The 57,671-nt window shown below is 58.3% G+C and carries 51 protein-coding genes and 1 pseudogene (1 of these 52 running past the window's edge); 38 read left to right on the top strand and 14 right to left on the bottom strand.

Features of this window, described 5'->3' with window-relative positions:
- From AO388_RS08695 to AO388_RS08650, 10 genes are all read left to right on the top strand, one after another.
- Window positions 1–611 carry the 3' portion of an NAD(P)/FAD-dependent oxidoreductase gene (locus AO388_RS08695; protein ID WP_003430739.1) on the top strand. It extends 688 nt beyond the left edge of the window, so only the last 611 of its 1,299 coding nucleotides appear in the window; its start codon lies beyond the left edge, outside the window; the stop codon is at window positions 609–611.
- Window positions 612–1,483: 872 nt separating this feature from the next.
- A complete protein-coding gene (locus AO388_RS08690) occupies window positions 1,484–2,701 on the top strand; it encodes a methyl-accepting chemotaxis protein (protein WP_083515785.1) in 1,218 nt (405 codons plus the stop codon).
- A 9-nt stretch (window positions 2,702–2,710) separates the two neighbouring features.
- Window positions 2,711–3,079: a response regulator gene (locus tag AO388_RS08685; protein WP_002553206.1), complete on the top strand. Its 369-nt coding sequence runs from the start codon at window positions 2,711–2,713 to the stop codon at window positions 3,077–3,079.
- A 23-nt stretch (window positions 3,080–3,102) separates the two neighbouring features.
- Window positions 3,103–3,393: an STAS domain-containing protein gene (locus tag AO388_RS08680; RefSeq protein ID WP_003403294.1), complete on the top strand. Its 291-nt coding sequence runs from the start codon at window positions 3,103–3,105 to the stop codon at window positions 3,391–3,393.
- A gap of 46 nt (window positions 3,394–3,439) precedes the next feature.
- A complete protein-coding gene (locus tag AO388_RS08675) occupies window positions 3,440–5,551 on the top strand; it encodes a chemotaxis protein CheA (RefSeq protein ID WP_058416302.1) in 2,112 nt (703 codons plus the stop codon).
- 30 nt (window positions 5,552–5,581) lie between these two features.
- On the top strand, window positions 5,582–7,237 hold the full coding sequence (locus tag AO388_RS08670; RefSeq protein ID WP_054082221.1) for a methyl-accepting chemotaxis protein: 1,656 nt from the start codon (window positions 5,582–5,584) through the stop codon (window positions 7,235–7,237).
- A gap of 36 nt (window positions 7,238–7,273) precedes the next feature.
- A complete protein-coding gene (locus tag AO388_RS08665; RefSeq protein WP_005745466.1) occupies window positions 7,274–7,813 on the top strand; it encodes a chemotaxis protein CheW in 540 nt (179 codons plus the stop codon).
- Window positions 7,814–7,822: 9 nt separating this feature from the next.
- Window positions 7,823–8,632, top strand: coding sequence for a CheR family methyltransferase (locus AO388_RS08660; protein ID WP_054082220.1), 810 nt, complete (start codon window positions 7,823–7,825; stop codon window positions 8,630–8,632).
- The gene (gene cheD / locus AO388_RS08655; RefSeq protein ID WP_003371235.1) at window positions 8,629–9,162 is read left to right on the top strand and encodes a chemoreceptor glutamine deamidase CheD; all 534 of its coding nucleotides are present in this window, start codon (window positions 8,629–8,631) and stop codon (window positions 9,160–9,162) included. The genes AO388_RS08660 and cheD overlap by 4 nt, the downstream gene beginning before the upstream one ends.
- Window positions 9,125–10,201: a protein-glutamate methylesterase/protein-glutamine glutaminase gene (locus tag AO388_RS08650; protein ID WP_003430751.1), complete on the top strand. Its 1,077-nt coding sequence runs from the start codon at window positions 9,125–9,127 to the stop codon at window positions 10,199–10,201. The genes cheD and AO388_RS08650 overlap by 38 nt, the downstream gene beginning before the upstream one ends.
- Before the next feature lie 94 nt (window positions 10,202–10,295).
- On the opposite strand, the gene AO388_RS08645 is transcribed toward AO388_RS08650, so the two are convergent.
- The 3 genes from AO388_RS08645 to AO388_RS08635 all read right to left on the bottom strand — a co-directional run bounded on the left by AO388_RS08645 (window position 10,296) and on the right by AO388_RS08635 (window position 14,762).
- On the bottom strand, window positions 10,296–11,099 hold the full coding sequence (locus AO388_RS08645) for a type III effector (RefSeq protein WP_058416301.1): 804 nt from the start codon (window positions 11,097–11,099) through the stop codon (window positions 10,296–10,298).
- Between the two features lie 165 nt (window positions 11,100–11,264).
- Entirely contained in the window at window positions 11,265–12,542 is a 1,278-nt protein-coding gene (locus AO388_RS29605) for a cellulase family glycosylhydrolase (protein WP_349238705.1), read from the bottom strand.
- A gap of 114 nt (window positions 12,543–12,656) precedes the next feature.
- Entirely contained in the window at window positions 12,657–14,762 is a 2,106-nt protein-coding gene (locus AO388_RS08635; RefSeq protein WP_161937165.1) for an NUDIX hydrolase, read from the bottom strand.
- Window positions 14,763–15,468: 706 nt separating this feature from the next.
- Here AO388_RS08635 and AO388_RS08630 point away from each other — a divergent pair.
- The 10 genes from AO388_RS08630 (at window position 15,469) to AO388_RS08585 (ending at window position 23,368) form a co-directional block, all read left to right on the top strand.
- Window positions 15,469–16,482, top strand: a complete 1,014-nt coding sequence (locus AO388_RS08630; protein ID WP_003430758.1) for a LacI family DNA-binding transcriptional regulator — start codon at window positions 15,469–15,471, stop codon at window positions 16,480–16,482.
- 258 nt (window positions 16,483–16,740) lie between these two features.
- The gene (locus AO388_RS08625; RefSeq protein WP_003371225.1) at window positions 16,741–17,685 is read left to right on the top strand and encodes a substrate-binding domain-containing protein; all 945 of its coding nucleotides are present in this window, start codon (window positions 16,741–16,743) and stop codon (window positions 17,683–17,685) included.
- 10 nt (window positions 17,686–17,695) lie between these two features.
- On the top strand, window positions 17,696–18,472 hold the full coding sequence (locus AO388_RS08620) for an ATP-binding cassette domain-containing protein (protein WP_003371222.1): 777 nt from the start codon (window positions 17,696–17,698) through the stop codon (window positions 18,470–18,472).
- 14 nt (window positions 18,473–18,486) lie between these two features.
- Complete coding sequence (locus AO388_RS08615; RefSeq protein WP_003371220.1) at window positions 18,487–19,506, top strand: ABC transporter permease; 1,020 nt, start codon at window positions 18,487–18,489, stop codon at window positions 19,504–19,506.
- Entirely contained in the window at window positions 19,503–20,618 is a 1,116-nt protein-coding gene (locus tag AO388_RS08610) for a phosphotriesterase family protein (RefSeq protein ID WP_058416299.1), read from the top strand. The genes AO388_RS08615 and AO388_RS08610 overlap by 4 nt, the downstream gene beginning before the upstream one ends.
- Window positions 20,615–21,370: a glutamine amidotransferase gene (locus AO388_RS08605; RefSeq protein WP_044310430.1), complete on the top strand. Its 756-nt coding sequence runs from the start codon at window positions 20,615–20,617 to the stop codon at window positions 21,368–21,370. Before AO388_RS08610 ends, AO388_RS08605 begins: the two co-directional genes overlap by 4 nt.
- Before the next feature lie 12 nt (window positions 21,371–21,382).
- Window positions 21,383–22,513, top strand: a complete 1,131-nt coding sequence (locus AO388_RS08600; RefSeq protein WP_058416298.1) for a M20 family metallopeptidase — start codon at window positions 21,383–21,385, stop codon at window positions 22,511–22,513.
- A gap of 187 nt (window positions 22,514–22,700) precedes the next feature.
- A complete protein-coding gene (locus AO388_RS08595; protein ID WP_003371213.1) occupies window positions 22,701–22,916 on the top strand; it encodes a hypothetical protein in 216 nt (71 codons plus the stop codon).
- A gap of 64 nt (window positions 22,917–22,980) precedes the next feature.
- The gene (locus AO388_RS08590; protein ID WP_003430765.1) at window positions 22,981–23,172 is read left to right on the top strand and encodes a hypothetical protein; all 192 of its coding nucleotides are present in this window, start codon (window positions 22,981–22,983) and stop codon (window positions 23,170–23,172) included.
- Between the two features lies 1 nt (window position 23,173).
- On the top strand, window positions 23,174–23,368 hold the full coding sequence (locus tag AO388_RS08585; RefSeq protein WP_003371208.1) for a hypothetical protein: 195 nt from the start codon (window positions 23,174–23,176) through the stop codon (window positions 23,366–23,368).
- A 22-nt stretch (window positions 23,369–23,390) separates the two neighbouring features.
- Here AO388_RS08585 and AO388_RS08580 read toward each other — a convergent pair whose 3' ends face one another.
- Window positions 23,391–25,004, bottom strand: a complete 1,614-nt coding sequence (locus tag AO388_RS08580; RefSeq protein WP_003371205.1) for an ATP-binding response regulator — start codon at window positions 25,002–25,004, stop codon at window positions 23,391–23,393.
- 249 nt (window positions 25,005–25,253) lie between these two features.
- On the opposite strand from AO388_RS08580, the gene AO388_RS08575 reads away from it, so the two are divergent.
- A complete protein-coding gene (locus AO388_RS08575; protein WP_003430766.1) occupies window positions 25,254–25,877 on the top strand; it encodes a response regulator in 624 nt (207 codons plus the stop codon).
- 15 nt (window positions 25,878–25,892) lie between these two features.
- Here AO388_RS08575 and AO388_RS08570 read toward each other — a convergent pair whose 3' ends face one another.
- The 3 genes from AO388_RS08570 to AO388_RS08560 are packed head-to-tail and all read right to left on the bottom strand — an operon-like array spanning window position 25,893 to window position 30,657.
- A complete protein-coding gene (locus AO388_RS08570; protein WP_058416297.1) occupies window positions 25,893–27,254 on the bottom strand; it encodes a TolC family protein in 1,362 nt (453 codons plus the stop codon).
- Entirely contained in the window at window positions 27,254–29,404 is a 2,151-nt protein-coding gene (locus tag AO388_RS08565; protein ID WP_058416296.1) for a peptidase domain-containing ABC transporter, read from the bottom strand. Before AO388_RS08565 ends, AO388_RS08570 begins: the two co-directional genes overlap by 1 nt.
- Window positions 29,401–30,657: an HlyD family secretion protein gene (locus AO388_RS08560; protein WP_058416295.1), complete on the bottom strand. Its 1,257-nt coding sequence runs from the start codon at window positions 30,655–30,657 to the stop codon at window positions 29,401–29,403. The genes AO388_RS08565 and AO388_RS08560 overlap by 4 nt, the downstream gene beginning before the upstream one ends.
- 357 nt (window positions 30,658–31,014) lie before the next feature.
- On the opposite strand from AO388_RS08560, the gene AO388_RS08555 reads away from it, so the two are divergent.
- From AO388_RS08555 to AO388_RS08545, 3 genes are all read left to right on the top strand, one after another.
- On the top strand, window positions 31,015–31,239 hold the full coding sequence (locus tag AO388_RS08555) for a hypothetical protein (RefSeq protein WP_024662187.1): 225 nt from the start codon (window positions 31,015–31,017) through the stop codon (window positions 31,237–31,239).
- A 398-nt stretch (window positions 31,240–31,637) separates the two neighbouring features.
- Window positions 31,638–33,254, top strand: a complete 1,617-nt coding sequence (locus tag AO388_RS08550; RefSeq protein WP_161937166.1) for an ATP-binding response regulator — start codon at window positions 31,638–31,640, stop codon at window positions 33,252–33,254.
- A gap of 225 nt (window positions 33,255–33,479) precedes the next feature.
- Entirely contained in the window at window positions 33,480–33,986 is a 507-nt protein-coding gene (locus tag AO388_RS08545; RefSeq protein ID WP_003430771.1) for a hypothetical protein, read from the top strand.
- 56 nt (window positions 33,987–34,042) lie between these two features.
- Here AO388_RS08545 and AO388_RS08540 read toward each other — a convergent pair whose 3' ends face one another.
- Together AO388_RS08540 and AO388_RS08535 are read right to left on the bottom strand one after the other, a co-directional pair.
- Complete coding sequence (locus tag AO388_RS08540; protein ID WP_024662189.1) at window positions 34,043–34,543, bottom strand: hypothetical protein; 501 nt, start codon at window positions 34,541–34,543, stop codon at window positions 34,043–34,045.
- A gap of 284 nt (window positions 34,544–34,827) precedes the next feature.
- On the bottom strand, window positions 34,828–36,096 hold the full coding sequence (locus tag AO388_RS08535; protein ID WP_058396831.1) for an OmpP1/FadL family transporter: 1,269 nt from the start codon (window positions 36,094–36,096) through the stop codon (window positions 34,828–34,830).
- Between the two features lie 427 nt (window positions 36,097–36,523).
- Here AO388_RS08535 and AO388_RS08530 point away from each other — a divergent pair, with 427 nt between their 5' ends.
- From AO388_RS08530 to AO388_RS08520, 3 genes are all read left to right on the top strand, one after another.
- Window positions 36,524–39,451, top strand: a complete 2,928-nt coding sequence (locus AO388_RS08530; RefSeq protein ID WP_058416294.1) for an autotransporter family protein — start codon at window positions 36,524–36,526, stop codon at window positions 39,449–39,451.
- A gap of 450 nt (window positions 39,452–39,901) precedes the next feature.
- On the top strand, window positions 39,902–40,429 hold the full coding sequence (locus tag AO388_RS08525) for a hypothetical protein (RefSeq protein ID WP_003371185.1): 528 nt from the start codon (window positions 39,902–39,904) through the stop codon (window positions 40,427–40,429).
- Between the two features lie 14 nt (window positions 40,430–40,443).
- Window positions 40,444–40,887 (top strand): DUF421 domain-containing protein, encoded by a 444-nt coding sequence (locus tag AO388_RS08520; RefSeq protein ID WP_003371183.1) that lies wholly within the window; start codon window positions 40,444–40,446, stop codon window positions 40,885–40,887.
- Between the two features lie 49 nt (window positions 40,888–40,936).
- Here the strand turns inward: AO388_RS08520 and AO388_RS08515 are convergent, their stop codons facing one another.
- From AO388_RS08515 to AO388_RS08510, 3 genes are all read right to left on the bottom strand, one after another.
- Window positions 40,937–41,608 carry a haloacid dehalogenase type II gene (locus tag AO388_RS08515; RefSeq protein ID WP_003430778.1) on the bottom strand — a complete coding sequence of 224 codons (672 nt, stop codon included), beginning with the start codon at window positions 41,606–41,608 and terminating at the stop codon, window positions 40,937–40,939.
- A 103-nt stretch (window positions 41,609–41,711) separates the two neighbouring features.
- Window positions 41,712–41,867 carry a hypothetical protein gene (locus AO388_RS29345; RefSeq protein ID WP_003317799.1) on the bottom strand — a complete coding sequence of 52 codons (156 nt, stop codon included), beginning with the start codon at window positions 41,865–41,867 and terminating at the stop codon, window positions 41,712–41,714.
- A gap of 156 nt (window positions 41,868–42,023) precedes the next feature.
- The gene (locus AO388_RS08510; RefSeq protein ID WP_024662192.1) at window positions 42,024–42,944 is read right to left on the bottom strand and encodes a LysR family transcriptional regulator; all 921 of its coding nucleotides are present in this window, start codon (window positions 42,942–42,944) and stop codon (window positions 42,024–42,026) included.
- 131 nt (window positions 42,945–43,075) lie between these two features.
- Between AO388_RS08510 and AO388_RS08505 the strand changes: the two genes are divergently transcribed.
- Genes AO388_RS08505 through AO388_RS08495 form a run of 3 tightly spaced genes read left to right on the top strand, consistent with a single transcriptional unit; the run spans window position 43,076 to window position 45,233 of the window.
- Window positions 43,076–43,570 carry a YagU family protein gene (locus AO388_RS08505; protein ID WP_003371176.1) on the top strand — a complete coding sequence of 165 codons (495 nt, stop codon included), beginning with the start codon at window positions 43,076–43,078 and terminating at the stop codon, window positions 43,568–43,570.
- 56 nt (window positions 43,571–43,626) lie between these two features.
- Window positions 43,627–44,196: a hypothetical protein gene (locus tag AO388_RS08500; RefSeq protein WP_003371174.1), complete on the top strand. Its 570-nt coding sequence runs from the start codon at window positions 43,627–43,629 to the stop codon at window positions 44,194–44,196.
- Between the two features lie 20 nt (window positions 44,197–44,216).
- Entirely contained in the window at window positions 44,217–45,233 is a 1,017-nt protein-coding gene (locus AO388_RS08495) for an SMP-30/gluconolactonase/LRE family protein (protein ID WP_054082213.1), read from the top strand.
- A gap of 81 nt (window positions 45,234–45,314) precedes the next feature.
- Here the strand turns inward: AO388_RS08495 and AO388_RS08490 are convergent, their stop codons facing one another.
- On the bottom strand, window positions 45,315–46,892 hold the full coding sequence (locus AO388_RS08490; protein WP_058416293.1) for a carbohydrate porin: 1,578 nt from the start codon (window positions 46,890–46,892) through the stop codon (window positions 45,315–45,317).
- Window positions 46,893–47,059: 167 nt separating this feature from the next.
- Here AO388_RS08490 and AO388_RS08485 point away from each other — a divergent pair, with 167 nt between their 5' ends.
- The 7 genes from AO388_RS08485 (at window position 47,060) to AO388_RS08455 (ending at window position 55,924) form a co-directional block, all read left to right on the top strand.
- Complete coding sequence (locus AO388_RS08485) at window positions 47,060–48,334, top strand: ABC transporter substrate-binding protein (protein WP_003430788.1); 1,275 nt, start codon at window positions 47,060–47,062, stop codon at window positions 48,332–48,334.
- 21 nt (window positions 48,335–48,355) lie between these two features.
- Window positions 48,356–49,318, top strand: coding sequence for a carbohydrate ABC transporter permease (locus tag AO388_RS08480; protein WP_003430789.1), 963 nt, complete (start codon window positions 48,356–48,358; stop codon window positions 49,316–49,318).
- Window positions 49,315–50,157 carry a carbohydrate ABC transporter permease gene (locus AO388_RS08475; protein ID WP_003430791.1) on the top strand — a complete coding sequence of 281 codons (843 nt, stop codon included), beginning with the start codon at window positions 49,315–49,317 and terminating at the stop codon, window positions 50,155–50,157. Before AO388_RS08480 ends, AO388_RS08475 begins: the two co-directional genes overlap by 4 nt.
- 27 nt (window positions 50,158–50,184) lie before the next feature.
- On the top strand, window positions 50,185–51,330 hold the full coding sequence (locus tag AO388_RS08470) for an ABC transporter ATP-binding protein (RefSeq protein WP_275087169.1): 1,146 nt from the start codon (window positions 50,185–50,187) through the stop codon (window positions 51,328–51,330).
- A complete protein-coding gene (locus tag AO388_RS08465) occupies window positions 51,327–52,841 on the top strand; it encodes a glycoside hydrolase family 32 protein (protein WP_003430795.1) in 1,515 nt (504 codons plus the stop codon). The genes AO388_RS08470 and AO388_RS08465 overlap by 4 nt, the downstream gene beginning before the upstream one ends.
- Before the next feature lie 67 nt (window positions 52,842–52,908).
- Complete coding sequence (locus tag AO388_RS08460) at window positions 52,909–53,901, top strand: LacI family DNA-binding transcriptional regulator (RefSeq protein WP_003371156.1); 993 nt, start codon at window positions 52,909–52,911, stop codon at window positions 53,899–53,901.
- 403 nt (window positions 53,902–54,304) lie between these two features.
- Window positions 54,305–55,924, top strand: coding sequence for a methyl-accepting chemotaxis protein (locus tag AO388_RS08455; RefSeq protein ID WP_058416291.1), 1,620 nt, complete (start codon window positions 54,305–54,307; stop codon window positions 55,922–55,924).
- A 142-nt stretch (window positions 55,925–56,066) separates the two neighbouring features.
- Here AO388_RS08455 and trpC read toward each other — a convergent pair whose 3' ends face one another.
- Window positions 56,067–56,867: an indole-3-glycerol phosphate synthase TrpC gene (trpC, locus tag AO388_RS08450; RefSeq protein WP_003430800.1), complete on the bottom strand. Its 801-nt coding sequence runs from the start codon at window positions 56,865–56,867 to the stop codon at window positions 56,067–56,069.
- Window positions 56,868–57,514: 647 nt separating this feature from the next.
- On the opposite strand from trpC, the pseudogene AO388_RS28545 reads away from it, so the two are divergent.
- Window positions 57,515–57,671: pseudogene (locus AO388_RS28545) on the top strand (DMT family transporter); the annotation flags it as partial.

The following is a 57,671-nucleotide window of genomic DNA, read 5'->3' as shown; positions in this document are numbered from 1 at the left end:
TGCACAAGACGCTGGAAAAACTCGGCGTGACGGTGCTGACCAATGCAGCAGTCAGTGAAGTGACGGCTGATGGTTTGATCACTGCTACCGGGCAGGTCATTCCGGCGAGCTTGAAGGTCTGGGCGGCAGGTATCCGTGCCCCGGCCTTCCTGCAGGAACTGGATGGCCTGGAAAGCAACCGGATCAATCAGTTGCAAGTGCTGCCGACGCTGCAAACCACCCGTGACGAAAATATCTTCGCCTTCGGTGACTGCGCGGCCTGCCCGCAAAAAGGCACCGACCGCAACGTCCCGCCGCGCGCTCAGGCCGCCCATCAGCAGGCGTCCTTGCTGGTCAAATCGCTGCGCCTGCGGATCGAAGGCAAGACGTTGCCTGAGTACACCTACAAGGACTACGGCTCGCTGATCTCGCTGTCGAGCTTCTCGGCGGTCGGCAATCTGATGGGTAACCTGATGGGCAGCGTGATGCTTGAAGGCTGGCTGGCGCGCATGTTCTATGTATCGCTGTACCGCATGCACCAGATGGCGCTGTACGGCACCTTCCGTACCTTGATGCTGATGCTGGGCAGCAAGATCGGCAAAGGCACCGAGCCGCGGATGAAGCTGCACTAAGGTACGCAAGACGAGAGGCGTACGGGAGAACACCGCCGTGCCCGTGCTTCGCGTGGGCATGCCGTTCTGGACGCTCTGCGTTCGCTCTTGACTGTGCGGCGCAGCGTAGAACTTGCGACGCAGAGCGTCGTGAACTGCATTCCCACGCTGGAGCGTGCGGAACGATCACCCCTCTATCGTGCGGCGCTCTGCGTCGCATGCCATTCCGGACGCTCCGCGTCCTCTTGACGACGCAGAGCGTCGTGAAATGCATTCCCACGCTGGAGCGTGCGGAACGATCACCGCAACTATCGTGCGGCGCTCTGCGTCGCATGCCATTCCGGACGTTCCGAGTACTCTTGCGACGCAGAGCGTCGTGAAATGCATTCCCACGCTGGAGCGTGAGGAACGATCACCTCACTATCGTGCGGCGCTCTGCGTCGCATGCCATTCCGGACGTTCCGCGTCCTCTTGCGACGCAGAGCGTCGTGAAATGCATTCCCACGCTGGAGCGTGAGGAACGATCACCTCACTATCGTGCGGCGCTCTGCGTCGCATGCCATTCCGGACGTTCCGCGTCCTCTTGCGACGCAGAGCGTCGTGAAATGCATTCCCACGCTGGAGCGTGAGGAACGATCATCTCACTATCGTGCGGCGCTCTGCGTCGCATGCCGTTCTGGACGCTCTGCGTCCTCTCCTAAGTGAATCCGGCTGTTCTGCCAACGCGTTTGCTGCGCCGACTTGCGGTGCCCCGAATACCCGCTACCTTTAACGGATCGGGTTGTGCGCCAAGCAATCGGACGGAAGGCTCTCGTACTGGTATCAAGTTTGTCTGCGGCGCGCAGATAACCATTGAGTCGTGTACAACGCTGCACTGTTCAGGGATCGAACCCATGATGTCGAATCAATTCAGTAGCACTCCTGCGCAACGTCATCCGCGTTTCATCTGGTTCTCACTCATTCCCGTCGTCCCCGCCATTGCCTGGATTCTCTCTCAGTTCGGCATGGGCACCGTCAATCTGGTGGCTTGCGCTGCATTGCTGGTGATCGGTTTCGGCGCTTGTGCCTGGTCTGCCCGCTCACAGCAGAACGAAGTGCGCCACGCAGTGGCTCAGGCGCTGGACCATCATCAGGTACATAGCGCTCAAAGCAGCGCCATGGCCTCCAGCGCCCAGTTCAATGAAATCCTCCTTGGTGCCATGCCGATCTGGGCCAAGCAGGTCGAAAGCTCGCGCCAGCAGACCGAAACCGCCATCGTCGAGCTGAGCACGCGTTTCATGGGCATTTCCGAGCGCCTGCAGGAAACCGTGCAGGCGTCTCAGCACGCTGCCGGTGAACTGGACGGTCAGAACGCCGATGGTGCGCTGAAAGTGTTGTCGCAGAGCGACAGCGAACTAAGCCGGGTAATCGACTCGCTCAAATCCACCCAGGCCAGCCGCGACCAGACGCTCTCCCAGGTGCGCAGCCTCACCGCCTACACCGGCGAATTGCGCACCATGGCCGCCGACGTTGCAGCGATTGCCGCACAGACCAACCTGCTGGCCCTCAACGCGGCCATCGAGGCAGCGCGTGCCGGTGAAGCGGGCCGTGGCTTTGCCGTGGTGGCCGACGCGGTGCGCAGCCTGTCGAGCAAGTCCAGCGAAACCGGTCAGCAGATGTCCGCCAAGGTCGACATCATCAACAACGCCATCACCCAGCTGGTGCAGGCTGCATCGAGCGGCGCCGATCAGGACAGCCATTCGGTGGCCGCTTCCGAGCAAAGCATTCAGAACGTACTGGAGCGCTTCCAGAGCATCACCGGTCGCCTGGCCGAGTCCGCCGACCTGCTCAAGCAGGAGAGCTACGGGATTCGCGACGAAATGACCGAGGTTCTGGTGAACCTGCAGTTTCAGGACCGGGTCAGCCAGATTCTCGCCCACGTACGCGACAACATCGACTCGTTGCACGCGCACCTTCTGCAGGCTAGCCAATCCCCTGATGAGGCGGTCGCCATCGACGCCCGGCAATGGCTGGCGCGCATGGAGTCCACCTACGCGACCGACGAGCAGCGTCGCACTCACCGAGGTGAATCGGCAGCACAGCAGGATTCGCAGGAAATCACGTTTTTCTAGGAGTAAATCATGGCTAAGAGTGTATTGGTGGTCGACGATTCAAGCAGCGTCCGGCAAGTCGTCGGTATCGCGCTGAAGAGTGCCGGATACGACGTTATCGAAGCCTGTGACGGGAAGGATGCACTGGGCAAGCTCACCGGGCAGAAAGTGCACCTGATCATCAGCGACGTGAACATGCCAAACATGGACGGCATCACTTTCGTCAAGGAAGTGAAGAAGCTGGCCAGCTACAAGTTCACGCCCATCATCATGCTGACCACCGAATCCCAGGAATCGAAAAAGGCCGAAGGTCAGGCCGCAGGCGCCAAGGCGTGGGTCGTCAAACCGTTTCAGCCGGCACAAATGCTCGCAGCGGTTTCCAAGCTGATCCTGCCCTGAGACTCAGGCCCCTGGAGGCCAGCATGCCCACGCCAGACGAGAGCGCCAACGACACTGCACGCGTGCAGATAGACGGCGAGTTGACGATCTACACCGTGACCGAACTGGCCGCCAGGCTATTGCCACAGATCGGAGCTGCCGCACGCCTGGAGGTTGATCTTTCACAGGTCACCGAGATGGACGGCGCCGGCCTGCAACTGCTGGCAGTGATTCAGCGCGAAGCCGGCAAGACCGGGACTTCGCTGCATTTGACCGGGCAAAGCAAGGCGGTCAGCGAAACCTTCGAGTTATGTAATCCGGGTGTAGTGCTGTAGCGCGTCCATTTGCAGTACGGCCCAGTGATCGATCAAGGAAGTCATCGTGAGTATTAATCTCGATCAGGCACAGCAGACGTTTATCGTTGAAGCGCGTGAGCTGTTGCAGGCGATGGAGGAATCCCTCCTGCAACTCGAAAGCGAGCCCGGCGACCAGGACGCGATCGGCGCGGTTTTCCGCGCAGCGCACACCATCAAAGGCTCGGCCGGACTGTTCGGGCTGACGCCTATCGTCAGTTTTACTCACATCGTCGAAGACGTGCTGGATCGTCTGCGTGAAGGCAGCGTTTCGGTAAGCGCCGAGCTGATCGCCGTGCTGCTCAAATCCGGCGATCACATGCTTGAGTTGATCGACGTGGTCGCCAGCCGTGGCGAGCAGTTGCAGCCGCCTGCTCTGGAACGCGAGGCAGCGCTGCGTCAGGCGTTGCAGGTCTTCCAGGCACCGGCCAGCGCCGGGGCCGCTGACAGCACTAGTGCGTCGGTCGTCAGTGATGATGAACAGTCAGCCGAGGTGCTCTGGCATATCTCGCTGCGCTTTGGCGTGGATGTGTTTCGCAACGGCATGGACCCACTGTCGTTCCTGCGCTACCTCAATACCCTGGGGCAGATGGTCCAGGTCACGACGGTAACCGACGGTATTCCAGCAGTTGAGGCGTGGGACCCGGAATCCTGCCACTTGGGTTTCGAGATCGATTTCCGCTCTGCTGCCGGGCACGCCGCAATCAACGAAGTCTTCGATTTCGTACGTGAAGACTGCGCCGTGGAAATCACCCCGGTGAACGAGACGCCAGACCACCTTGAGCCTACCGGCACCGAACTGGTCTCGCAGCCCGAGCACAGCCCTCTGGTGGCCAGCGGCGAACTGCTGGGCGATCAGCGCGCAGTGCCTCGTACGCCCGCAACGGCAACGGCAACCGCTGTAGAGCGCCCTTCTTCGGCCAGCGAGCAGAAAAACAAGGATGGCCGCTATGTGCGGGTCAACGCCGACAAGCTCGACGAGCTGATCAATCTGGTCGGCGAGCTGGTCATTGCCAGCGCTGGTGCCAGCCTGCTGGCCAAGTCGTGCGACAACGACCCGCTTCAGGAAGCCAGTTCCACCGTATCGGGGCTGGTCGAGCAGATTCTGGATGGCGCGCTGCACCTGCGCATGATCCCCATCGGCGATACCTTCAATCGCTTCCGCCGTGTGGTGCGCGATGTCAGCCAGGAACTGGGCAAGGACATTGACCTGATCATCAATGGTGCGGAGACCGAACTGGACAAGACCGTCGTCGAAAAGATCGGCGACCCGCTCATGCACCTGCTGCGCAATTCCATGGACCACGGCATCGAGAGCGCCGAAGCACGTCGCGCAGCAGGCAAACCGGCCAAAGGTCATTTGAGCCTCAACGCGTACCACGACTCGGGCAGCATCGTCATTGAAATCGCCGACGACGGGGCCGGACTCAACCGCGAGCGCATCCTCGACAAGGCCCAGCAACGCGGACTGGTGGCGGCCGGCGCAAGCCTCACCGATCAGGAAATCTACAACCTGATTTTCGAGCCAGGCTTTTCCACTGCCGAGGCCGTCACCAACCTTTCGGGGCGCGGTGTCGGCATGGACGTGGTCAAGCGCAACATCACCTTGCTGCGCGGCACGGTGGATCTGGACAGTCAGCCCGGTCAGGGCACCATCGTGCGCATCCGCCTGCCGCTGACGCTGGCGATCATCAACGGTTTTCTGGTCGGTATCGATCAGTCGACGTACGTAATCCCGCTGGACATGGTGCAGGAATGCATCGAGCTGGACGAACACAACCGGCAGTTGACCCGCGACAGCGGCTACCTGGACCTGCGTGGCGAAGTGCTGCCGCTGGTCTACCTGCGTGACCACTTCAATCATGAAGGCCCGGCCGCCAGGCGCCAGAACGTGGTGGTGGTGCGTTACGCCGAGCACAAGGCCGGTCTGGTGGTCGATGACCTGCTTGGCGAGTTCCAAACCGTTATCAAACCTCTGGGCAAGCTGTTCGGCGCGCTGCGCGGCATCAGCGGCTCGACGATTCTGGGCAGCGGCGCGGTGGCGTTGATTCTCGACATACCCGCCCTGCTCAACCAGATCGTACAAATGGAGGCCCGCTCGACCCAGGCGCCTCAATCCCTGTTGCCCACTTCTCGCTGACGGATTCGCAATTCCCAAGGAGTTACTTCAATGAAATGGTTCTACGATCTGAAGATTTCCACCAAGCTGATTACCTCGTTTCTGGTGGTTCTGGCGTTGACCGCGGCCATGGGAGTCTTTGCCATCATCCAGCTCGGCCAGGTCAACCAGGCCGCTCAGGACATCAAGGAAAACTGGATGCCGTCCATGCGCGCGGCTTCGGGCATGCGCTTCTTCGCCGCCAACTATCGCTTGAAGGAAAACCGCCACATTGCAGCCGACACCGCCCAGGAAAAGGCGCAGATGGAGCTTGAAGCAGCGGACTCTCGCAAACAGTTCGAAACCCGCCTGGCCACCTATGACAAGCTGGTGGTCAGTGACGAAGATCGCCAACTGTTCAATGGCGTTACCTCGACATGGGCTGCGTACCTCAAGAGCAGCAACGAGTTGTTCGACATGTCCCGTCAGGGCCTCGAAGCCCAGGCACGAGCGCTGCTGAAGGGCGAGTCCAAAACGCATTTCGACGAAGTGACCAGTCAGTTGCAAAAAATGGTCGAGCTCAACGACGCCGGGGCGACTGCTGCTGGTGACAAAGGCACCACGCTGTACGAAAACGCACGCATCTCGATCGTCGTCGTGCTGGTTGCAGCCTTGTTGATCGGTCTCGGCCTGGCGCTATTCATCGCCCGGATCATCTCCCGCCCGCTGAAAGAGGCTGCAACGGCCGCCGAGCAGTTGGCAGAGGGCAACCTCAACGCCCACATCGGCCACGGTTCCAAGGACGAGACCGGCATGGTGCTCAACGCCATGCGCAACATGGTCGGCAAGCTGTCGCACATCATCGGCGAAGTGCGTAATGCCGCCGACAACCTGGCCAGTGCCTCGGAAGAAGTCAGCGCCACCGCTCAGTCGATGAGCCAGGCCACCAGCGAGCAGGCCGCCAGCGTCGAAGAGACCAGCGCGTCGGTCGAGCAGATGAGCGCCAGCATCAACCAGAACACCGAGAACGCCAAAGTCACCGATGGCATGGCCAGCAAGGCCGCCAAGGAAGCCACCGATGGCGGCGAATCGGTGCAGCAGACCGTTGTGGCGATGAAGAAAATCGCCCAGCGCATCAGCATCATCGACGACATCGCTTACCAGACCAACCTGCTCGCCCTCAACGCTGCCATCGAAGCCGCGCGTGCCGGCGAACATGGCAAGGGGTTTGCGGTTGTGGCCGCCGAGGTGCGCAAGCTGGCCGAACGCAGCCAGGTGGCCGCGCAGGAAATCGGCGAGTTGTCGTCGAGCAGCGTGGACATGGCCGAGAAGGCCGGCAAGTTGCTGGACGAGATGGTGCCCTCGATCAACAAGACCTCCGACCTTGTGCAGGAAATCAGTGCTGCGTCGGAAGAGCAGGCAGCCGGTGTGGCGCAGATCAACACTGCCATGACCCAGCTCAACCAGGTCACCCAGCAAAACGCATCGAGCAGCGAAGAACTGGCGGCCACAGCTGAAGAAATGAGCAGCCAGGCCGAACAACTGCAACAGGCCATGAGTTTCTTCACCCTCGACGCATCGCCAAGGGCCGTCGCGCAGAACGCTACGTTCGACAGCCGCAACAGCCCGAACCGTCAGCCTCCGCGCCCTCCACAGCAGGCTCCGCGCAAGGCATTTGCGCAAAGCATGGCGGGCGCCCCGGACGAATCGGAATTTACCCGTTTCTGATTGCCGGCTTCGATAGAGACTCCAGGGGAGAACGACATGGGCTCATTGGTCACGACTCGGCAGACCGCAGCGACGGTCGAAGAAGAGGCGCAGTACCTGACTTTCATGCTCGGTGGCGAGATGTTCGCCATCGGCATTCTGGGCATCAAGGAAATCATCGAGTACGGCAGCCTGACGGTGGTGCCGATGATGCCCGCCTTCGTGCGCGGGGTGATCAATCTGCGCGGCGCGGTGGTGCCGGTGGTCGATCTGTCGGCGCGCTTCGGGCGGCAGAACTCGGATATCACCCGGCGTTCGTGCGTGATCATCATCGAGGCCAACAGCGAGGACGGCCAGCCGCAGGACATCGGTCTGCTGGTCGACAATGTCTCGGCGGTGCTGGAGATTCCGGCGTCGCAGATCGAGCCGCCGCCGAACTTCGGTGCGAGAATTCGCGCCGACTTCATCAGCGGCATGGCCAAGGTCGACGGCAAGTTCGTGATCGTTCTTGAGGTCGACCGCGTGTTGTCCATCGATGAAATGTCCAGCCTTGCCGAGGCAAGCCAGTCGCTGCCGCCCGACGTCGATGCGACGTGAGGTCTGCACATGCCTGATACAGCGTCGCTCACCGATCGCGAATTCGGCCAGTTCCAGAACTGGCTGTACAACGCTGCGGGCATCAAACTGACGCTGGCCAAGAAAGCGCTGGTCGCCGGCCGTCTGTTCAAGCGTCTCAAGCATTACGAGCTGGACAACTATGGCGAGTATTTCAAGCTGATCATGAACGATCAGCGCAACGGCGAGCTGCAAGTGGCGCTGGACCTGCTGACCACCAACGAAACGTATTTCTTCCGCGAACCCAAGCACTTCGATTTTCTGCGTCAGCAGGTGCTGCCCAAGGTCACGCACGGCAAAATGTTCCGTATCTGGAGCGCTGCCAGTTCGTCTGGCGAAGAGCCCTACAGCCTGGCCATGACCCTGGCCGAACAACTGGGCACAACCTCTTGGGAAGTGGTCGGTTCGGACATCAGTACCCGCGTGCTGAGCAAGGCGCGCAGCGGTCACTACCCCATGGAACGCACCGAGACGTTACCGCAACCTTTGCTGTTCAAATACTGTCTGAAAGGCATAGGTCGCCAGGAAGGGACCTTCCTGATCGACAAGTCGTTGCGCAGCCGGGTCAGTTTCGTGCAGGTCAATCTCAATGACACCCTGCCGGATCTTGGCGAGTTCGACGTAATCTTCCTGCGCAACGTGATGATTTATTTCGATCAGGAAACCAAAAGCAAAGTGGTGGCGCGGTTGATCCCGCGTCTCAAGCCAGGAGGCTATTTCATCATCAGCCACTCAGAAAGCCTGAACGGTGTAAATGACATGTTGAAAATGGTCTCCCCTTCGATTTACCGCAAACCATGAACACGCCTGTCGGTGTAGCCGAAATAGTGCTGGGGCCTGGCGAAGTGGTCTTTCAGACCCGGCCGACTCGCCTGCGCACGTTGCTGGGTTCATGCGTCGCGATTACCTTCTGGCACCCGTGGCGGCGTATTGGCGGCATGTGCCACTTCATGTTGCCCGGGCGCATACGCAGGCATCAGCCACTGGACGGCAGGTACGCTGACGAAGCGATGGAAATACTCATTCGCCATGCGCTGGCCAATGGCACCCTGCCGGAGGAATATCAGGTCAAACTGTTTGGCGGCGGCGAAATGTTTCCAGCTCATCGCCATGACCCGCACATGCAGAACGTCGCTGACAGCAACGTTCATGCGGCGCTTGCGCTGGCCGAACAGCACCGCTTGAAGCTGATGGCTCAGGATCTGGGCAGCACCGGCCATCGCAGCATCATCTTCGACCTGTGGGACGGAAACGTATGGGTCAGGCACCAACCAATGGAAGCAATGGAAAAAGATGCCAAACAAAAAAATCAGCGTACTGCTGGTCGATGATTCGGCCGTGGTACGCCAGGTGCTGGTGGCCATTCTCAACGACACCCCCGATATTCACGTGATGGGTGCGGCGTCAGACCCGATATTTGCCATGAGCAAGCTCGCTCAGGAATGGCCGGACGTCATTGTGCTGGACGTGGAAATGCCGCGCATGGACGGCATCACCTTTCTCAAGAAGATCATGAGCGAGCGGCCGACACCGGTGGTGATCTGCTCGTCGCTGACCCAGAAAGGCGCGGAAACCTCATTGCAGGCGCTGTCTGCCGGGGCGGTGGAAATCATCACCAAGCCCACCACCGGCCTGAAGAACTTCCTCATCGATTCGGCTGCCGAGCTGGTTGCAGCAGTACGCGCAGCAGCCAACTCCAACGTCAGGAACCTCGGCAAGCGCACCGCCGCCCCGGTGCTGACCCCGGCCAGCAAACTGACCGCCGATGCCATTTTGCCGGCTGCCAGCGGCCATGCCATGGCGCAGACCACTGAACGCATCGTCGCCATCGGCACCTCGACAGGCGGTACACAGGCACTTGAAGCGGTTCTGACGGCCCTGCCCCGCGTCTGTCCCGGCATGGTCATCGTCCAGCACATGCCGGAAAAATTCACCGCATCGTTCGCCGAACGCCTGAACAGCCTGAGTCAGATCGAGGTGCGCGAGGCCAGAAACAACGACCGCATCCTGCCCGGCCTCGCGTTGATCGCCCCCGGCGGCAAACACATGATGGTCACGCGCAGCGGCGCCTACTACCACGTCCAGGTCATCGACGGCCCGCTGGTCAACCGCCATCGTCCTTCGGTGGACGTGCTGTTTCGCTCGGTGGCCAAATTCGCCGGCAAGAACGCCACCGGCATCATCATGACCGGCATGGGCGACGACGGCGCACGCGGGCTCAAGGAAATGCTTGATGCCGGCAGCGCGACAGTGGCTCAGGACGAAGCCAGCTGCGTGGTATTCGGCATGCCCAAGGAAGCGATCAAACTGAACGCGGCGCAGCGGATCATCCCGTTGCAGGAGATTCATCAGGTGATCCTGCACCGGTGAACCCGAAGCTGTCGCCGTGCAGCCAGCGTTTCTTTCGACACTCACATTTCACTGTAGAAACCCCGGGCGCACGGCAGCGCTCAGAAAAACAGCCTTATCGGGCCCACGATGGTGTCAGCAAAGCCTGATGGCCAGCGCTGGACCTGGATGACCCTGAAGCCCCGTCAGAGAATGAGACCAACTGGAAAAAAGGCTCTGCCTCCAGGTTCCTGTGCTGATTGGAAGTCCCTGATCTGTTGCTTTTATGCTCATTGCGGTAAGACGCATAGCTCCAGTGCCCAGGGGAGACATCGGAGTCCGGGCGATGGCTGCTCTGCCTCACACCGGCGGCGCTCAACTCCTGTTCGATACTGCTGATCATCCCCCTCATTTTGCCCATGTACTCTGGGCTGTAGGTGTTATCTGCACGGTCAGGCTTGGCGTAGATTGTGAACTGAGCGCCCAGCGCCACACGCTGCTTTGCCGCCGGCATCTCTGCCTGCAGGCACTTCATGTCAGTCACTTTCCACGAGTCCACCGGGCTGTCGCTCGCCTGCAGTATTTTGCCTATCGCATTGAATGCGTTCGGTACATCCTCAGGCGCCACGCTGAGGTGGATCTTGTCTCCGGCAAACTCCCCCTTGCAGTTCGGCTCCAGGCGATCCATATGGATGAACACTTCAGACCCCGTCATCTTGAAATGATTGGCGGCAGTCCAGCCACCGTGATTTTCGCCCAGCGCGCTTTGCGCGACGTCATAAGTGGGGGCACGGTGATTAACGGCAAAACGTGTCTGTGTGTTGGCACGCACTTCGCTCTGATTCAAATGGCGCAATTCTGCACCTGCATCCTTCTTCACAGTCGGCTGGGCAATTGCCGTATTGAGTTTTAAATTGAAGGCGGGTCTGTTGATAGGCATAGCTTTTATACCTGCTACTTATCGGTCATGAAAAAAGGGGGTTGCGCAGATAGCGCAGCCTCTGCGCAACCTCTCCAACTCGCCGCTCTGCACTGGTCGTTGACGACCTCGCAGATAGCTGCCCGCTGAGTGGTCAACAGGCACATCAGGTTCCATGAAACAGGATCAGGAAAACTGATCGCCTTTCGAGAAACCGACATCGTGTTTGATCTTGCCGTTCTCGAACTGGTCCATCCATGGCAGCACATCGGCACCGGCCGCTTTCAGGGCGCCCATGTTGTCTTTCACGGCCTGATTGGCGCCGTCGCGCTGTTCGAAGTTACCGCCTCCGGTCCAGTTGGCGTTGCCGACTTCACCGATTTGCGGCTTGAAGCCCGCGCTCGTAAGCGCCTTGATCTCCGATGACAGACGCGAGGAGGCATCGGCACCGCTGGCGTACTCATGGATGCTGCCGATCAGGCCAGGGTTGTTCTTGCCGTTGGCGGCTTTCAACTGATCAGCGTATTTGACCAGTCCGCTTTCCCCGCCGGCTGTCAGACCACCACCCCAATTGCTGTCCTCCACCACGATGTCGCCTTTGTAACCTGCGTCGCGGGCGGATTTGATCAGCGTGCTCTGCATATCGGCCCAACCTTGAGTGGCACTCTTGCCGCCCTCATTGAACGTATCGAGTACAAAACTCGGATGGTTTCCAAGGGCAGATACCACGTTTTTGACATCGTCGGCGGCTTGTCGGAGCTTGTCGCCGGACAAGACGTTGCCACCACCGCCATTGGCGTTGTCACGAAACGTAAACTGAATCCTGACCCCTTGTTTGTCGCCGGCATCGACCATCGCCTTGAGCTTGGCCATTTGCGCCGGGTCATTGATCTGGTCATGGGTCATCTGGATGCGAAGTGTTTCCCCTCCGGCATTTTTCACATCTTCGACCATTTTTTGCGCTGCCTCAGGAGACGCAATTCGGTCAGGAACCGTATTCGCGCCGCCATGAGAACCCAAGCCAGTGTTATTGAACGGTTGGGCTTGATTTGACTGCTCAGACAGTCCTGAGTCTGGCGTCGAACTGGCAGCGCCGCCGGTAGAAGCAGAAGCTCGACCTGGCCCGGACGAAGCAGGGGACGGGTTCTCGGAAGGGTTATTTGCAGAAGAGTTACTTGCGGAAGAATCACCGAGCAAGCGTTTCAGCAGCGCCTGAATCAGCGTCGTCAACGCCTCGATCAAGTCACTTTGATCGCCCCCTCCTGCTCGTCCATTCCCGGCGGTGGCGGTTGTCGGCGCGCCATTCCCCCAACTCACCGTGTTCGGCGAGCGCCGGGTACTTTCCGGAGGAAGAAAGTGCACGGCATTGCTCGACGATTTACCTGAATAGTCCGGACTCGGAGCCTGGTTGCCCGATGAAACAGGGGACCACCCCGGGCTGTTGTTGCTTACAGAGGTATTCATACTCATTTCATTACTCCTTTTTGTGGAGGTAACGCGTTTGGGTGAACGGGTTTTTGTGCAGGGCTTCAGAAATCCTCTTTATCGTCTGTCAGCGCTCAAGCAGATGAAGATTCATTAAAAGGGGCCCTTTAGATAAGCCCGCTCTGCGTCTCGCAAGATGGCAACATCCACGGCGTTGGGTAGCAGTCTTTTGGCCTCGGTAATGTTTGCCAGCTTGACGCTTTGAGATTCAAAGCCCATATCGGACGGTGTTCCATCGATCCGTTTGGCAAGGTAATAACGAGTTCGGGATGTTGTTCGGTCGTAGTCACCGATGAAGCCGTGGAGCTTCACCAGAAGCCCCGTCTCTTCGTAGACTTCCTTGAGTGCATTGGTCCTCAAGTTCAAACCGGCTTCCTGCTTTCCCTTGGGAAAAGCGTGCGTTGCGCCGAACGGGTGATTGGTCGGCTCGGTGATCCACACCCTGCCGTCGGGCTCAAAAATGATCGCTCCACTGGCGGGAGCAAGGTGCTGGGAACGCTTAAATTCCGGCTCTGTGAAGTTGACCGCCCGGGTTGTAAATCGGCGCCAGCCATCCATTGTGTTGGGGGGCGTAAATGATCTGAACGGCAGGTTGTTCATGCTGCCACGGACAGCGCTGTGGGGTACAAAAACGGCTGTGGCGTATCGATCACGCCACGTATCCAAAGCGCTGGGAGACGTGGGATTTTTAACAGTGACAACATTGCCACGCTCGTTCTTTTGGCGATGAATATAAGGAAGCGTCTGCTTCATATCGACCAGCCACTTCTTCCGACTGATCAGTCTTTTACCGAGCTCAATGCGTTCGCTGTGATTGCCAGGACCGTGCTCTGCGCAAAGTGCGGCAATACGCGCATCCGGTATTTTTTCTATCGCTGCAATACCCTCGCGGATGTCATTACGCTCGATGTTCCGAAAGACGCGACTGGACGAATTGTCTTCACGAGACAGCATCGTGACCAGTTCCATGGGCGTGGTACCGAACTGATTACCCTTGTGCTCCCCTTGGGCGCGGAAAACCAGCGCGCCGCCAAGGTCGATGCGCACAGGTTTGTTACGGTGATTGAAGATGACATTGTCCCCCGTCAGACCGATGACATCCCAGTTCGCCAGCCAGGCATCCACAGCAAAGCCGCACTTCAACTGGCTATTTTTTGCCAGCGTATCGAGGTCTTTGGGGTTCCCTACTATCAGTTTTGAAATCAGTGCGGGCTTGCCTTTGCGGGACGCCAGCTCTATGTCAGGAACATCGATTCCTGCGGCACGGTACAGCCTGGAGGCAAGCACCTCGTTTCGAAGCCTATTGGCAGACGGGTTGGTTTTCACATACCACTTAACGCCATTGGGCGCTTGAAACAATCCACCTGGATTAGAGCCCTTGGCGCCAGAGAGTTGTTTCCATTTGTCAGTCTCGACGAGAGCGAATTCACCTCCCCTCTTGGACCGTCCTAAAACCGTCATGTCGACGACAATGAACTCACCGCTCCGGCGAGCCTGCGTAATTTCGTACCGGTTGGTGATATCCAGAATGACTTCATGTTCACTCTTGCTGGCCACCGATAACGGCAACCGGCTCTCACTGAGTGTCACCCCCTTCGCACCACTGTGGTTGAGCGCGGGAACGGCAGGCATCGCTTTCAGTACAAAAAGAACCGGTGTTTCTTTTTTCCTGTTCGCGTTCACCAGCGCAAAGCCTTGCGAAACGGCTGACACTGTCGAGGCACTGGCCACCCCGGTCGCGGTGTAAACGCCTTTAACCACGCGCAGGCCGTGAATAAGACCATGGGCTATTTCGCGACTGCGGTAACCCTTGGAGGTATTCAGTAACAGCGACGCAGTCTCATCATCCAGAGATATCCCCCGATAAAGCACTTTAGGGTGATCCGACTCGGCCAACTCAATGGAGTAGCGCGGTATGGCGGCCCTCAGATCCGCAAATTCTTCTTCGGTTGTTTCAGAGGCCGTGTACTTCTGCAGCAGTCGCATGAACTCTTTGCCGTCTATCGAATCCAGTACGCTGTCCTGCCGCCCCGCCAAACGACACTCTTCAACAGTATTGAATTGCTCCACTGGAACTCCCTTGCCTCGCCCTCGCGAAACAAAGTTGGGCACTTTATTACTGGCAGGCCCCAGTGCTGAGGTACTTTGAGCGTTTGAAAACCCAAGGTGACTGAAATTGTGTTTTACGGGATTTATCATTAAGCCCTCCTGAACGTTCGTCTTGCGGCACGCGATGAACATTCGTCCCTGGAGTTACAGGCATCAGGACCGTTATCAGACTTGAATGCCATCAACCGATACTCACAAGGCAAATAGCCACTTTTCGGGTTGATCCACTCATGGATAACGCCTGCTGATAATGAAGAGACCCGAGAAAGCAGCCAGTCGCTATCACCGAGAGAATATTGAAAATAAGCAGAGCTTATAATTGGCTGAATGGCATTCATCGCAAACACTCATCGCCCGCATTTACTGGAAAATTGAGTAAATGAGTGTCGCAGTGTGCTGTGCGGTTCCATTAAGCAAACAAGAGGGACTTCTTCAATGGAGAACCATCACTGTAAGTGATCGACATTCGTGGCGAATGTCTTAAAGCCAATGCAATGAATACCTAAGCTACTTGCGTGATCGTAGTGTGTGAAGTGATCAGACATAAGTCATACGACAACATATACATAATGCGCCATATTCAGTGACCCACTAAAAGCTCCAGACCGCACACATTTGCCCGAGCAGAGCGTGTCGCCAACGTGCAAAAGGTTAACGAGATCTGGCCGACCAACGCCCCACATGGATTTTTTCGACGTCACCCGCAGAGAAAATCGTCGGGCTGTTCGGGCACGCATGAGAAGATACCGGCACCTCACGTCAATGCTTCGTTTTTCAGGTATAAAATCCGACCGCCATGACCAGACCCGTAACACTTCAGGATGTCGCCAACCATGCCGGCCTTTCCAAGGCTGCGGTGTCGCGCTACCTGAATCGAAGTATCAGCCTGCCGCCGGAGACCGCGAAACGTATCGACACGGCGATCAAGGCGCTGGACTACCGGGGCAACAGTCTGGCCCGGCGCCTGAGCAAAGGCGGCAGTGAGACCATTGGTCTGGTGCTGCCGGACATCGCCAACCCGTTTTTTGCCGAGCTGGCAGACGCGGCCGAGGAAGAGGCGTCCGCCAACGGGTATAACCTGGTGCTGTGTGTCACCCGCAACCTGCTTGAACGTGAAAGCACCTTTGTGCGCTGGCTGGATTCACGTAACGTCGATGGCTTGCTACTGGTCAGCAACCGTCCGGACGACGGCACGCTGGCCAGTCAGTTGGCGAGCTACCGCAATATCATTCTGCTCGACGAAGACGTTCCCGGCACCTCGCAGCCCAAAGTGTTCGCCGACAACCATCAGGGTGGTCGCCTGGCGACTGACTATCTGATCCGCCATGGCCATCGACGCATCGCTCATGTGTCCGGGCCGTCGGCCTTGATGAGTGCCCGCGAGCGCTATGCCGGCTACCGGGAAGCGCTGGCGCTGGCGGGCATCGCAGAGGTGCCGGAATACCTGTGCTTCGGGGATTACAGCCGTGAGTTCGGGCGTATCGCAACCGCTCAGCTGCTCACCCTGCCCCACCCTCCGGAGGCGATTTTCGCCGCCAGTGACTTCATCGCTCTGGGCGTACTCGATGTCCTGCGTGAGCGCAATATCAGCGTGCCCGGCGCCATGTCGCTGGTGGGGTTCGACGACGCCGTGTATGCCAGTCTGCTGACCCCACCGCTGTGTACCATCCGCCAGTCCTCCAGGGAGCTTGGCCGTCTCGGCGTGGCGCAATTGCTGCAGCGCATGGCGGGCGGCGACTGTACACAGGACGTCGTGCGCGTACCCGTAGAGTTGATCTGCCGGGGCACGGTAGCAACGCGCAGTGACTGATTGCGGGGCAACCAGTAACACCCGGCCTTAAATCGGTGCACTGCCATCGGCATCCTGAAAAGCCGATGATTGCGGAAAACTGTGGCGCATCAAGGACGTACGGTGACTGGCCGGGATCGTGAAAAAAATGGCACACAATCTGCTTTCTCCAGTTCTCAAACCTGAAGACAAAGCTCATTTGTCTTTTTTTTGAAACGGCTGGTAAACCGGTTTACCGATCTGATTTGCCGCACCGGCAAACAGACTAGGAGGATGGCAATGCTGCGTTTTAGCAAGCGTTTCACCCTGACCCTCGGCGCTGTTCTGGCCTTGGCGTTGTCACCCATCATTCAGGCCCAGACCGGCAAACGTCTGGCTCTGGTACAGGTCAACCAGCAGGCGCTGTATTTCACCCAGATTACCCAGGGCGCACAGGCTGCGGCGAAAGCTGCCGGAGCAGAGCTGGTGGTGTTCAACGCCAACGACAATCCGTCAGCCCAGAACGACGCCATCGAGGCCTATATTCAGGACAAGGTCGACGCCATTCTGGTCTGCGCCATCGACGTCAACGGTATCAAACCTGCGGTCACCGCAGCTGCGCAGGCGGGAATCCCGGTGGTGGCAATCGACGCTGTGATTAATGGCGACAATGCCGTACAGGTCGGCGTGGATAACCGCGAGGCAGCCCGACAGATCGGCCAGTACACCGGCGAATACATCAACCGCGAACTGGCGGGCAAGGCCAGCATCGGCGTGGTCGGAGCCCTCGGCTCTTATGTACAGAATCTGCGTCTGGACGGTTTCCGCGAGGGCCTGGCAAAGACCGCCAGCCAGGCGAAGATCGTCAATACCGTCGACGGTAACAATGTGCAGGACACCGCCCAGGCGGCGGCGGAAAACCTGCTGACCGCCAACCCTGATCTGCAGATCATTTATGCCACTGGCGAACCCGCCCTGATTGGCTCGGTTGCCGCGAGCATGTCGCAAGGTGCGGGCGAGCGGGTCAGGATTTTCGGGTGGGACCTGTCCTCTCAGGCAGTGCAGGGTCTGGATGACGGCTCTGTCGCGGTGGTGGTGCAACAGAACACGCAGGCCATGGGCAAGACGGCGGTGGAGTCGGCACTGGCACTGTTGTCCGGAAAAACCGTGGCTCGCGAACAGAGTATTCCCGTCACGCTGGTGACCAAAGCCAACCTGGCAGCCTATCGCGCCGAATTCAAATAAGGGGCTCAGCATGCAGACGCCTGGCGAAGTGCCTCGGGTACAGATGAGTGCCATCACTAAACACTATGGCTCGATAGCCTCGTTACGCGGTGTCGACCTGCTGTTGCAGCCCGGTGAAGTGCTGGGGCTGGTGGGCGACAACGGCGCAGGCAAATCCACGCTGACCAAGATTCTGTCAGGTGCGGAGTTACCCACCAGCGGACGAATCGCCATCGATGGCGAGGAAGTCAGTTTCAGCGGTCCGGCAGATGCACAGCGCTGCCATATCCAGATGGTGTATCAGGACCTGTCGCTGTGTGACACCGTCGATGTGGCCGGAAACCTCTTCATGGGCCGCGAACCGATGCGCCGCGTGCTCGGCGTGCCATTGCTCGATGAGACGCGCATGCACCGCGAAGCACGGCAGATTCTTGAAGCATTGGGCATCACCATTCCGGATACCCGCGCGCAGGTACGACACCTTTCCGGTGGCCAGCGCCAGGCCGTTGCGATTGCCCGCGCGGCCGCCTTCGGGCCTAAGGTTCTGATCATGGACGAGCCCACCGCTGCCCTCGCGGTAGCCGAAGTCGAAGCGGTGCTGGAGTTGATTCGTACCATCAGCCGCCAAGGCGTCAGCGTGATTCTGATCACCCACAGGTTGCAGGACCTGTTTCTGGTCTGTGACCGCCTCATGGTGATGTATGACGGCGCCAATCTGGCCGAGCGAAGGATCGCCGACACCGACCTCAACGAGGTCGTCGAACTCATCGTCGGGCACAAATTCACTGCCCGCTCCGCTAGCGCCTGAAAGGATATGACGCCATGAAAACGCTCGATCTCACGCGCCAACGCATTCTGCCGCAGTCGCTGTTCAAGCGCCTGCTGCACGACTTTCCCGGCGTGGTCAGCATCGGCCTGTTTTTCGCCCTGTGCTTTGTGCTGTTCGCGCTGGTGACCGATAACTTTTTAAGCGGTGCCAACCTGCTCAACGTTATCCGGCAAAACGCGCCGTTACTGATTGTCGCGGTGGCGATGACGCTGGTGGTCACCACCGGCGGCATCGACCTGTCCGTTGGCTCGACCCTGGCGCTGGTCGGTGCGCTGGCAGCCATGGCGCTCAATGCCTGGCATTTGCCCTGGCCGCTGGTTCTGCTCGGCGGGCTTGCCGTCGGCGCGATGATCGGGGCGCTGAACGGCTACTTCATCGCCTACGCGGGCATCCCGGCCTTTATCGTCACCCTGGCCACCCTGACCATTATTCGTGGCCTGGCGATGCTGCTGACGCAAGGCTATTCGATCCCCGTTCCACGCGAGGAAGCAGCGTTTCTGGCCTTGGGTCGCGGCTGGTTTCTCGGCGTGCCGCTGACCGCCTGGCTGGCCTTGCTGGTCACACTGGGCGGGGTGTTGGTGCTCGGCAAAATGCGCTTTGGCCGCTACCTCACGGGTATCGGTGCCAACGCTGAAAGCGTGCGCCGTGCCGGGGTGAATCATCGCGGGGTGCTGCTGCGGGTCTACATGCTCAGTGGCATGGCGGCCGCCCTGGCCGGCATGATCGTCACGGCCAGGCTGGGCAGTGGCTCCTCGAATCAGGGCGAAGGTTTCGAACTGGAAGTGATTGCCGCCGTGGTCCTCGGCAGCACCAGCCTGTTCGGTGGCTTCGGCACGATTGTCGGCACACTGTTGGGGGTACTGACCATGGCAGCGATCAAGAACGGGCTGATTCTGGCCCACGTCTCACCGTTCTACACGCAAATCGCCACGGGCCTGATCGTACTATTGGCGATCTGGCTGAACACACGCATTCTACGTACCGGCCGCCCACTCGGGAGGGCTGGAGCATGAGCCTGTTTCGTCATCCTTCACCCCTTCCACTCGGCGTCGACAGCGGCCATGCCATGACGGTGCTGGGGCCAATGCCGGTCGAGCGCCTTGGCGTCACTTTGATGCACGAACACATTCTGCTCGACGCATCGGGCAAATGGGTCGCACCCAGTTGCTGCGGCGAACGGCACCTGGCCGAGCGCCCGGTGAGCATCGAACTGCTCGGCGAGCTGCACATGAACCCGCTGGTCAGCCGCGACAATTGTCAGTTGTTCGATGTCGACCTCGCGTGCGAAGAACTGCTGAAGTACCGGGCGCTGGGCGGGGAAACGGTGGTCGATCCGACCAATCTGGGCATCGGCCGCGACCCGCAGGCCTTGCAGCGGATTTCCCGTCTGACCGGCCTGAATATCATCATGGGTGCCGGTTTCTATCTGGAACCCTCGCACCCGCATTACGTGCACGAACGCTCGGTTGAACAACTGGCGGAGCAGATCATTCATGACGTGGGCGGCGGTGAAGAGAAGCCCGAGGTGATTGCCGGCCTGATCGGCGAGATTGGTGTTTCTGCCGCGTTCACGGCTGACGAAGAAAAATCACTGCGCGCCGCAGCCCGTGCAAGTGCTGCGACCGGCGTGCCGCTCTCGGTGCACCTGCCTGGCTGGGAGCGCCTCGGCCATCGGGTACTGGACATCGTTGAGGCTGAAGGCGCCGACCTGCGCCATACGGTGCTGTGCCACATGAACCCTAACCACAGCGACCCTGCGTATCAGCATGCGCTGGCGGCACGCGGCGCGTTTCTGGAATACGACATGATCGGCATGGGTTACTACTTCGCCGACGAGCACGCGCAGTCGCCCAGCGATGAAGAAAACGCGCGGGCCATCGTCGCTCTGATCGAGCACGGCTTCGGCTCGCAGGTGCTGTTGTCTCAGGACGTCTTTCTGAAAACCATGCTGACTCGCTATGGCGGCCATGGTTATGGCTACCTGCTGAAACACTTTGTCCCGCGCCTGCGCCGTCATGGCGTTACCGGTGAACAACTCGAAAACCTTTTGATCGACAACCCGCGCCGGGTCTTCCAGCGCGGCTTCCAGGCTCCTTTTTCATCGCAGAGGAATGCAACGTCATGAAACAGTCCGTATTGCTGGCTGGCGAATCATGGGTCAGCACGTCAACCCACATCAAGGGCTTCGATCAGTTCGACAGCGTCACCGCGCACAATGGCGCACGGCGTTTGCTTGCGGCGATGGCAGACAGCGACTATCAGATCACGCAGATGTGCGCCGATCAGGCACAGACCGACTTTCCGGCCACGGTTGAAGCACTCAGTCAGTATCAGGCGGTGATCCTCTCCGACATCGGTGCCAATACCCTGCTGCTGCACCCGGACACCTGGCTGCGTGGCAAGCGTACGCCCAACCGCCTCAAAGCTCTTCGCGAATACGTCTTGCAGGGCGGTGCATTGATGATGGTCGGCGGCTACTTCAGCTTTCAAGGCATCAACGGCGGCGCGCGCTACCGCGGAACGCCTGTCGAGGAAGTCTTGCCTGTGCGTTGCCTGCCTTACGACGATCGTGTCGAAGTGCCGGAAGGCTTTCTGCCGCAGATCAACAGCGATCACCCGATACTGCAAGGCCTGGGCGGCGAATGGCCGTACCTGCTTGGCTACAACGAAGTTGAGTTGCATCCCGAAGCTCAATTGCTGGCCACGGTCGAAGGCTCTCGGCACCCGCTGCTTGCCGCGCGTGAAGTCGGTGCAGGTCGCACGCTGGCCTGGACCAGCGACCTTTCCGAACACTGGCTGCCGGAAGCTTTTCTCGACTGGGAAGGCTATCGCCGCTTCTGGATCAACAGCCTCGACTGGCTGACCCGCCGTACCTGACCGGAGGCTCCGATGCTCGATGACCCGATAGCCCTGACCCGTGCACTGTTAGCGTTCCAGACCCTCAACCCGCCGGGCGACGAGGAAGCGTGTGCGGCTTTTCTTGCCGAGCAGCTGAGCCGCCACGGGTTTGTCTGCGAGCTGCAGCGTTTCGGTGAGCGCCGTTTCAATCTGGTCGCCTGGCTTGAGGGCGACGGCCCCGGCAAACCGCTGGGGTTCACCGGCCACCTGGATACCGTACCGCTCGGCAATGCCACCTGGAGTCACTCGCCGTTTGCCGGTGAGATTGCCGACGGCCGGCTTTACGGGCGAGGATCCAGCGACATGAAAGCGGGCATTGCCGCCTTCATCGTGGCCTGCCAGCGCAGCCGTGATTCCATTCGACGCGGGCCCGGCGTTCGCCTGATACTCACCGGCGGAGAGGAAACCGGCTGTGACGGCGCCAAGGCACTGTGCAGTGACGCGCCCCACTTGCTCGGTGAACTGGGCGCACTGCTGATCGGAGAGCCGACGGCCAACTACCCGATACTCGGGCACAAAGGCGCGTTATGGCTGCGCTGCGCCAGCCATGGCCTGACGGCCCACGGCGCCATGCCGGAAGAAGGCGTGAACGCTATCTACCTGGCCGCCGAACACATTGGCCGCGCGCAGACCTTTGAAGTAGGCCCTGCACATCCACTCATGCGCAAGCCGACGCTGAACGTCGGCACCATCAGCGGCGGCCTGAACATCAACTCGGTGCCGGACTACGCAGCGTTCACCCTGGACCTGCGCACTGCACCGAATCTGGACCACGATGAAATTCGCGGACGGCTGGCGGCCCACCTGGGCAGCAGCGCGGAGTTGAGCACCCTGATTGATCTGCCTGGTATTTGTGCCAGCCCCGACGAGCCTTGGGTGCAACAGGTTTTTGCACGCTGCCAGGCCTTGCATGACGCTCCCCTGGAGGAAAAGGCAGTGCCCTACTTTACCGATGCTGCCGTGCTGCTCCCCGCCATCGGCTATCCGCCCACCCTTATTCTCGGCCCGGGGGAGCCCGCTATGGCGCACAAGGTCGATGAGTATTGTGAAGTCGACAAACTTCACCAATGCGTCGAGTTGTATGCCGGATTGATCGAAGACTGGACAGCCCTGCACGTGTGATGCGGAGCGTTGCGCAACTCTGCCAGTGCGTGCCGTTTAGCACACCTGCACTATTTGATTTAACTGCGCACTCGTTGAGTATTGTCGCTGCCTTTAGCGCGGAACAGGCTGTGTCTGAACAGCCTTGACGAGCATCGGCTTACTTACCCGTCAGGTAGTAACTGACTCCATAAAAAGGTAATGATCCATGAATAAAGAATTGATGATGCGCGAACTCAACGAGCAGGAAATGTCACAGATCAACGGTGGCATGAGCACCGGCGAAGGCGTTGCGGCCATTGGTGTGGTGGTGGCGGCTACCGCTCTGGCGCCTGCGACTGCGGTCGGTGCCGGAGTGATACTGGCCGGTGTAGCAGCTGTCAGCGCTTTTGATGCGTTCCAAAGCTACCAGATGGCGCAATAACACGTTTTGTCATGCTGCGTGAACACTGTGCTACAGGCACTTATGCAGTACTTAGGAGAACCCTATGACATCCGATCGTTATAAAGTATTTGGGAAAGCCGTCAATTCGTCATTACTGTTCTGGCTCACAGCGGTTTCTTTTCTGATCGCCGCCAGCCTGGACTTTCAATGGAGCTACATTGGATTCGCCGGCATGTTTGCAGCTGTCGCTGTTGGCGGCCTCAGTGAAAACGCTCATAGCGACCAGGAGAGTTGACATGATGTCCCGGCCCCTAGAAACCATTAACACTCATGAACTGACAGATGCCGAATTGCAGCGGGTGTCCGGTGGTGCTGATTTCACCATCATGCCGGTACCCGGTGTTGGCGTGATCAAGCCTGATCCGGTCTGCGTCTATCCATTCCCTGACGTGCCTCCACCGTCAGACATTCGTGGGCCATTCATTGGTTGATGCCCTGTGTGCCCTGGCCAGATCAGGGCACATTTACCCGCCTCTCGCGAACCGACAACAGGTTCAGGCGCAATTCCGATGGTCGCAGCGGCTTGGACAGTACGGACACTTCCGCGCCATGCAACGATTCAAGAACGACGTCCATCTCTCGCCCGGTGACGATGAGTGCCGGTACGTCCCAGCCTCGGGCAGCCCTTATGCTTTCGATGCAATCAAGGCCGTTGGCCGTCGTACCCAGATCATAATCGGCGACGATGATGTCGCAATTGGTAGTCAGGCCCTCGGCTGAAAGCGCGGTCTGGACTTCGCACCCCCATCGCTCCAACAATGCGGCGGTGGCCATCAGCACGTTGCGGTCGTCTTCCACCAGACAGATCCTGACGCCTTTTAGCAGGCTGTCGCCCAATGGTTTTCTGCGCACAGGCTGTACCGGAGCACTCACTTCTTCAAGTCCGTGAATGGTCACCGTGGTGCCGCGGTTGACCCGCGAATCGATAGTGATCTGTACTTCCAGAATCTGACTGAGTCGCTTGACGATGGACAACCCCAGCCCTACGCCTTCCACGTCCTTGTCGCGCACATGCCGGATGCGGTAAAACTCGTCGCAGACTTTGGGCAGATGCTCCGCCGCAATGCCACGCCCCTGATCGTGCACGCTGATCGACAAGCCACCGTTGCGGCGACGCACACCGATCAGCACCGGGTGCTCGGGGGCATATTTGAGTGCATTGGACAGAATGTTCTGCACCATCGTGGCAAGCAAGGTGGCATCGACTCTGACCCAGCGTCGACAAGGCCGGACTCTCAACTCCACGCCGGCCCATCGGGCAGCCGCCGTATTTTGCTGCACGATTTCATTGAGCATGTCGCCCAGATTGACCACGTCCGACTTGGCCGACACCTTGCCGCTGTCCAGCGTGTAGATATCCAGAATCGAGCGAAACAACTGCGAAAGGTTGTGCAGGGAACGATCGATGTTGTCGACCAGTTGCCGCTCGTATTCGCCAAGCGGGCTGGCGCGCAGGCACGCAGTGAACATGCCGATGGAGTGAATGGGCTGGCGCAGATCATGGCTCGCCTGGGCGAGAAAACGCTCTTTTTCACGGTTGGCGACAGTCGCCTGCTCTGACGCCTGCCGAGCCCTTACCAACAAAATGTGAGCGTAGCCGGGCACCAGAATTGTGACAGCGATCAGCATCAGTACCACAAATGGTTGCGCCTGCCAGTAAGGCGTCAATTGATAGATGATCAATATCGCCAGCAGCGCGAGCGAGGCTGCAATCGCCAGATAACGCGAGCCGAAGCGCATACCGTTACCCAGGGTCACCCAGACCATCACACTGAAAATCGGCAGCGTTGCTTCACCACCCACGACCAGGCCGACGGAAATTGCGGTGTAGTCATGCACCATCCCGAAGACACGGCGCACCGGAAACACACCCGGGTAAGTGATGATGTGCTGGCGCAGAATCAGAGACACCACCAGAAAGGCGACGTAATAGAGAATGATCGGTTGATACTTCGCTACATCGAGCCCAGGCAGAAACCCCACCAGCGACACATAGATGATCGCGCAGGTTGCCACGATCAGCCTCAGCGTTGCCTGATCCCGTTCAGCGTTTTTCCGGTCGTCCATCAACGCACCTCGATTTACTGCGAACTCATACCGCTTGGGATCGTGCGCAGTACAGGCTTGTGGTGTGCCATCTTGCACGGCAACTTAATTACACTTCAGTCGCCACCATCATCTGATTGGCGTCCTGCAAACCGGCCTTTCCAGAGTGTCGCGGCAGCGCGTAAATAATGACTCTAATTTTGTATCACAGGCGATACATATTGTTGCTATCGAGTATGATAACCCGACTAAAAATTCGGAAGCAGAGGCATGGCGTGCAGAATCATAGTGGCTGACGACCACCCCTTATTTCGCGAAGGCATGTTGCGCACCATCGAACGTCTACTGCCAGAAGCACTCATTGAGCAAGCCGGCAATTTCAATGAAGTGCTGACGCTGGCGCGCTCCGGTGACGAAGTTGACACACTGATTCTCGACCTGCGCTTTCCCGGTCTGGAGTCGATGCACACCATCGCCGAACTGCGCAATGAGTTCCGACGCACCTCGATCATCGTGGTCTCGATGATCGATGATCCGGAGACCATCTCCCAAGTCATGTTGAACGGCGCTGATGGCTTTATCGGCAAGAACATCGACCCGCAGGAAATAACCGACTCCATCGTCGCTATCCGTCAGGGCGAAGTCGTCGTCAAGTACAAGTCTGAAGGATCAATTTTCAACGAATCGGCCGTTAATGCGCTAAGCCCTCTTACTGCCCGTCAGAAACAAGTACTTGGCCTGGTGGCTGCCGGTAAAACCAACAAGGAAATCGCCAAGGATCTGGGTATCTCGCCTTTCACTGTGCGTATACATGTTTCTAGCCTGCTCAAGGTGCTGGGCGTGTCCACCCGAGCGGCCGCCGCAGCGCAATTCTCCAGCCTGGCGATCAAGTAAGTGCTTGAAAAACGTTCAGTCGTCGATGTTCAGACTGCCAAGGTCAGATGCCAGTTGCAGCTTGGCGTTATGCCAGTTGACCAACGATTCCACACGTTTCTGAGTCGCTGAGGCCAGATCATTCTGCGAGCGCAGAAGCTCGAGAATACTGCCCACCCCGGCTTTGTAACGCCCTTGGGCAATTTCATAAGACTTGCTCGCACTCTCGACAAACAGACGACTGATGGCCAGTGCCCGGGTTCTGGATTCCAGCGCCTGCTGACTCTTCCAGACGCTCAACGCAATACTGTTTTCAACCTCATGCAACGCCTGTTCGCGAGCAGCGCTTTCGTAACTGGCAGCCTTCGCCCTGCGCCGATTGAGAAAGCCATCGAAAATCGGCACCGTGATTTGCACACCGATTGTCCAGGTGTCTATCTCCTGACGGGTGGAAACCTGCTCGATGGGCGTATCCTGGCGACTGTAGTTACTGAACAGCGAGATGGACGGTCGGCTCTGAGCTTTCGCCTCATCAACTCTTGCCTGACTCGCCGCCCAGTCCGCACGGGCTTTTTCTATAGAGGGATGCAGCGCCCTGGCCTGCTCCATCAATGCATTGACGTCCCCCAGAAATGCTACGTCCTCACTGCCCGGCTCATCCAACGCAACCAGTTTGAGCGGGGCACCGGGTGATAACCCGAGCTGGCTGGCCAATTCGCCGCGCGCCGCTGCCAGGTCGCCTTCCGCCATCACTCGATCCAGCTGCGCTTCGGCAAAATCGGATTGTGCCTGCAGACGATCAGTCTGCTCACCGGCGCCAGCACGGTATTTCGCGTCAGCAGCTTTCAAGCTGTTGTCGGCAAGACGTTCTGCACTGACTTTGGCCTGCAACAGCGCGGTGTTGGCCTGCACCTGGTAAAAGACTCTGGCGGTGGCAAGCATCGACTTCTGCACTTCCTCAATGCGGCTGCTACTGGCGGCGTTCAATAATTGCCGGGCACTTTCGACTTTTGCGGCGCGAAGACCGAAGTCAAATAGCACCCAGCTCATGTTCACGCCGTAGATGCTGGTACTGGCGTTCAGCCTTGAATTGGCTTCGGAGAACCCCGGATAACGCGTGGTCTTACCGGCCCGGCCTTTTTGAAACTGCCCTTCCACGGTCGGGTAGTAGGCCGAATGCTCGGCGTCCATCTCCGCTTGACGCGCCAGCTCGGTCAGCCACGCTTCACGCAACTTGGGATCGGCACACAACGCGACAGACACCGCCGTCGCGAGGTTCAGGGTATCGGGAAGCCGACTGGAACCAGTGCACGCCGGTACGCGGTTATCCGCCATGCACAGCGACGCCAGCAATATACCGGCGACGCTCGACAAGGCCCATTTGCCGACACGGCGCATCACGGCTCGGGGCCCTGCGCTGAAGGCTCTCCGAGCACGGGGCCGTCGTAGGCAATTCGACCATTGGCCAGCGCCACGACCCGATCCGCCGATCGAATGGTTTCCGGTCGGTGGGCGACAATGATCCGGGTGATGTTCAGCGTCTCAAGCGCCTGATTGACCGCCGCTTCGCGAGTAATGTCCAGATGGCTGGTCGCTTCATCGAGAAACAGCAACTGCGGTCTTTTATAAAGCGCCCGGGCCAGCAATACCCGCTGCTTCTGACCGCCGGACAATACAGTCCCCATGTCACCCACCAGCGTGTTGTAGCCCATCGGCATCTGGGCGATGTCATCGTGGACAGCGGCCAGCCGTGCACACTGCTCAATCCATTGCTGGTCGGCACTGGTCTCGAAAAAGCTGATGTTGTCGCCAATCGACCCGGCGAACAGCACATCATCCTGAAGTACCGTGCCGGTCAGGCGCCGCAGCCTGCTGACATGATCAGGCCCGACCGGCTGTCCATCCAGCAGAACACTACCGGCGCTGGGTGCCAGGATGCCGAGCATGACGTTGAGCAAAGTGCTTTTGCCGCCACCCGACGGACCGACGATGGCGACCGACTCGCCAGCGCGAACATGGATCGACACACCATCCAGCACGTAAGGTTCGTACTCGGAATAGCGAAAGCGTACATCACGTACTTCAAGGCTGGGCACGTTCTCACTGCTGGCGTCATCCGCCCCATCCAGTCCCGAAACCGGCTCGGCGTCCTGCAGCACAATGTCGGACAAGCGCTCACCATGCAGGCGCAGCATGATCACGTCGACGATCTTGTCGATCAGCGCGGCGACGCGGCCGTTGAACTGCTCTTTGTACGAGTTGAATGCAATCAGCATCCCGGCACTGAACTGCCCCTCCAGCACCAGCGTGGCGCCCAGCCAGATCACAATGATCGTCACCAGCCCGAACAGTACGCCGTTGAAGGTGCGATAAGCCAGTTGCAGTTTCTGGGGGTGCAAGCCGGCGTTGATTTCCTCCACCAGCAAGGCGCTCCAGGCGCTGCAACGCTGCTCAGGACGATTGAAAAGCTTGATGGTGCGCACGCCGCGCACGCTTTCCAGAAAGTGTGATTGTTGACGAGCCGCATGGACCAGCTGATTCTCGCTGGCACGCCGCAACGGCCCGAACCATGCCCAGCGCGCCAAGGCATAAATCACCATCGCCACCACGGCTACCAACGCCAGTTTAGGGCTGTAAGCGATCATCAGTCCCAGCGTAATGACCGTCATCAGCCCGTCGAGTATGGCTTCAATGAACGACGTGGTGACTGTCTGCTGGATCGACTTCAGAGAGCCGAAGCGCGAGACGATATCGCCAAGATGGCGGCGCTCGAAAAACGCTACTGGCAAACGCAGCAGATGAGTGAACACATTAATCTGCCACTGCGAACCGAGCATTGTACTCAGGTACATAAGCGCCCACCCACGGGCCAGCGCAACGGTATGCTGCATGATCAATAGAATGCCGAAGCCGATGGCCAGCACCGCCAGCAGATCCAGATCAGCGCTGACCAGCACCTTGTCGATCACGGTCTGCATGAAAAACGGGCTGAGAATAGTGCACAGCTCCAGCGCCAGTGCCAACAGCAGCACGTGGGTGAGCACCCGGCCAAACCCGTGCACTCGCCCCAGCAACTTGCGCAACGAAATCGGCGGCCGGGCAGCCACTGGCTGGAAATCACTCTCGGGCCACACCTCCAGCGCCACGCCGGTAAAGGCCGCCGACACCTCATCCAGCGACAGCTTGCACAGGCCACGCGCAGGATCGTGCAGCACAACGCCGTACGCCGTAACCTCCCTGAGCACCACGAAGTGATTAAAGTTCCAGTGCAGCACACAAGGCAGTTGCAGTTGACCCAGCGCATTCAGTTCAACGCGCAATGCCCGGCTGCCAAGCCCGAGTTGCGCGGCCATGCTGATCAGTTGCTTGAGGTTCACGCCTTTCATCGACGGCGAAAGGCGCTTACGCAGAGAAAAAAGGTCGCTGTGCTGTCCATGGTAACGGGCAATCATGGCCATGCACGCCAGACCGCATTCAGTGGCTTCGGTCTGCAACACCACCGGCAGTTTGGTTCCAACCCCGAAAGTGAACGCATTTTTGAGGTTCAAAGGCGTTTTCCTATTCCGCGCAAAGGCTCGAGCAGCCACTCATAGAGCGGCAGCTTTTCCTGCATGATGTCGGCGTCAAGCTGCATGCCGGAGCGCAAGCGCTCGCGTTTGCCCTGACCCTCGATGACTTGTGACGCCAGCGCGACCGTGACCCGATAGAAAGGGCCTTGCTCGCGCATCTGCTCGGAAACATTGCCCAGCGTCATGACTTCCTCAGCAGGCAATGCAGTACGTGAAATCGACGACACCCTGCCCGGCTGCAGGCCGAAGCGCTGATAGGGATAGGCTTGGTAACGCAACATCACGGTATCGCCAGCGCGCACGAAGCCCACCGAGCGACTGGGCAGATACAACTCCGCGTGCAGCTTTGCATTGGCAGGCACGATGCTCAGGAGCGGCCGCGCACTGTCGACCCGTGAGCCGTTGGAGACCGCGATGGCGGTTGCCTCACCGGCCTTTGGTGCAGTAATCAGGACCTCCCGTTTGGTTTCACTTTCGACCAACTGGTCCTGATTCTCGGCCAGCCTGCGTTGCAGATCGGCCAGTTGCTTGCTGTGGTTGAACGGCAACTCGACCAGCTCCGCGCGCAGCCTGGTGCTTTCGGCGCGCACTGTCAGCAGCGAGCGATTCAGCTCTTCACCACGCAGGCGCATGTCCAGCACGGCGTCTTCTTTTTCCTGAAGCTGATCACGAGACACATAATCCTGGCGTTGCAGGTTGGCGTAGCGTTCGGCAATCCCTTTGGTTAACGCCAGCCGCTGACGCGCCAGGTCGATTTGCGCGAGTATTTTCTGCTGTTCGGTTTCCAACGCTTCGACTTGACGCTTTTTGCCTTCCAACTCCTGCTGATGCAGGGCCAGGGTCTTGTCGATCTCCTGAGTCAGGCTTTCCTGACGTCGTTTGATCGAGAGGCTGATCGCCCGTTGCGCACCGCCCGCTTCGCCGTTTTGCGTATCGCTGGACAACGCCATCAACACAGCGTCGGCATTCACCGGCTGCCCTTCGCTGATGCCCAGGTTGTTGACCACCCCGGCTTGCGGCGCATAAATCCTGATCAGACCTTTTTCAGGCAGCACCACACCGCTCGCCGCCGTACGTTTGGTGTATGTAGCGAAAGTCAGAAACAGCCCCATGCAGATGCAGAACAGTAGCGCGACGGCGGCTGCCAGGCGCATCGATACCGGGCTGATCAACAAGACCGTACCCAGCGTGCTGCGCTTCTGAGCGGCGAGCGCTTCAGGTCGAAAGAGCATAAATATGCATCGCGTCGATCATCAGGAATGCGCCATAAGAAACCACAGGGCTCGACAGTATTTAAAGAGAGGGGCGAATAGAAGCCGGACAGTTTCATATAGCCGTCACATGAGTAACGGGCAAACCCTTCACCGACCGACTGAACGTCACCGTATTTAAAGCGCGACGTATTAAAGCGTTGGCGACCGACCACCTCAATAGCACACATGAACTAGTCGCCAAAAGACAGCGGCACAGATAGCTCATGTGTACTATTGCTACTCGCGTCAGGGGATGATTTTAATAACGCTCTCTGCCGTAGGTCGCTGCTACGGAAGACTTGACTTTTCAATGACCCGCTTAGAGGAAATGACGCGATGACTCAAGCAATTAACCCAAAAAAAGCACACGAAACGCTTCATACCGGTCAGGCAGTTCGACTGTTGAACGAGGCAGAGCTGGACTGCGTGGGAGGCGGTATTGAGTTCAGTGCTTTTGGTTATACCTTCGCAGGCGGCGAGTCGTTTGCCCCCGGCTATAACTACGCCTCTATCACCAACTCGCGCGGTATTCCAATTTATTACACCACCTGGCAGAACTGATAAGGCCATCGCATGCAAGTGACAGGACCCGGACTGCCTCCGGGTTCCGTACTCACGAACATCTAAAGCCTGCGTTATACAGCGCGCCGACATTGCCAGGTTCTGGACGAAACGCCGGCGCGAAGGTCAGGCAAGGCAAAAGCAGTCGCGCAGCGGCCGAGGTCGCGTTCGACGCTACGTGATGTAAAGAGCATGCTGACTGGACGCGCATCCCACCCCGTTTCTTTAACGCAACGTCCCCAAGCGCACCCACTTTTCGTACAGAGCCTGCCCCCTTTTCTTTTATACAATATCTGTGTACCGCCATCGACGCGCTGAACACATGACGTGCCTCTCAGCAGTACTGGACTGACCAGGAAAACGTGATGTCGATTCTCTCCCGATGCAGAGACCTGGAAATGATCCAGGCGTTGTTGCGCATGGCAGTGATTGCCACCTCTGCACTGTACGCATTGATCATGCACGCACTGGACGACATGTCCGGCAGCCGAATGTGGGTCATTCTCGGCTATTGCCTGGGCTTCGCCATCGTTGGTATCGGGCTTATCTGGCGTATTGCAGTACGGCCCGGTGTGTCTACCCGGCGCAGAATGTTCGCGCTGGTCGTCGATAACATGGCCGGGATCGTCACAATCACTGTGGGTGGCGAACCGATGCTGCCGGTTTACTCGGTAATGCTCAGCATGACGGTGGGGTATGGCATGCGTTACGGGCGCAATTACCTGTTGCTGGCGACCGGCTTTGCCTTGGCGTCTTTGTGCCTGATCATCCAGCTCACCCCTTTCCTTCAAGAGCATCCCGCCGTTGCGGTGATGATGATCCTGACCATGCTGGTGCTGCCGTCGTTCGTTTACTTCCTGCTCTCGCGATTGCACATCGCACTGAATGAAACCCAGGCGGCCAATGAGGCGAAATCAAGGTTTCTTGCCCAGGCCAGCCATGATCTGCGGCAACCGATTCACTCCATCAGCCTGTTTACTGCCTGTCTGCGCGACGCTTCATTGGGCACAGACGAGCGCCGCCTGGTCGATAACATCGACCGGGCACTCAGCGCTGTAGAACAGCTTTTCCGCTCTCTGCTGGATATCTATACCCTCAATCAGGGAGAAGTGAGTCCACGCCTCGAGACGATTGATGTGGACGCATTAATCAATGGCCTGGTCAGCCAGAACAGTGAGGCGGCCAACTGGGCCGGTGTCGAAATCCGCGTGCGCCCGTGCCGGCAACAGATACGCAGCGACCCTGCGCTGCTTCGCACCCTGCTGCAAAACCTTATCTCGAACGCCTTTAAATATGCCCCCGGCAAACCCCTGCTTATTGCTTGCAGACCCCGCAAGGGGACGTTGGACATCGGCGTCTACGACATGGGCCGCGGTATTTCGGAAAAGCATCTCCCTCATTTGTGCAACGAGTTTTATCGCGTCCGCGAAGAGCGTGATCAGGACATTGAAGGCGTAGGGCTTGGGCTAAGTATCGTCAAACGCATCGCCGGTCTGCTGAAGCTGCACATCCGGATTGGTTCGCGCCTGGATAAAGGCACCGCGGTTGTCATCAGCGGGCTACCGATTGTGGCGGCACGGCAAATCGCGCACGCTCCGGACATTGACTGGAACAAACACCTGTTGGGCGGTTTACGTGTTCTGCTAATCGAGGATAATTACAACGTGCTGCAGGCCACCGCGATGCTGCTGCGCAAATGGGGCTGCGACGTCCAGACCGCTTCCGCCACCCCTCAAGCGAGCGTCGATTGCGATCTGGTCGTTACCGACTTCGACCTCGACCGAAGCGCCACAGGCGCAGACTGCATTAGCTACCTCAGCCAACTGCATGGCCGCCGGATACCTGCAATCGTCATCACTGGCCACGAGATTCAGCATGTACAGCAATCGCTGAATGACCCACAGATACCGGTTCTGTCCAAACCGGTACGGCCTGCGGAGTTACGTTCACTGCTCCTGAGTTTCAAGATGGACTTGATGCAGACGACACGTCGCGCGTCTCTTACCGGGTCCTGAGTGCGACAGTCAGCCAACAGCGCACGTTAGTTTGATTACAACGGCGTTATAGTTCGCTAGTACACCTGTACTATAGTGAATACTTACGCCGTTAGCCTAAGCTAAGAAAGAAACGACTTCATTATATATAGACGCTGAAAAGCTTGTCACCGCAAGGCTTTTTCGCACGTTTCTGTCTGTCTATAAAAACCTTCAACAACTGATTTACCATCAGGGGCATTCGGCATGGGCAATTATTATTCACTGGCGCGGCTAAAAGGTTTAGCGGTTGCGATAACAGTCATGGCCGCTTTAACGGCCTGTTCGACGGGGGGCAGTAACCCTCTTGGCGGGCTGGATGCGTTGACGGGTGAGCCTAAGTTTGAGCCTGACTATATAAAAGCCAATATCATTCCCAAAAAATCGACCAAATCTCAAATCCGGGCGAAATTTGGTGCTCCTAATTCGGCGGAAGATGATGTCGGCGACAACTCCGCACAGTGGTCATACGAGCGTGGCGAATCAGGCGTGGCAATGCTGAAGAAAATGGCCTACAAGTACAGTTACAAGTACGGCGCCGGAACGTCGAACTCAGTATTGGCGCAGGCAGATGGTCACTTGGGAGATGCCGAAGATGTGATGGATGACGTCGGTACCGTCACAGGAACGAAGAGTACAGGTATGAAGAAGGTGATCAACAGGATAGTCATACTCTTCAACGGCGAGACGGTCGACCGGTTCTACACATACTGACCGCTCAGCAATAAGTGTGAAGCCGGTAATGCTGCGATTACCGGCGGTTCAGCCTGTCATTTTTGAAGCGTAAACTCGGCCTTGTCGAAAGACAGCCAGCAGGAATCGTTGTCGGTCCATTTTGACTCGCTGGTGCCGAGAACACCCTTCATCAGAATCTTGTCGCCTTTCTTTAATCCGCTGATCTTCTTCTTGTTCACCAGCAGGTCATCGCGGGTCAGCCCTTGACCGGTGCATTTGGGGTTCTTGGGGTCGGTGAAGATGATCGCAATCTGATTCTGACCGATGGCTGTTCCTGTCTTGGTAATGCGCTGCACAATGCCAGGGATGATCAGCGTGTTAGCGTCCCACTTTTCCTTGGCAGTGACCTCATTGGTTTCCCAGTCGTTCCAGATTTCCGTCAATGTCGTTTGCTTGGCAGTTGTCAGCCCCCGAAGATCCCCGCTCAGCAAATCTCCGGTCTGATCAAAGACCCCGTTTGTCACCGACATGGCCTGATCAAGCCCCGCGCATCCTGACAAGGCCAGAACTAACGGAAACAAGGCTGCACTTTTCATTCACATACTCCGCCGACTGATCGATGCAGGAGTTACCCACGCATCCATTATTTAAGTAACCACGACATGCACATCGCACGGGACTGTATCTACGACCTGAGGGCGTATCAATAGTACAGATGCGCTATACGGCGTACTGTTTTTGATCACAGAAACAAGCCATCAAATTTTTATGTCACCCCCGCAAAAACCTGGACCTTCCTCGAGCCGGTCCAGGCTAACTGACAGGCATTAGAACAACGCCCGGAAAATTTAACCGGGCGTTATGAGAGTCTCTTTCAGGATCAGAATCTATACGTCGCCCCAATACCGTATAAACTCGCACGGCTTTTGTACGTCGCACTGTAACTGCCCAGTGCATTGGCGCGACTGACATCGACACTTTCTTCCTGAAGATACGAGTAGGCGACATCCAGGCTCAGTTGTGGCGTGACGTCATAACCCGCCCCTACGCTGAAGACCTCGCGATCCCCGGTCGGCGTACGGGGTGAACGCCCGGTATTACCGGTCGGCGACTGATCGATAATCACGCCCGCACGCAACACCCACTGCGGATCCAGCCGATACGCAGTACCGAGCGCGTAAGCCCATGTATCGTGCCAGTTCAGGCCTTCCTGAATGGAGCCGGTCAGTGCCGAAGCCAGCGTGCCGCCTTGCGCGGCCGAGACCGGTTGATTGCGCAGGCTCAAGTCCTGCATGCTGCTCCAGCCTGTCCAGGTCGCACTGGCGTAAAGTGTCCAAGCGTCACTAAGCGCCTGAGTCACTGAAAAATCGTAAGACTCCGGCGTGGCCACTTTCAACGTACAGTCGTAACGGTTGCTCGCAAGCAACTGCGGCGGCGTTCCTGCGCCGGTGGAAACTTGCGTGTGACAGCCCAGCTTGTAATCGACCTTGGAATGGTAGGTCAGGCCTACGCGGGTGGAGTCGGTTGCGTTGAATAATACGCCGATATTGAAGCCCACGGCCGTGTCATCACCTGAAACCTTGACACGGGTGTCAGCAATGGCCGGATTAAGCGTGATGTCTGATTCAAGCGTTCCGGCAATTCGATTGAACGTCGGACCGAAGCCAATCGACAGCCTGTTATTGAAGGCGTAGCTGATGGTGGGTTGTAACGTCACCACCTTGATCTCGCTTTTGCTGGCGAACATGCGCCCCTGAAAACTGCTTTCATAATCGGTGGACAAACCGAAGGGTGCGTAGAGCCCCAGGCCGAACGCCCAGTGCTCATCGATTTTCCGGGTGTAAAAACCGAACGGCACCGTGCTGAAGGGCACCATATTGCCATCATTACTCCCTTGTGAACGACCGGCGGCATGGCTGATGTCAGTGGATGCGTCCACGAACGCGGCCCCCATGGTGATTTGGCTGTTGTCCAGCCGCGCCATACCTGCCGGATTACCGTACACCGTGCTGGCGTCCTCAGCCATCGATGCACGGCCAGCCTGACCGCTGCCCATACCGGCGATACTTTGCTCGGTACGGGCGAAGCCGCCAGCAAGAAGTTGAGTGGATGCCAATACAGCGGCAAGGCCAAGTGTAGTTTTCAACAGGGTCATTTTAATCTGCGGCCGTTGTGATTTATAAGCGTCCATGGCGAATTTGCAACTGTCAACGTTACCCGAGGCCACGCCGATTTCTAACGTTTCAATAAAACCGCGCGATGATAAGAGTCGCCGACACCTACTTCCATAGTACAGATGAGCTATTGAATAACTGCCTGCCTGTTGATCGGAACTTATATAATCAGTAACAGGCCGCCGCTAGTACATCCGTGCTATATCCACTGCACCCTCCCCTCCTGATACTCCCGTTGTTGGCAACCCGCCGAACGGAAACGCTTAAGCCCTCGGGGCTGGCAGCCACCCTGGTGGCTTTTATGGAGTATCTGGAGTCGCTATGAACCCCTTATTCAGAATATCCCCTCTTGCTTTTGCAATTACTCTCGCACTGCTTCCAGAGGCTCAGGCCGTTGACTATGTGCTCACTAATGGTCAGGAAACCTTTAACAGCGACCGTTTGATCGATGGCGCGATCGACGTCAATGCAACTGACGGCAACACTTCTACCCTGACAATCAACAGCGGCGCAACCGTGACCAGCGAAGGCGGCAGCATCGTTGGCCAGGCCAGCAGAACCGGCGTCAATATGGCTCAGGCCAATGTTGTGGTTGAAGGGGCAGGTTCGCGCTGGGTGGTGCCTCGCACCTCATTCGTTCTCGGTAACTCGATCGTTGTCGGTGGTGTCGGCCAGGGCGATCTGACGGTCCGTAACGGAGGGCAGGTGTCGGTTCGGGATCTGGATATGGGTGAAGTTTTCGGGTCCCGTTCCAACGCATTTTCGAACGCGACGCTGTCGGTGAGTGGTCAGAACTCCCTGGTCGATGCGGTCAACATCCAGGCCGGCGGAGTGTTTGTGTATCGCTCGAGCATCACGGCCAATGACGGCGGCAAAATCAACAGCCAGCAGGTCGACATAGACTCCGTCGTCAAGCTTTCAGGCGCAGGAACCCGCTGGGACAACAGCGGCTCCTTTGTGAACAGAAACGACCTGACCCTCGAGAACGGCGCAGTACTGACGAGTAACGAGCTGCGACTGGGGTCGGCCGTTATCAACCAAAGCAATCAGGTCAATGTTACCGGACAGGGTACCCGTCTCGACGTGCAATCGCTGACGCTCGGCACCAACGTTGTCCGTACTTACCTGTCGCTGGCCGACGGTGCCGAACTGAGCGCCACTAACGGTATGCTCATCAGCTTCGTGAACGACAGCAACTCGGCGACGCGCGGCACGTTTACCATCGGCGGCCCGGTCGCGGTGGACCCTGACCGTACCGATGTTGATTCCATGACTGCAGGAGCAGCTCTGGCGGCAGGCCGACTGAACCCGCAAACCGCCGTCAGCTTTGGCACCGGCAACGGTTCCCTGGCGTTCAACCATACTGACACCGATCTGCAGTTCGCCAACACGCTGAATGGTACGGGTCGAGTGTATGCATTCAGCGGCAATACCACGCTGAGCGGCGACACCTCGGGATTGGCCGGTAGCGTCGTTGTGCGCGGCGGGCGACTGGTGTTGGCGGGGAACGTCGACCAGGTCAATCAGCGCGGCAACACAGCCACCACCCAAAGCGTTTCGCGGTTTAACGTAGGTAACGGCACACTTGTGGTCAACGGCATTGCGGGCCGCACTGAGTTCGGGACTTACACAAACAGCGCTCAGGTACTGGACGGAGGTATTCTGGCCGGTGTCGGTCAGGTGGGCAGCACCCAGGTCGCCTCCGGCGGTACGCTGTCGCCAGGAGAAAGCGCCATAGGCGCGCTGGCGATACAAGGCAACCTCGAGATGGCCGCCGGTTCACGCTACGCCGCAGACATCGCGGGCGACGGCAGCGCAGACCGGATCAACGTGAGCGGCACCGCAACCCTGCGCGGTACGCAAGTCAACGTGACCGCGCTGGATCCCGCGCAGAGCTATCAGAGCGGCAGAACCTACACGCTGCTCTCCGCCCAGGGCGGTTTGGTCGACGGCGCCGCCGCAGGCACTGCCTATGCCCAGGCACTTACCAACTCGGCGTTCCTGAATGTCGGGCTGCAACGCACAGCCAATGACCTGAACCTCACCATTGAACAAAAAAGCGTAGAACCTACGCCGACTCCAGAACCGACTCCAGAGCCGACTCCAACTCCGGAGCCTACACCTGAACCAACACCTGAACCAACACCAACACCTGAGCCGACTCCAACACCTGAGCCAGAGCCGACCCCCGCGCCAACACCGGGTATCTTTCAAACGGTCATGCTGACCCAGAATCAGTTCAATACAGCGGGTGCGCTCAGCGTGCTGGAGCAAAGCGGCGAACCGCTGCGCCTCTATAACAATCTGTTGATTCTGGATGCCGAAAGCGCGCGTAATGCTGCCGATCAGCTGTCCGGCGACACGCTCGCCAGTACCTCGACCGCCCTGATCGCCAACAGCCAGGTGGTGTCCGGAGTACTGGGGACTCGTGTGCGTAATCTTCTCGATACCGGGACATTGCGGATGCCAGCCATGGCACTCAATCTGATGCCAACCACTCCACCCGCCGAAAGCGGTGCCTGGGTGCAACCATTCGGCAACTGGACCAAAACAAGCAGCAACAATGGCGCAGGCGGTCTGCATCAAAGCACAGGTGGCCTGCTGTTCGGTGCGGACGGCAGCTTCACCCCGGATTGGCGCGGCGGCGTCTACGCTGGCTATAGCCGCTCGAAGTTCGACGCCGATGATCGCGATGCCGACGGCCACAGCGACAACTATCATCTTGGCCTGTACACCGGAGCCCAGATCGATGCACTGCGCCTCAGCGCCGACGTCGGCTACACCTGGCACAAGCTGGAGAGCGAGCGGAATGTGGCCTTCGCCGGATTCAGTGATCACTTGACTGGCAAACGCGACGCGAAATCGTTGCAGGCCAGTGGTGAAGCGGCCTACCGCATACCGCTTGGCAGCGTGGCTCTGGAACCTTTCGCCGGGCTTTCCTATGTTCGCTACGACGCCAAAGATCTGCACGAAAAAGGTGGGCCAGCCGCGCTAGACGTGTCCAGCGACAAGCAGAATACCGTCTTCTCGACGCTCGGCCTGCGCGCATCGACGAACACCCGAGTGGCCAACCTCGATACCCAGGTCTACGGCTCACTGGGATGGCGACGCGCCTTTGGTGATCTGGATCCGCGAAACGAGCAGAGCTTTGCCGGCGGTCCAAACTTCGAAGTGCAAGGCGTAGCTCAAAACCGCGACACCGCCTTGACCGAAGTCGGCGCGAAGCTGCGATTGAACCGTCAGACCGATCTGGGCTTGTCTTACCAGGGGCAGTTCGGCACTGACACTCGTTTCCACTCGGTGAATGCCGGCGTGACGGTCCGCTTCTGATCGTAATTGCAGCATCGGGCTGGATAACCATTTGCACAGGCTCGCCTGGAGTGGCATCCAGCCCGAATTCATTGGAAGGCATTTACATAGTGCGATCCCGAATCCACTCCGCGTTATCGTCCTACGCGCCGATCAACGACTAACGCAAGACACTCGAACCGCCCCTTCATCGCCCTCCTGTCGGCATTCGCTCGGCTAACGTTCAAACCATGCTCCAGGCCATCAGATTACCTGCGAGTGATGCGGCCATTTATCTCAAACAACACGACTGTTACAGGCAAGCGCTCAATCACATGCGGTGAATCGCATCTACGCCATTACGCCAGAGCTTCTGGCAGTCACTCACCAGGAACGTCAAAACCATGGCAAGGACTTAAACCGTTCTGGACAGCGGGCCGGTTGGAAGCGTAATAAGGTGCCTACAAAATTTCCCTAATGGACAGCACGTTAATGGCACTACGCGGTGATGAGGCGGACGACCATGAGTTCCGCAGCCGGTCATATCCCGTCGAGGAAGATATGGCGCAGCAGCGTCGAGTCTGGCGCTTTGAGCGCATCGGTTGGGCTGGCCTGATTGTGCTGATAGTGCTGACCCTCGCCGGCTTGTTTTCCAAAGGGCCATTGAGCCAGGTGGAGCCCGAAACGGCAGATGGCAAACTGCAGGTGAGCTACGAGCGTTTCAGCCGCAACGGCAGTCAGGACGATATGATTGTCACGTCCAAAGGCGCCCCCTCCGAAATGCGTTATCTGGTCGTCGGCAGTGGACTGCTCGAAGGCGTGTCGATCGAGAACCTCAACCCCCAGCCCGCGCCCCTTCACAGCGAAGGCCGTGATCTGGTTATTCCGATGCAGGCCGACAAGGACGGTCTGGCCACCTTGTACCTGACTGTTCGCAGTAACGGGGTGGGACTGTACCGAGGGCAAATGCATATGCTGGGTGGCGAAACGCTGCCGATGCCCAGGTTTATCTACCCGTAGAGAGAACGCGATTTATGGATGCAGTGCTCAGAGCAGCAGCGATTTATTTTGTCTTGATGGTCTTGTTTCGTATTGCCGGACGCCGCTCTCTTACCGACCTCACCACCTTCGATTTCGTCTTGTTGCTGATCATTGGCGAGGCCACTCAGCAGGCGCTGCTGGGCGATGATTTTTCGGTGACTAACGCGATACTGATCATCTCCACCCTTATCGCCATAGACGTCGGCTTTTCCCTGGCCAAACGCCGATCAAAGCGGTTGGCAAAGTTTCTGGATGGCGGCCCCACGGTCATTGTGGAAGACGGCAAGCCACTGACCCAACGAATGAGAGAGGCGCGTATCAGTGAATCCGATGTGATGGAGGCAGCACGAACCACGCAAGGGATAGTGGAGATGAAGGACATCAGGTACGCGATCATCGAAAGGAACGGGGAGATATCGGTCATACCCTTCAAGTGAAGGTCTGCAAGTGATCAGGGATGGCTGCAGGCCGACTCCCGAATCAGTGCTAAAACGGACCTGCGCAGAGTTTCATGGCGACATCCTGAACATCTTTACCGATCAAGTCAGGCTGGGTGCCGAGCGGGTTGAGCACCTTCCCCGGGCGCTCGACAAACGCGGTGCGACACCCGGCCTGGGCAGCCCCGGCGATGTCCCAGGCGTGCGCTGCGACCATGATCATCTGATCCGTAGCGATGCCCAAGCGCTGTGCGACCATTTGGTAGGTTGCTGCGGCTGGCTTGAATTGACTGATTTCGCTGCCTGCCATGATGTGCTCGAAGCAGTCGGTCAATCCTGCAAATTCGAGCTGTTGCTGCAGCGCCTCCAGCGCGCCATTGCTCAGGGCAATGAGCACAAACCCGTAGTCCTTCAATAACTGCAGTGCCTGATGAACGTCCTTATGCGCAGGAAGAGATTTGATGCCTGCGGCCAGGGCCTGGCACTGATCGTCGCCCACGTCCACCTTGTGCCGTGCGGCAACCATTCTCAAAGCGCCCTGCGCCAGATCACCAAACGCCTGATACTGGCCGGTTATGGTGTTGGTCATCCAGCACTCTTGCAGTGTCAGGAACCATTCGGTGCGCACACGGCTATCGCCGAACAGTCCCTCGAAGAAAGCGTCGAGCGCGGCCAGATCCAGCAGCGTCTCGTTTACGTCAAAAATGATGTGTTTGAGCATGCTATAGGCCCCTGTTGCCTGCCTGAAGTGATGGCATCGAATGCGCCACCTGGCGGTGCTGACATCAGCCAGCACCGCCAAAGGTCACGATCAGGTCCCTGGCTTACGCCTGCTCTTCCTGCTCGTCATCATCGTGCTTGAGTGCCGGCTTCATCCCCGGCTGAGGCGCGTGCTCGGCATTCGGCGCGATTTCTTCGCCGTGGTTCTTTTTCTCTTGCTGGACTTTTTTGTCGTGGGCAACGTTACGTGGATCGGTCATGGGAATTCCTTGATTGGCAGAGGATTCGAACACCCATCGACGTGATGCATTGTTTGAGCGCCGGGGCAAGATTTGGAGTCAGGGCGTAGCCAGGCGTTCAGTGCATTTGAACCGGCACGCGAATAGCGGGTTGGAGCCTGAGTTCAGGTGACGGCGTCACGACTCCGCGGACGACAGCGTGAACGCTGGCGACTGAACCAGCTCCATGATCACTTCGCGCAAGGACTGCGCACACGGAGACAGCTCGCGATACGCCAGCGCCAGCACATAGGCGACAGGTGTACCTGGGCCCGTCAGCTCACGACAGGCAAGCCGCCCCGGCTGACGTCGGGCATAGCGCTGCGGCATGAGGGCCACACCCATGCCTCCGGCGACCAGCGCGGCGGTGGTCTGCATCTGGCGAGGCTGTTGCACGACCCGAGGAGTAAAGCCAGCGTTGGCGCAGGCCAGCAGAATGTGCGAGTGCATGCCCGGGCCATGATGCGGGGCGAACAGAATCCAGGGTTGGTCTGCCAACGCCGCAAGACCGATGGACGCACGCTCGGCCAAGGGATGATCCTGCGGCAGCACCGCAACCATGCGATCCTCGAACAGCGGCTCGATATGGATATTGCCCGGGTCTATGACCGGCAACACCAGAATGCCGACGTCCAGCCGGTCGTTGCGCAGGCCTTCAAGTTGCTCGGGAGGGGTGGCCTCCTGCAGTTGAATATCGACGTTCGGGTTCGCTGCCTGATAGCGACGCAGCAGCGCCGGCAGCAAACCATCGACCACGCTGTCGACAAAGCCCAGGCGAATCGTGCCGAGCATGCCTGCCGCTGAGCGACGTGCCATTTCACAGGCCCGTTCGGCCTGCAACAGCGTTTGCCGCGCCTCGGCCAAAAACACGACGCCCGCAGCGGTCAATTGCGTGGAGCGCGTACTGCGCAGCAACAACTGCACGCCCAGGCATTCTTCCAGACGACGAATCGCAACGCTCAGGGGCGGCTGTGACATGTTCAAGCGCTGCGCGGCCTTGCGAAAATTCAAGGTTTCAGCGACCACCACGTACTGGCGCATCAATTTCAAATCAATCATCTGATATTTTTTTAGTATCAATGAGCTATCAAATTAGTATGTTACAAATAAATGAGCGTTGCACATACTTCATGGTAAACGGCTAGAGCGAGATCGCTCACAGCCTGGTCTATCGAAGAAGGGGCGCTGATTTGAACACGCGAGCGTATGGTGTCGCCGCACTGGCCGGCTTTGTTGGAGGCAATGTTTCCAGTTTCATCAAATGGGGTACAGAGATCCCCTTCCCGCCTCGCACGCCGGACCGCCCGGTCCCGCCCGTGGAGATGCTTGATTCGCTGGGCATCAACGCTCAGCAGCTGACTTATGTGTATTCAGAGCATGTGGTGAATTACGGCAGTGCCCTGGTCCACCATGGCTTTTCCATCTTCTTCGCCATGTTCTATTGCCTGCTTGTACTCCGGTATCCGCGCGCCGCCCTGTGGCAGGGTCTGGGTTTCGGCCTGTTGGTGACCCTGGGGTTTCACGGCGTCATCCTGCCTGCGTTCCATTGGGCACCGCCGCTGTGGGAGTTGCCTGCCTCGGAGTTGTTATCTGAAACGTTCGGGCACTTGCTGTGGATGTGGGTGATCGAAGTCATACGGCGGGATTTGCAGCAGCGCTGGCTGCCTCACACCCGACCGGCCTGAGTAGCGCGCTGTCTTGCGACAGACACACGGAATTTCCCTGTAAACGGAGTGACCCGATGAACTCTCTATACACCCTGGCTCTGGCCTGCGCCGCCTGCACGGGCATGGCGAGTGCCAATGCCGACGTGCAATCGGTGCCGAAAGAGTCTGCGCAAATGACTCACAGTAACGGTCAACTGCAACCACCTGTTTCATATGCCACGCTGTGGGCTGACGAAAACGGTGCCACGCATGTGGGCCACTGCCGCCTGGAAGGCCTGGAGTTCAAAAGCTATGCCCCGCCAGCCGCGCCGCAATGGGTCGGCGTCTCCCCTGACGATATCGAAAGCATCGCCTACGCGGTGCTGCCGGTGGGATACGTCGGCAACTGGCACCACGCGCCGGGGCCACAATGGGTCGTCACCCTGCAGGGGCAATGGTCGGTGGAGACCACCGATGGCAGTGTGCTGGTGCAAGGACCGGGAGAGATGCAGTTCAATGCCGACACCCGGTCCCGGCCGCGTCCGGATGACGAACGTGTAGGCCACCTGACGCGCACCGTGGGTGATCAACCCAATGTTCAACTGATCATCAAACTTAAACCGGGTGCGGCTGACAAACGTACCAACGGCAGCTGTGCCTACTGATCGCATACGGACCTGAATCTATGAAACCGACCCGTAAAAATCGCTTTCTGCGCCCCTCCTCATGGCTATTGGGCAGTGCGCTCCTGGCTGCGGGTTCAGCAGGCGCAACCGACGCCGTCGCCCCTGTCCGGCAAGTCGTTATCGACCCGGCCTTCAGCCAACTGGTTGCCCCACAGGCCCACGTCGAGCTGCTCACCGATCAGGCGAAGTGGGCAGAAGGCCCGCTGTGCCTGGCCGATGGCCGTTTGATCTGGAGTGACATCAAGGCCAACAAGGTCAGCAGCTGGCAGGCAAAGGATGGCGTGTCCACCTGGCTGGAAAAAGCCGACTTTCAAAATGGGCATACGCTCGACGGCCAGGGCCGTGTGGTGGCGGCCTCCCATGGCAAGCGCGGCATCGTGCGGCAGGAGCCCAATGGTGAGTGGCGTACATTGGTCGACACCTACCAGGGCAAACGGCTGAACAGTCCGAACGATGTAGTGGCGGATAAAAGCGGCGCTCTCTGGTTTTCCGATCCCACCTTCGGGGTGTTGAGCAAAAGCGAGGGCTATGGCGGCAAGCCTGAGCAAGGCGGCGAGTTCATCTATCGCTACGTACCCGACACCGGGCAGATCACCCGTCTCGACACTCCCGAAGTCCACTCGCCCAACGGCCTGGCCTTCTCGCCGGATCAGCAGCTGCTTTATGTGGCCGACTCACAAATGGCCCACGACTTCACCAACAAGAAGCTGGCACATCGCATCATGGTCTATCAGGTGCGCGACGGTCGCTTGATCAACGGCAAGGTGTTCGCTGACATCCAGCCCGGCATCCCTGACGGGATCAAAGTCGACGCGCTTGGCAACCTGTGGAGCAGCAGCAAGGAAGGTATTCAGGTATTTTCCGCAGCAGGCAAGCCACTCGGAAAACTGCTGGTCGCGGCTGCCGATACCAGCAACCTGACGTTCTGCTCCAGCGAGCAGGCAAGCTGGGCGTACATTACCGCTGCCAACAAGGTGCTCAGGGTGCAGGTGATGAAGAGCGTAGCTGGTCAGTAGGACGAACTGTCCCGATGCTCATCGGGTAGCCGTAAACCGATTCAAAGCCCGGCACACGGTGCCGGGCTTTACCTGCAGAGCCTAGAACCAGGTCTCCATCTGGATGCCGAACTGCCAAACACCACCGGAGTTGAAATCACTTTTGCCGAAGTTGTCGGTCGTGCTGTAGCGGTCCAGATCCGAAGACCAGTTCATGAGGCTTGCGAACACTCGCAGTTCGGGGCGTGTGAGCAGGTCACCCATGTCCGGCTTGAAGGTCGGCGCAACCGTAAACTTCCAGAAGTTACCGTCAACCGCATTGCGTTGCAGATAGCCTTTGGGGTCGAGGTCCATGGTTTGCCAACTCAGCTCGTAGGCCATCTCGAAGTTGCTGTTGATCTCGTTGGCCAGGCGCATGTTCAGCGTGAGCCAGCGGTAATCGTCGCCTTTGACGTAGCGGTCTTTGCTCTGTTCGGCCAGCAGGCTCGGGCCGATGCGCCATCCCGGCGCGATAGGTGTCTCGCCATACATGGCCAGACGCACTGCGCGGGCGTCGTCGATCAGTTCGCCATCCGCGCCAATGTCCTTGACCTGCGCACCCAGGCCCTGCCCATAGAGCAACGCCGTCTTGAAGAAGCCTTCCCGACCGAAAAAGTCCTTCTGGTGATTGGCCAACATGGTGTGCAGGCCTGAATCTGCGGGCGCAAAACCGGCTTGATTGGTGCGCGTACCGACGTCGTTTTTCTTTGCACCAATGGCGTTGAACATCCACTGCCACTGACCATTGTCGAAGAATTGGTTGGAGGTCAGGATATAGCTTTCCACATCGGCATCGACGCCGCCCTCACTGAAATCTCCGTAGTTACGTCCGATCAGGGAATAGTTCGAGCGCCAGTCCTTGGTCATCTGCACATCGTAGATACCGCCACCGGTCCCGGCCAGAAAGACCACGTCCGAGTCCAGCCAGTGGATATCGAAATTATCCCTGTCGAAGCGCTTGCCGGCCCACAGCGTGGCGTTTTCGAACACTGAATTCCCCTTGAAAGCGGCAATGTGGTCGAGTTCGGTAAATACCTGACGCACGTTCAGGCTGCTTTCGGTGGCCGTCCAGTCGTTATAGCTTTCAACGCCGTCGGCGATGGAGACGGTGAACTTGGAGCGCGTGCCGTTCTGCGCGTAGATCTCTTTCGACAGATCGAAGCGCATGTAGGTGTCGTCTTCGTTACCCAGGCGCCCGACCGCACCACCGACTGAACCTGCGGGGGTTGTATAAGGCCCACCGCGACCGCCGCCCAAACCGTCGTTGATCAACAGACCGGAGCGAGCGTAGCCCTTGAAGCTGAACCCGTCGGTGAGGTGTCCGGCACTGCCTGGCTTCTCCATGCTTTGCTGGCGGGCTTCGAGTTTTGCCACGCGATCATCCAGAGCCGGCTGTGAATTGGCCGCAACGGTGGACGCAGAAGTGGGTGCGGCAGGCTGCGCAACGGGGGTCGAGAGTTTGAGTTGCTGAAGCTCCCTGGCGAGCGCCTGGGTTTGCTGTTCGGCAGCGGCTGCACGTTTTTCCGCAGCGCTGGCACGGGCTTCGAATGCGGCCATCCGCTCTTCCAGAGTCGCGGCCTGAGAGACGGTTGTCGAGGTGCCGAGTACCCCTGCGAGTAGCCATCTTGATGCGTTCTGCATGTGGACTTCCTGTTTTGTTTTTATTGTTTTCGTGACGTTGGCCTAGCCTTTTTCCTTCGGCACAAAATTGTGAAAATCGGAGAAAAAAGGGTGCCACATCGAAAATACGCTGTTACATTGACGATGTTAACGTTAACTTTTATAAAAACAAAAATAAAGAGGGCTCTATGAAACAGCTGAAATCTCTTCTTCCCGTCGCGCTGCTCACCCTGTCTGCCGGGTTTTCTGCGCTGTCGAACGCAGCCGATCTGACGATCTCGTGCGGGGCCGTCGGCGCTGAATTGCAACTGTGCAAGGAGGCAGTCGATAGCTGGTCAAAACAGACCGGCAACAACGTTCAAGTGGTTTCCACGCCTAACTCTGCAACCGAGCGCCTGTCGTTCTACCAGCAGATCCTCAGCGCCCAGTCCACCGACATCGACATCATTCAAATCGACATGGTGTGGCCGGGGATGCTCGCCAAACACCTGACGGATCTGCGCGAACTGCTTCCGGCAAATGCGACACAAGGCTATTTCCAGGCACAGGTGGACAACGCCACCGTCGACGGCCGGCTGGTGTCGATGCCCTGGTTTACCGACTCGGGGCTGCTGTATTACCGCAAGGATCTGCTCGACAAGTACCAGCAGCCGGTCCCCCAGACCTGGGAGGACATGACCGCTACCGCCAAAAAAGTGCAAAAAGCCGAACGCGATGCGGGGAATGCCACTATGTGGGGCTACGTGTTCCAGGGGCGCGCCTATGAAGGCCTGACGTGCAACGCCCTGGAATGGATCAGCAGCCAGCCGGACGGCGGACTGGTCAACCCGCGCGGAGACATCGTGGTCAACAGCCAGGCCTCACGAGTCGCGCTGACCCTGGCAAAAAGCTGGATCGGCGAGATCTCCCCGCCCGGCGTCCTTAACTACACCGAGGAAGAAGGCCGTGGCGTATTCCAGTCGGGAAATGCGCTGTTCATGCGCAACTGGCCTTACGTCTGGGCCTTGGTGCAAAGCAAGGACAGCGCGATAAAAGACAAGGTCGGCGTCGCGCCCCTGCCCAGTGGCGGCGCGAACGGCACCCACGCTTCAACGCTCGGGGGCTGGGGCCTGGCGGTTTCGCGCTACAGCCGCAACCCCAAACTGGCGGCAGAACTGGTTGCCTACCTGACCAGCGCTCAGCAGCAAAAACAGCGTGCCCTGGCAGGTGCCTACAACCCAGTCATCGAGTCCCTGTATGCCGACCCCGAGTTGCTCGCGGCGATGCCTTACTACCCGCAGTTGCACAGCATCCTCAGCAATGGGGTCATGCGCCCCGCCGCGATCACGGCCAACGGCTACCCACGCGTCTCCAACGCATTCTTCGATCGGGTGCATAGCGTGCTGGCGGGCGATATTCCGGTCGATCAGGCACTGGTCGAACTGGAACGCGAACTGACCCGCATCAAACGCCGGAACTGGTAAGCCACACGTAAGGAAATCAACATGCCCGTCTCTTCTACCGACTTCCCTGGAGACGACGAACTCGTCACCCGGGAAACGCCTGTACAACGTCGCAGGCTACGCGCCGCCTGGCTGTTTCTGACGCCGATGCTGGTGTGCCTGGTCCTGGTGGCGGCCTGGCCGTTGCTGCGCACATTCTGGTTCAGCCTGACCGATGCCGATCTGTCGGATACCGGCAGTGGCTCATTCGTGGGCCTGAGCAATTATCTGCTCTACGACGGCGTCATCTGGTCTGGCGTGCTGGTCGATCCGCAATGGTGGAACGCGGTGCGCAACACCCTGCATTTCACCGTGGTGTCGGTCGGGCTGGAAATGGTCCTGGGACTGATGGTGGCGTTGCTGTTGAACGTCAAGTTCACCGGCCGCGCGCTGGTCCGTGCGTTGATTCTGATCCCTTGGGCGATTCCGACCATCGTCTCGGCGAAGATCTGGTCGTGGATGCTCAATGACCAGTTCGGCATCATCAACCATATGATGCTGAGCCTGGGCCTGATCGATGCGCCGCTGGCCTGGACGGCAGATGCGGACCTGTCGATGTGGGCAGTGATCATCGTCGACGTCTGGAAGACCGTGCCCTTTGTCACCCTGCTGATGCTCGCGGCACTGCAGATGCTGCCAAGCGATTGCTACGAAGCCGCCAGGGTCGACGGCATTCATCCGGTACGGGTGTTCTGGCGAGTCACCTTGCCGTTGCTGATGCCCGCCTTGTTGGTCGCCGCGATCTTTCGCATTCTCGATTCGTTGCGGGTCTTCGACGTCATCTACGTCCTGACCTCCAACTCTTCGAGCACCATGAGCATGTCGGTCTATGCCCGCCAGCACCTGGTGGAGTTCCAGGACGTCGGCTACGGCAGCGCCGCCTCCACCCTGTTGTTTCTGGTCGTGGCAGTGATTGCCATGCTTTATCTGTACCTCGGACGTCGCCAGCTGGAGGTGCGCTCATGAACCTGCGCCCACTGAAGAAAGCGCTGCTGCGCCTGGCCTTCTGGGGCCTGGTCGGGGTCGTGCTGCTGTACGCGATCTTCCCTTTCTATTACGCCATCCTGACCTCGCTGAAACCGTCCAGTGCCTTGTTTGAAGTGAGCTACTGGATCACCGAAGCCGACTTCTCCAATTACGCAGCGGTCCTCAGTCAGGCGTCATTCCTGCAGGCCATCGCCAACTCGCTGGTGGTTGCGCTGAGTGTGGTAGTGCTGGCGCTGTTCCTGGGCCTGACGGCGTCCTACGCCCTGGGCAGGGTCAAGTTCCGAGGCCGCGGCACGGTGCTGATGATGGTGCTCGGCGTCTCGATGTTTCCTCAGGTCGCGGTGCTGTCGGGGCTGTTTGAAGTGATCCGCGCACTGGGTCTGTACAACACCTCATGGGCACTGATCCTGAGCTACACGATTTTTACCCTGCCCTTCACCGTCTGGGTGCTGACCACGTTCATGGGGCAACTGCCGCATGAGCTGGAAGAAGCGGCAATCATGGATGGCGCATCGCCCTGGGTCACGCTCACCCGTGTGCTGTTGCCGCTGCTGTGGCCCGCGCTGGTCACGACCGGCCTGCTGGCTTTTATTGCCGCGTGGAACGAGTTCCTGTTTGCCCTGACCTTCACCCTGACAGACGCGCAACGAACGGTCCCGGTCGCCATCGCCCTGATTTCGGGTGGCAGCTCCCACGAATTGCCTTGGGGCCTCTTGATGGCGGCGTCGGTGCTGGTGACCGTCCCACTGGTGATTCTGGTGCTGATCTTCCAGCGCCGCATCGTTTCCGGCCTCACTGCCGGCGCGTTGAAAGGTTGATGCACACAACTGACAAGGAACAGCATCGTGATGAAATTGAAGCTAGCCAACATCAACAAGCAATTGGGCGGCACGCGCATTCTGCGCGATGTCAGCCTGGAGATCGCTGCGGGTGAGTTCGTTGTGTTCGTCGGCCCTTCGGGCTGCGGAAAGTCGACGCTGCTGCGCTTGATCGCCGGACTGGATTCGATCTGTGCTGGCGACCTGCTGATCGACGGACGACGGGTCAATGACCTGGAACCGCGCGAGCGTGGTGTCGGTATGGTCTTTCAGTCCTACGCCCTGTACCCGCACATGAGCGTCTACGACAACATCAGTTTCGGCCTCAAGCTGGCCAAGACGGAAAAAAGCAGCCTGCGCGAACGCGTGCTGAAAACCGCGCAGATCCTGCAACTGGACAAACTGCTGCAGCGCAAGCCCCGGGAATTGTCCGGCGGGCAGCGTCAGCGCGTGGCCATGGGCAGAGCCATGGCGCGGGAACCGGACATCCTGTTGTTCGATGAACCGCTTTCCAACCTGGACGCCTCGCTGCGGGTCCAGATGCGCAACGAAATCGCCCGGCTCCACAAGCGGCTGGGCTCGACGATGATCTACGTCACCCACGATCAGGTCGAGGCGATGACCCTGGCGGACAAGATTGTCGTGCTCAACGGCGGTCAGGTCGAACAGGTCGGCTCACCACGCGAACTCTACGAACGCCCTGCCAGCCTTTTCGTCGCCGGTTTTCTGGGCTCGCCGAGAATGAATTTTCTGCCAGTGAGCTTGCAGGCACCGGGTCGCAACAGCCTGATCGACATCCCGGCACTGGGTATGAAATCCCTGCCCTTCGACAGCTCGAATCTGACCGAGGATGCGCAACTGACCCTGGGTGTTCGCCCGGAGCACATCACCCTCAATGCTGCGAACAACGGCGTTGGCGTCACGGTATCCGGTGTCGAATACCTGGGCAGCGAGGTCTATGTGCATCTGGCTACCGGGGCGAGCGAGCCCTTGATTTGTCGCTGCGATGCCAAGGCCGGCTGGCAGGCAGGCGATCAGGTCGCGCTGCAATTCGACGACAGCAACCTGCACCTGTTCGACGCCGATGGCCTGGCCCTGAAGCGCCACACAGACGCCAGTCAACACCTGACACCCGGCACCACACCGCACCTCGTACAAGCAGGCACCCTATGAGTTTTTCTGCAAATGCCATGAGCAAGCCGATGTCTCCCGCCCTCGAGCGCGCGCGCCATGCGCTGGAAGAGGGCCTGTCGCAGCTCGTCCACGATTATCGCCCCGGTTACCACCTGGCCCCGCCTGCGGGCTGGATGAATGACCCTAACGGGGTGGTGTTCTTTCGTGGCGAATATCACGTGTTCTATCAGCACCACCCGTTCGACGCGAAATGGGGCCCGATGTACTGGGGCCATGCAAAGAGTGCCGATCTGGTCCATTGGCAGCACCTGCCCATTGCCCTGGCACCCGGTGATGACTTCGACCGGGACGGCTGTTTTTCCGGCAGTGCAGTGGTACATGACGACACCCTGGCGCTGCTCTACACCGGGCACACGTGGCTGGGTGACGTGGGCGACGAGCGTTTCATCCGTCAGGTGCAGTGCCTGGCCACCAGTACCGACGGCATCAGCTTCATCAAACACGGCGCCGTTATCGACACCCCGCCGCAAGACGGGATGATTCATTTCCGTGACCCGAAAGTCTGGCGACAGGATGGCCACTGGTACCTGATTGCCGGCGCACGCCTGGGCGACAAACCGCTGCTGCCGCTCTATCGATCCAGGGACCTGCACGCGTGGGACTTCGTCAGTTATGTGTCCACAGGCGGCGAAGGCGACGGCTATATGTGGGAATGCCCGGACCTGTTTGGCCTCAATGAACGCGACGTACTGCTTTACTCCCCCCAGGGCATGCCGGCGCAGCGATACGAGCGACTGAACAGGTTTCACACCGGCTACCGAGTGGGCCAGGTCGACAGTCAATGGCAGTTCACCGGCGGGCCTTTTATCGAGCTGGACAGCGGTCACGATTTCTATGCGGCGCAGACGCTGGTGGCTGCCGATGGCAGGCGTCTGCTGTGGGCCTGGATCGACATGTGGGAAAGCCCGACCCCAACCGAGGCACATCACTGGCGCGGCATGCTGGGCCTGCCGCGAGAACTTGAAGTACGCGCCGATCGCCTGTGCGTGCAGCCCGCGCGCGAGCTGACAGCGTTGCGCAACGCGTCACTGCCAGGCACCCCCTGGTGGAGCGAAGCGGGTAGCCAATGGCTGGCCGACATACACGGCGACATGCTCGAAATCCACGTGCACCTGGACCTGCTCGACTGCATCGAAGGTCACCTGGGTGTGGCCTTGCGTTGCAGTGAGGATGGCAAGGAGCAGACGCTGCTTTACTACGATGCGTCGCTGAAACGTTTGATACTCGACCGTACTCAGTCGGGCACCCACGTCAGCGGTCAGCGCAGTGTAGCGATAGATCCACAACAGAATCAGCTTGAACTGCGGATCTTCCTTGATCGCTCGTCCATCGAGGTGTTCGAGCAAAACGGCAGTTTCAGCTTCAGCAGCCGTCTTTATCCACAGACCGACAGCCTGGGGGTAAAGCTTATTGCCAACGGAACCGGAGGCCGGGTCTGCATCGCCGACGCATGGCAACTCGCCTCGGGCTACCTGTCGGTAAATCATTGAAGTCGCGAAAAAAATCAGGTCTCTGTAGCATGATAATCATCAGTCAACCCGACAGGCTCCGCTTCGCATGACCTCAGTTAAAGACGTTGCAAAACTGGCCGGTGTGTCTCTGATGACGGTGTCTCGGGCGCTCAATGATCCGGGAAAACTGAGCCCGGAGACTTATCAGCGAGTGCGCAACGCGATCGATGAGCTTCAATTCGTACCCAGCCTGTCGGCTCGCAGGATTCGCGGCGACAACCTGCAGACCCGAACCATCGGCGTATTTGCCCTGGACACCGCAACGACGCCGTTTGCGGTCGAGCTGCTGCTGTCGATCGAACAGACCGCGCAGCAGGCAGGCTGGAACGTATTTATCCTCAACCTGCTAAGCAATCCGCCCACTGACCAGAACATTGACCTGATGCTGTCGCACCGCCCCGACGGGTTGATCTTCAGCGCCATGGGGTTACGCAAAGTGAGTATCCCCCAGCGCCTGAAGAGCAAGCCGCTGGTGCTCGCCAACTGCGTAGCCGACGACAGCAGCCTGGTCAGTTATGTGCCAGACGACGAAACGGGTCAGTACCGCGCCTTGAACCACGCGTTCAGCAAGGGCTATCGACGCCCGCTGTTCATAAACCTGCCAAAACAGAGCCTGGCCTGGGAAATCCGCCAGGCGGGTATGTTGCGTGCCTGCGAGGCATTCGGCCTGACTCGCGACGAACTCTTGCAATACAACCTGTCCGAACACGATGCCTACTGGGAAACCGCCGCTATCCTTGCACGGCACATGATAGATGGGCGTCCTCAGTTCGACATTCTGATCTGCGGCAATGACCGCATTGCCTTTTGTGCCTACCAGTTGCTGCTGGGCCAAGGCCTGAAAATCCCCGGCGATGTTGCCGTACTGGGTTATGACAACATGATCGGCATCGCCGAGCTGTTCATTCCTGCGCTGACCACGGTGCAACTGCCGTATTACGAGATCGGTCGCAACGCCGCCCGGCACCTGATTGAAAGCCTTGAAGTGTCGGGCTCCCAGCCGGTGGACTGCCCGCTGGTGATCAGAGAATCGTTATGAAGCCTTGCGCGGGATAGCTCACGCAGCAAGTCGTCACGGGACCCTCCAGACAAAAGCGACTGCTCTTGAGCCCTGATTTACACCCCTGAAACGCTGACCGTATTAAATGGTTACGATTGAGAGGGGTAAGAGCGCCTGGCTGTCCGGCCACTCTAAAAAGATAGCTTTTCTCTTACTTTTCAAGCGCCTACTGATTGCACGCTCAAGACAAGCGAGTTGTACACCCTCTGACTTACATGAATCCCGCCCCAAAAAAGCGCACTAAACAAATTAAAGAACAAAACCGTGCGCAACTAATGCACGAACTAATCCAGAAACCAAACCCGACCCCCTCAAGTAATATTTCTGGTAGCCGATAGTTCTAAAGCCGTGAAAAATCAATTCTACAAGGAGGTCAGTGACAATGAGAAACTTGAAAGTATCTGCGCGCGCAGCACTCAGCTTTATGTTTATTGCACTCTTATTGGTCGCCTTGGGTGGTATTTCAGTATGGAAAATGGGAGAAATCCGCGAGACGGCCAGAGACATTGAAAACGATGCATTGGCCAGCGTGGTGGTTGCAGACCGAATCAATGCCACGATGCTGCGCCTGCGCCTGGAAGTCCGCAGAATGCTGTCCCAGACCAATCCGCAGGACATGGCCACCACGTCCGGCATGATCGCTTCGCTGAGTGAGGAGTTGAAAAAGCAGGTAGCCCTTTACGCCCCTTTTGTCGCCAGCGATAAAGAAGGACAACTGTTCAAAGCCGTGTCGGAAAACACCGATAAAGCACTGGTTGCATTCGACCAGGTGATTGCACTTATCCGTCAAAACGCAACCACTGAAGCGCTGGCCTACCTGAGTTCAAACGTGACGCCTGTTACCCGTCTTCTCGACGACGCTGTGAACGGGCTTGTTCAAATGAACATTGACGAGGCGGCAAACTCAGGAAAAGAATCCGAGGATTCGTATCAAAGCGGCTTAACGTTTGTGATCTTCATTATTGCAGCCGCGACGCTGGCGACGATTGTGCTGGCCGTGCTGTTCACCAAAAGTATCGTCACGCCGTTGCGCGACATGCTGCGTGTCAACGACACCATCGCCAAGGGTGATCTGCGCAGCGTGATTACCGTCACGGGCAAAGACGAATTTTCCGACCTGATGCGCTCTACCCAGGTCATGCAAAACAATCTGCGCGATACGATCAAGCTGATCGGTGATTCATCCACTCAACTGGCATCCGCCGCTGAAGAAATGAACGCAGTCACCGAGGAGTCGAGCAAAGGTTTGCTGCGCCAGAATAACGAAATTGATCAGGCAGCCACCGCCGTTAACCAGATGACCGCTGCGGTCGATGAGGTGGCGCGTAATGCTGCCGCTGCATCGGATGCAGCCAAAGCCTCTGATCAGTCAACCCGCACCGGCGCAGCACGGGTTACCAGTACGGTCGACGCCATCGAGAAACTGAGCAAGACCGTGCAGAGCACCAGTGTCGATGTAGAGCGTCTGGCCGTGCAATCCAAGGACATCAGCAAGGTATTGGAAGTCATTCGTACGATTGCGGAACAAACCAATCTCCTGGCCTTGAACGCAGCTATCGAAGCCGCCCGGGCAGGTGAGCAGGGACGCGGTTTCGCGGTGGTGGCTGATGAGGTCAGAGCGCTGGCCCATCGTACCCAGACCTCGACTCAGGAAATCGAGAAAATGATTGGCGACATCCTCACGGGCACTGCACAGGCCACCAAGGCCATGAGTGAAAGTTGCGATGAGGCCGGTGGCACACTCACCATCGCTCATGAAGCCGGAGCAGCACTGACCCTGATCGCGAAAGCAATCAATGAAATCAACGAAATGAACCTGATGATTGCGACCGCATCGGAGCAGCAGGCGCAGGTCGCACGTTCGGTCGACGGCAACCTGATGAGTATTCGCGATCTTTCCATCCAGAGTGCAACGGGGGCCAATCAGACAGCGGCGGCCAGTGCCGAGCTCTCAGTGCTTGCTGTAGACATGAATAAGCTGGTGGCCAGGTTTTCGCTCTAAGGGTTTTCTACTGCTTCAGGTCGTGATGCTGTGGATACTGATTCCACAGCATTCAGGGCCAATCAACTGCATACGTCTGGACAAGTGCAGGACGGTCAGAGGAGCGCATTAACGCCCCTCTGAGCCGTGAGTTTCCTACGCGTCAGTCAGCACTGCCGGTCAGCAGTGTTCTTGTGGCCGCAGTAACATCCTCTTTGCGCATCAGACTTTCGCCGACCAGAAAGGTAGTAATGCCGGATTTTTTGAGTCGCAGGCAATCGTTATGGTTGCCGATGCCACTTTCACCGACCAGCAGTTTGCCTGCGGGCACCATGGATGCCAGTCGCTCGCTTGTGCCGAGGTCTACTTCGAAGGTATGCAGGTTGCGATTATTGACGCCGAGCAGCGGAGAAGACAGTTTGAGCGCACGCTCCATTTCATGTTCGTCATGCACTTCCACCAGAACGTCCATCCCCAGCGTCATGGCCGCATCTTCAAGTTCGGCGGCCAGGTCGTCAGTCAATGAGGCCATGATCAGCAATATGCAATCCGCACCCCAGGCACGTGCTTCATACACCTGATAAGTGTCAAACATGAAGTCTTTTCGTAACACAGGAAGGGCGCAAGCGTTTCGCGCATCGATGAGAAACTGCGGGGAACCCTGGAAGCTGGGCGTGTCGGTCAGAACGGATAAACAGGCGGCCCCACCGGTTTCATAAGCCTTCGCCAGTTCGGGCGGGTTGAAGTCTTCGCGAATCAGTCCTTTTGATGGACTTGCTTTCTTTATTTCTGCAATGAGCCCCAACAGACCCTGCTGTTCTTTTGCTTTCAGTGCTTTATAAAAACCGCGGGGACTGGACTGTTCGAGGGCACGCTGCTTGATGCGACTTAATGGTACGTTAGTTTTTGCCGCCTCTATTTCTTGAAGCTTGTAATGTTTTATTTTGTTTAGAATATCACTCATGGCAGTCACTCATATTAACGGGTAGTCTATTGAATTAAGCCCTGTAGCGCCTCGACGTACGCATGCTCATTATCGCCCTCTGGCAATATTTAAACGAGCGTACATTCACTGATCGAGAAACAACAATTAAATTTAATTTATCCACCTTTAAACACATTATCGCGTTAATATATCATGATCGTCCATAATGTAAACCCGGGTAACACGGTCTCTGTAACGTACATCAACAACTGAACCCAGACGATTAAGATGGCGAAACAATATCAACTTTCCGGCACAGCCTGGCGATTTACCTGGGCCAGTCCACGCCTCGGCTGTTACTACTGGCAAGCCTGCTGATCGGCGCACCGGCAAACCTGAAGTATCTGCTGGTCAATCGGCTGATTCGCAGCCCTAGTAAGCTGGAACTGCTTTCCGTGGTCGTGCGCCAACGTCTTGCTCGCACTGCTTTTGACGCTCGTGTCAGGCGTCAAGGATTACCTGCTTTATGGGTTGCTGCCGCATTCGACAACTTTTCAGGCCTTGACCCGGTTTATCGAACTCGCCGAACATTGCCCGATGATTGCCAAGGCCAGCGTGGATCTGCAGGCCACCCGCAATCGCTTCACTCCTCTCAAACGACAAACCAGCGACAGGGAACGTCATCAATGCAATCCAATTTCAGCAAGGGCGTTATCTTTGCGCTCTCCGCCGCCGCACTGAACGCAACCATTGGTGTGCTCAGCAAGGTACTAATGAGCAATGGCTTCACCTCCAGCAGCGTTGCCGTCATCAAAACGATACTGGGGTGCATCCTGCTCTCGA

Origin of the sequence: Pseudomonas sp. ICMP 10191, from assembly GCF_001467335.1 — a bacterium.
In the GTDB taxonomy this organism is placed as follows: domain Bacteria; phylum Pseudomonadota; class Gammaproteobacteria; order Pseudomonadales; family Pseudomonadaceae; genus Aquipseudomonas; species Aquipseudomonas cerasi.
This window is presented reverse-complemented; position numbering and strand designations above follow the sequence as displayed.

Bases quoted from the DNA above. Each gene is read 5' to 3' on its own strand.
- AO388_RS08690 (WP_083515785.1), top strand. From the start codon at position 1,484: ATGATGTCGAATCAATTCAGTAGCACTCCTGCGCAACGTCATCCGCGT.
- AO388_RS08685 (WP_002553206.1), top strand. From the start codon at position 2,711: ATGGCTAAGAGTGTATTGGTGGTCGACGATTCAAGCAGCGTCCGGCAA.
- AO388_RS08680 (WP_003403294.1), top strand. From the start codon at position 3,103: ATGCCCACGCCAGACGAGAGCGCCAACGACACTGCACGCGTGCAGATA.
- AO388_RS08670 (WP_054082221.1), top strand. From the start codon at position 5,582: ATGAAATGGTTCTACGATCTGAAGATTTCCACCAAGCTGATTACCTCG.
- AO388_RS08665 (WP_005745466.1), top strand. From the start codon at position 7,274: ATGGGCTCATTGGTCACGACTCGGCAGACCGCAGCGACGGTCGAAGAA.
- AO388_RS08660 (WP_054082220.1), top strand. From the start codon at position 7,823: ATGCCTGATACAGCGTCGCTCACCGATCGCGAATTCGGCCAGTTCCAG.
- cheD (WP_003371235.1), top strand. From the start codon at position 8,629: ATGAACACGCCTGTCGGTGTAGCCGAAATAGTGCTGGGGCCTGGCGAA.
- AO388_RS08650 (WP_003430751.1), top strand. From the start codon at position 9,125: ATGCCAAACAAAAAAATCAGCGTACTGCTGGTCGATGATTCGGCCGTG.
- AO388_RS08645 (WP_058416301.1), bottom strand. From the start codon at position 11,099: ATGCCTATCAACAGACCCGCCTTCAATTTAAAACTCAATACGGCAATT.
- AO388_RS29605 (WP_349238705.1), bottom strand. From the start codon at position 12,542: ATGAATACCTCTGTAAGCAACAACAGCCCGGGGTGGTCCCCTGTTTCA.
- AO388_RS08635 (WP_161937165.1), bottom strand. From the start codon at position 14,762: ATGATAAATCCCGTAAAACACAATTTCAGTCACCTTGGGTTTTCAAAC.
- AO388_RS08630 (WP_003430758.1), top strand. From the start codon at position 15,469: ATGACCAGACCCGTAACACTTCAGGATGTCGCCAACCATGCCGGCCTT.
- AO388_RS08625 (WP_003371225.1), top strand. From the start codon at position 16,741: ATGCTGCGTTTTAGCAAGCGTTTCACCCTGACCCTCGGCGCTGTTCTG.
- AO388_RS08620 (WP_003371222.1), top strand. From the start codon at position 17,696: ATGCAGACGCCTGGCGAAGTGCCTCGGGTACAGATGAGTGCCATCACT.
- AO388_RS08615 (WP_003371220.1), top strand. From the start codon at position 18,487: ATGAAAACGCTCGATCTCACGCGCCAACGCATTCTGCCGCAGTCGCTG.
- AO388_RS08610 (WP_058416299.1), top strand. From the start codon at position 19,503: ATGAGCCTGTTTCGTCATCCTTCACCCCTTCCACTCGGCGTCGACAGC.
- AO388_RS08605 (WP_044310430.1), top strand. From the start codon at position 20,615: ATGAAACAGTCCGTATTGCTGGCTGGCGAATCATGGGTCAGCACGTCA.
- AO388_RS08600 (WP_058416298.1), top strand. From the start codon at position 21,383: ATGCTCGATGACCCGATAGCCCTGACCCGTGCACTGTTAGCGTTCCAG.
- AO388_RS08595 (WP_003371213.1), top strand. From the start codon at position 22,701: ATGAATAAAGAATTGATGATGCGCGAACTCAACGAGCAGGAAATGTCA.
- AO388_RS08590 (WP_003430765.1), top strand. From the start codon at position 22,981: ATGACATCCGATCGTTATAAAGTATTTGGGAAAGCCGTCAATTCGTCA.
- AO388_RS08585 (WP_003371208.1), top strand. From the start codon at position 23,174: ATGATGTCCCGGCCCCTAGAAACCATTAACACTCATGAACTGACAGAT.
- AO388_RS08580 (WP_003371205.1), bottom strand. From the start codon at position 25,004: ATGGACGACCGGAAAAACGCTGAACGGGATCAGGCAACGCTGAGGCTG.
- AO388_RS08575 (WP_003430766.1), top strand. From the start codon at position 25,254: ATGGCGTGCAGAATCATAGTGGCTGACGACCACCCCTTATTTCGCGAA.
- AO388_RS08570 (WP_058416297.1), bottom strand. From the start codon at position 27,254: ATGCGCCGTGTCGGCAAATGGGCCTTGTCGAGCGTCGCCGGTATATTG.
- AO388_RS08560 (WP_058416295.1), bottom strand. From the start codon at position 30,657: ATGCTCTTTCGACCTGAAGCGCTCGCCGCTCAGAAGCGCAGCACGCTG.
- AO388_RS08555 (WP_024662187.1), top strand. From the start codon at position 31,015: ATGACTCAAGCAATTAACCCAAAAAAAGCACACGAAACGCTTCATACC.
- AO388_RS08550 (WP_161937166.1), top strand. From the start codon at position 31,638: ATGATCCAGGCGTTGTTGCGCATGGCAGTGATTGCCACCTCTGCACTG.
- AO388_RS08545 (WP_003430771.1), top strand. From the start codon at position 33,480: ATGGGCAATTATTATTCACTGGCGCGGCTAAAAGGTTTAGCGGTTGCG.
- AO388_RS08540 (WP_024662189.1), bottom strand. From the start codon at position 34,543: ATGAAAAGTGCAGCCTTGTTTCCGTTAGTTCTGGCCTTGTCAGGATGC.
- AO388_RS08525 (WP_003371185.1), top strand. From the start codon at position 39,902: ATGGCACTACGCGGTGATGAGGCGGACGACCATGAGTTCCGCAGCCGG.
- AO388_RS08520 (WP_003371183.1), top strand. From the start codon at position 40,444: ATGGATGCAGTGCTCAGAGCAGCAGCGATTTATTTTGTCTTGATGGTC.
- AO388_RS08515 (WP_003430778.1), bottom strand. From the start codon at position 41,608: ATGCTCAAACACATCATTTTTGACGTAAACGAGACGCTGCTGGATCTG.
- AO388_RS29345 (WP_003317799.1), bottom strand. From the start codon at position 41,867: ATGACCGATCCACGTAACGTTGCCCACGACAAAAAAGTCCAGCAAGAG.
- AO388_RS08510 (WP_024662192.1), bottom strand. From the start codon at position 42,944: ATGATTGATTTGAAATTGATGCGCCAGTACGTGGTGGTCGCTGAAACC.
- AO388_RS08500 (WP_003371174.1), top strand. From the start codon at position 43,627: ATGAACTCTCTATACACCCTGGCTCTGGCCTGCGCCGCCTGCACGGGC.
- AO388_RS08495 (WP_054082213.1), top strand. From the start codon at position 44,217: ATGAAACCGACCCGTAAAAATCGCTTTCTGCGCCCCTCCTCATGGCTA.
- AO388_RS08490 (WP_058416293.1), bottom strand. From the start codon at position 46,892: ATGCAGAACGCATCAAGATGGCTACTCGCAGGGGTACTCGGCACCTCG.
- AO388_RS08485 (WP_003430788.1), top strand. From the start codon at position 47,060: ATGAAACAGCTGAAATCTCTTCTTCCCGTCGCGCTGCTCACCCTGTCT.
- AO388_RS08480 (WP_003430789.1), top strand. From the start codon at position 48,356: ATGCCCGTCTCTTCTACCGACTTCCCTGGAGACGACGAACTCGTCACC.
- AO388_RS08475 (WP_003430791.1), top strand. From the start codon at position 49,315: ATGAACCTGCGCCCACTGAAGAAAGCGCTGCTGCGCCTGGCCTTCTGG.
- AO388_RS08465 (WP_003430795.1), top strand. From the start codon at position 51,327: ATGAGTTTTTCTGCAAATGCCATGAGCAAGCCGATGTCTCCCGCCCTC.
- AO388_RS08460 (WP_003371156.1), top strand. From the start codon at position 52,909: ATGACCTCAGTTAAAGACGTTGCAAAACTGGCCGGTGTGTCTCTGATG.
- AO388_RS08455 (WP_058416291.1), top strand. From the start codon at position 54,305: ATGAGAAACTTGAAAGTATCTGCGCGCGCAGCACTCAGCTTTATGTTT.
- trpC (WP_003430800.1), bottom strand. From the start codon at position 56,867: ATGAGTGATATTCTAAACAAAATAAAACATTACAAGCTTCAAGAAATA.